This window comes from Flavobacterium sp. ov086, from assembly GCF_900187965.1.
In the GTDB taxonomy this organism is placed as follows: Bacteria; Bacteroidota; Bacteroidia; order Flavobacteriales; family Flavobacteriaceae; genus Flavobacterium.
The window spans coordinates 1-47,071 of the sequence record NZ_FZNL01000034.1; the positions used below are offsets into that span (position 1 = coordinate 1).

At 31.8% G+C, this 47,071-nt stretch carries 41 protein-coding genes and 4 pseudogenes; 23 read left to right on the forward strand and 22 right to left on the reverse strand.

The features are described 5' to 3' along the window. Positions 1–322: 322 nt before the first annotated feature. The 5 genes from CHB81_RS24615 to CHB81_RS24635 all read right to left on the reverse strand — a co-directional run bounded on the left by CHB81_RS24615 (position 323) and on the right by CHB81_RS24635 (position 7,088). A complete protein-coding gene (locus CHB81_RS24615) occupies positions 323–745 on the reverse strand; it encodes a hypothetical protein (RefSeq protein WP_089354472.1) in 423 nt (140 codons plus the stop codon). 156 nt (positions 746–901) lie between these two features. Continuing rightward, positions 902–3,079 carry a peptidase domain-containing ABC transporter gene (locus CHB81_RS24620; RefSeq protein ID WP_089354473.1) on the reverse strand — a complete coding sequence of 726 codons (2,178 nt, stop codon included), beginning with the start codon at positions 3,077–3,079 and terminating at the stop codon, positions 902–904. Next, positions 3,066–4,313, reverse strand: coding sequence for a radical SAM protein (locus CHB81_RS24625; RefSeq protein ID WP_089354474.1), 1,248 nt, complete (start codon positions 4,311–4,313; stop codon positions 3,066–3,068). The genes CHB81_RS24620 and CHB81_RS24625 overlap by 14 nt, the downstream gene beginning before the upstream one ends. 68 nt (positions 4,314–4,381) lie before the next feature. After that, complete coding sequence (locus CHB81_RS24630) at positions 4,382–4,564, reverse strand: hypothetical protein (RefSeq protein ID WP_089354475.1); 183 nt, start codon at positions 4,562–4,564, stop codon at positions 4,382–4,384. A 133-nt stretch (positions 4,565–4,697) separates the two neighbouring features. Then, complete coding sequence (locus CHB81_RS24635) at positions 4,698–7,088, reverse strand: outer membrane beta-barrel family protein (protein WP_089354476.1); 2,391 nt, start codon at positions 7,086–7,088, stop codon at positions 4,698–4,700. Between the two features lie 335 nt (positions 7,089–7,423). Between CHB81_RS24635 and CHB81_RS24640 the strand changes: the two genes are divergently transcribed. The 6 genes and pseudogenes from CHB81_RS24640 to CHB81_RS24660 all read left to right on the forward strand — a co-directional run. Next, a complete protein-coding gene (locus CHB81_RS24640; RefSeq protein ID WP_089354477.1) occupies positions 7,424–9,742 on the forward strand; it encodes a lantibiotic dehydratase family protein in 2,319 nt (772 codons plus the stop codon). Further along, complete coding sequence (locus tag CHB81_RS24645; RefSeq protein ID WP_089354478.1) at positions 9,727–10,623, forward strand: thiopeptide-type bacteriocin biosynthesis protein; 897 nt, start codon at positions 9,727–9,729, stop codon at positions 10,621–10,623. Before CHB81_RS24640 ends, CHB81_RS24645 begins: the two co-directional genes overlap by 16 nt. After that, positions 10,613–12,337: an AraC family transcriptional regulator gene (locus CHB81_RS24650; protein ID WP_089354479.1), complete on the forward strand. Its 1,725-nt coding sequence runs from the start codon at positions 10,613–10,615 to the stop codon at positions 12,335–12,337. Before CHB81_RS24645 ends, CHB81_RS24650 begins: the two co-directional genes overlap by 11 nt. A gap of 129 nt (positions 12,338–12,466) precedes the next feature. Then, positions 12,467–12,619, forward strand: coding sequence for a class I lanthipeptide (locus CHB81_RS26985; RefSeq protein ID WP_176427578.1), 153 nt, complete (start codon positions 12,467–12,469; stop codon positions 12,617–12,619). A gap of 98 nt (positions 12,620–12,717) precedes the next feature. After that, on the forward strand, positions 12,718–14,892 hold the full coding sequence (locus CHB81_RS24655) for a prolyl oligopeptidase family serine peptidase (protein ID WP_089354480.1): 2,175 nt from the start codon (positions 12,718–12,720) through the stop codon (positions 14,890–14,892). Positions 14,893–14,922: 30 nt separating this feature from the next. Beyond that, positions 14,923–15,048: pseudogene (locus tag CHB81_RS24660) on the forward strand (IS1 family transposase); the annotation flags it as partial. 293 nt (positions 15,049–15,341) lie between these two features. Here CHB81_RS24660 and CHB81_RS24665 read toward each other — a convergent pair. The 6 genes from CHB81_RS24665 to CHB81_RS24690 all read right to left on the reverse strand — a co-directional run bounded on the left by CHB81_RS24665 (position 15,342) and on the right by CHB81_RS24690 (position 22,904). Then, positions 15,342–16,055 (reverse strand): bifunctional 2-polyprenyl-6-hydroxyphenol methylase/3-demethylubiquinol 3-O-methyltransferase UbiG, encoded by a 714-nt coding sequence (locus CHB81_RS24665; RefSeq protein ID WP_089354481.1) that lies wholly within the window; start codon positions 16,053–16,055, stop codon positions 15,342–15,344. Positions 16,056–16,288: 233 nt separating this feature from the next. Then, entirely contained in the window at positions 16,289–16,546 is a 258-nt protein-coding gene (locus tag CHB81_RS24670) for a hypothetical protein (protein ID WP_254921274.1), read from the reverse strand. Between the two features lie 3 nt (positions 16,547–16,549). Beyond that, complete coding sequence (locus tag CHB81_RS24675; protein ID WP_089354482.1) at positions 16,550–18,742, reverse strand: peptidase domain-containing ABC transporter; 2,193 nt, start codon at positions 18,740–18,742, stop codon at positions 16,550–16,552. A gap of 194 nt (positions 18,743–18,936) precedes the next feature. Further along, positions 18,937–19,770 (reverse strand): DUF6625 family protein, encoded by an 834-nt coding sequence (locus tag CHB81_RS24680; protein WP_089354483.1) that lies wholly within the window; start codon positions 19,768–19,770, stop codon positions 18,937–18,939. 98 nt (positions 19,771–19,868) lie between these two features. Then, complete coding sequence (locus CHB81_RS24685) at positions 19,869–21,485, reverse strand: thioredoxin domain-containing protein (protein WP_089354484.1); 1,617 nt, start codon at positions 21,483–21,485, stop codon at positions 19,869–19,871. A gap of 249 nt (positions 21,486–21,734) precedes the next feature. Beyond that, positions 21,735–22,904 (reverse strand): TlpA disulfide reductase family protein, encoded by a 1,170-nt coding sequence (locus CHB81_RS24690; RefSeq protein ID WP_089354485.1) that lies wholly within the window; start codon positions 22,902–22,904, stop codon positions 21,735–21,737. 627 nt (positions 22,905–23,531) lie between these two features. On the opposite strand from CHB81_RS24690, the gene CHB81_RS24700 reads away from it, so the two are divergent. Beyond that, positions 23,532–23,858 carry a helix-turn-helix domain-containing protein gene (locus CHB81_RS24700; protein WP_089354487.1) on the forward strand — a complete coding sequence of 109 codons (327 nt, stop codon included), beginning with the start codon at positions 23,532–23,534 and terminating at the stop codon, positions 23,856–23,858. Between the two features lie 89 nt (positions 23,859–23,947). After that, a pseudogene (locus CHB81_RS27240) lies at positions 23,948–24,121 on the forward strand (IS6 family transposase); the annotation flags it as partial. A gap of 503 nt (positions 24,122–24,624) precedes the next feature. On the opposite strand, the gene CHB81_RS24710 reads toward CHB81_RS27240, so the two are convergent. Further along, entirely contained in the window at positions 24,625–25,359 is a 735-nt protein-coding gene (locus CHB81_RS24710; RefSeq protein ID WP_089354488.1) for an SDR family oxidoreductase, read from the reverse strand. 213 nt (positions 25,360–25,572) lie between these two features. Between CHB81_RS24710 and CHB81_RS24715 the strand changes: the two genes are divergently transcribed. Together CHB81_RS24715 and CHB81_RS24720 are read left to right on the forward strand one after the other, a co-directional pair. Next, positions 25,573–26,154: a Crp/Fnr family transcriptional regulator gene (locus CHB81_RS24715; RefSeq protein ID WP_089354489.1), complete on the forward strand. Its 582-nt coding sequence runs from the start codon at positions 25,573–25,575 to the stop codon at positions 26,152–26,154. A gap of 193 nt (positions 26,155–26,347) precedes the next feature. Further along, positions 26,348–26,971 (forward strand): annotated as a pseudogene (locus CHB81_RS24720) (IS6 family transposase). A 132-nt stretch (positions 26,972–27,103) separates the two neighbouring features. Here the strand turns inward: CHB81_RS24720 and CHB81_RS24725 are convergent. The 6 genes from CHB81_RS24725 to CHB81_RS24750 all read right to left on the reverse strand — a co-directional run bounded on the left by CHB81_RS24725 (position 27,104) and on the right by CHB81_RS24750 (position 31,672). After that, positions 27,104–27,451, reverse strand: coding sequence for a secretion protein (locus CHB81_RS24725; RefSeq protein WP_254921275.1), 348 nt, complete (start codon positions 27,449–27,451; stop codon positions 27,104–27,106). Positions 27,452–28,046: 595 nt separating this feature from the next. After that, on the reverse strand, positions 28,047–28,379 hold the full coding sequence (locus CHB81_RS24730) for a YegP family protein (protein ID WP_089354491.1): 333 nt from the start codon (positions 28,377–28,379) through the stop codon (positions 28,047–28,049). 166 nt (positions 28,380–28,545) lie between these two features. After that, positions 28,546–28,998 carry a response regulator gene (locus CHB81_RS24735; RefSeq protein ID WP_089354492.1) on the reverse strand — a complete coding sequence of 151 codons (453 nt, stop codon included), beginning with the start codon at positions 28,996–28,998 and terminating at the stop codon, positions 28,546–28,548. A gap of 159 nt (positions 28,999–29,157) precedes the next feature. Continuing rightward, a complete protein-coding gene (locus CHB81_RS24740; RefSeq protein WP_089354493.1) occupies positions 29,158–29,739 on the reverse strand; it encodes a porin family protein in 582 nt (193 codons plus the stop codon). A gap of 35 nt (positions 29,740–29,774) precedes the next feature. After that, positions 29,775–30,548 carry a membrane metalloprotease gene (locus tag CHB81_RS24745; protein WP_089354494.1) on the reverse strand — a complete coding sequence of 258 codons (774 nt, stop codon included), beginning with the start codon at positions 30,546–30,548 and terminating at the stop codon, positions 29,775–29,777. Between the two features lie 80 nt (positions 30,549–30,628). Next, positions 30,629–31,672, reverse strand: coding sequence for a hypothetical protein (locus CHB81_RS24750; protein ID WP_089354495.1), 1,044 nt, complete (start codon positions 31,670–31,672; stop codon positions 30,629–30,631). Positions 31,673–31,930: 258 nt separating this feature from the next. Here CHB81_RS24750 and CHB81_RS24755 point away from each other — a divergent pair, with 258 nt between their 5' ends. The 3 genes from CHB81_RS24755 to CHB81_RS24765 all read left to right on the forward strand — a co-directional run bounded on the left by CHB81_RS24755 (position 31,931) and on the right by CHB81_RS24765 (position 35,944). Further along, positions 31,931–32,446: an RNA polymerase sigma factor gene (locus CHB81_RS24755; protein WP_089354496.1), complete on the forward strand. Its 516-nt coding sequence runs from the start codon at positions 31,931–31,933 to the stop codon at positions 32,444–32,446. A gap of 62 nt (positions 32,447–32,508) precedes the next feature. Next, a complete protein-coding gene (locus tag CHB81_RS24760) occupies positions 32,509–33,423 on the forward strand; it encodes a FecR family protein (protein WP_089354497.1) in 915 nt (304 codons plus the stop codon). After that, positions 33,410–35,944 carry a carboxypeptidase-like regulatory domain-containing protein gene (locus CHB81_RS24765; protein WP_089354498.1) on the forward strand — a complete coding sequence of 845 codons (2,535 nt, stop codon included), beginning with the start codon at positions 33,410–33,412 and terminating at the stop codon, positions 35,942–35,944. Before CHB81_RS24760 ends, CHB81_RS24765 begins: the two co-directional genes overlap by 14 nt. A 526-nt stretch (positions 35,945–36,470) precedes the next feature. Here the strand turns inward: CHB81_RS24765 and CHB81_RS24770 are convergent. Further along, positions 36,471–36,899, reverse strand: coding sequence for a hypothetical protein (locus tag CHB81_RS24770; RefSeq protein WP_141130456.1), 429 nt, complete (start codon positions 36,897–36,899; stop codon positions 36,471–36,473). Between the two features lie 422 nt (positions 36,900–37,321). Here CHB81_RS24770 and xseA point away from each other — a divergent pair, with 422 nt between their 5' ends. From xseA to CHB81_RS24785, 3 genes are all read left to right on the forward strand, one after another. Next, entirely contained in the window at positions 37,322–38,758 is a 1,437-nt protein-coding gene (xseA, locus tag CHB81_RS24775; RefSeq protein ID WP_089354500.1) for an exodeoxyribonuclease VII large subunit, read from the forward strand. Beyond that, positions 38,736–38,942: an exodeoxyribonuclease VII small subunit gene (gene xseB / locus CHB81_RS24780; protein WP_089354501.1), complete on the forward strand. Its 207-nt coding sequence runs from the start codon at positions 38,736–38,738 to the stop codon at positions 38,940–38,942. The genes xseA and xseB overlap by 23 nt, the downstream gene beginning before the upstream one ends. A gap of 103 nt (positions 38,943–39,045) precedes the next feature. Continuing rightward, positions 39,046–39,294, forward strand: a complete 249-nt coding sequence (locus tag CHB81_RS24785) for a hypothetical protein (protein WP_089354502.1) — start codon at positions 39,046–39,048, stop codon at positions 39,292–39,294. A 258-nt stretch (positions 39,295–39,552) separates the two neighbouring features. Here CHB81_RS24785 and CHB81_RS24795 read toward each other — a convergent pair whose 3' ends face one another. After that, positions 39,553–39,789 carry a hypothetical protein gene (locus tag CHB81_RS24795; protein ID WP_089354504.1) on the reverse strand — a complete coding sequence of 79 codons (237 nt, stop codon included), beginning with the start codon at positions 39,787–39,789 and terminating at the stop codon, positions 39,553–39,555. Positions 39,790–40,437: 648 nt separating this feature from the next. On the opposite strand from CHB81_RS24795, the gene CHB81_RS24800 reads away from it, so the two are divergent. The 4 genes and pseudogenes from CHB81_RS24800 (at position 40,438) to CHB81_RS26990 (ending at position 42,299) form a co-directional block, all read left to right on the forward strand. Further along, positions 40,438–40,629, forward strand: a complete 192-nt coding sequence (locus CHB81_RS24800) for a cold-shock protein (RefSeq protein ID WP_089354505.1) — start codon at positions 40,438–40,440, stop codon at positions 40,627–40,629. A gap of 347 nt (positions 40,630–40,976) precedes the next feature. Next, positions 40,977–41,642 (forward strand): annotated as a pseudogene (locus tag CHB81_RS24805) (IS6 family transposase). Positions 41,643–41,681: 39 nt separating this feature from the next. After that, positions 41,682–42,008 carry a hypothetical protein gene (locus CHB81_RS24810; RefSeq protein WP_089354506.1) on the forward strand — a complete coding sequence of 109 codons (327 nt, stop codon included), beginning with the start codon at positions 41,682–41,684 and terminating at the stop codon, positions 42,006–42,008. 147 nt (positions 42,009–42,155) lie between these two features. Continuing rightward, positions 42,156–42,299 carry a hypothetical protein gene (locus CHB81_RS26990; protein ID WP_176427579.1) on the forward strand — a complete coding sequence of 48 codons (144 nt, stop codon included), beginning with the start codon at positions 42,156–42,158 and terminating at the stop codon, positions 42,297–42,299. 130 nt (positions 42,300–42,429) lie between these two features. Here the strand turns inward: CHB81_RS26990 and CHB81_RS24815 are convergent, their stop codons facing one another. Further along, a complete protein-coding gene (locus tag CHB81_RS24815; RefSeq protein ID WP_089354507.1) occupies positions 42,430–42,717 on the reverse strand; it encodes a hypothetical protein in 288 nt (95 codons plus the stop codon). Between the two features lie 320 nt (positions 42,718–43,037). Next, positions 43,038–44,315 (reverse strand): glycosyl hydrolase family 18 protein, encoded by a 1,278-nt coding sequence (locus tag CHB81_RS24820; protein ID WP_089354508.1) that lies wholly within the window; start codon positions 44,313–44,315, stop codon positions 43,038–43,040. Between the two features lie 331 nt (positions 44,316–44,646). Here CHB81_RS24820 and CHB81_RS24825 point away from each other — a divergent pair, with 331 nt between their 5' ends. From CHB81_RS24825 to CHB81_RS24835, 3 genes are all read left to right on the forward strand, one after another. After that, a complete protein-coding gene (locus tag CHB81_RS24825; protein WP_089354509.1) occupies positions 44,647–45,312 on the forward strand; it encodes an IS6 family transposase in 666 nt (221 codons plus the stop codon). Between the two features lie 356 nt (positions 45,313–45,668). Next, positions 45,669–46,460 carry an RHS repeat-associated core domain-containing protein gene (locus CHB81_RS27290; RefSeq protein WP_369597387.1) on the forward strand — a complete coding sequence of 264 codons (792 nt, stop codon included), beginning with the start codon at positions 45,669–45,671 and terminating at the stop codon, positions 46,458–46,460. Between the two features lie 161 nt (positions 46,461–46,621). Beyond that, entirely contained in the window at positions 46,622–46,894 is a 273-nt protein-coding gene (locus tag CHB81_RS24835) for a hypothetical protein (RefSeq protein ID WP_089354510.1), read from the forward strand. The last annotated feature ends 177 nt before the right edge of the window (positions 46,895–47,071 follow it).

Consider the following 47,071-nt stretch of genomic DNA (forward strand, 5'->3'; position numbering starts at 1 on the left):
CTTGATTTTTTAAATAGATAAATATCTTGTTGAATAATTTACCCTAACGAGACTCGAACCATTTTTCCTTGAAAATACAGGGCGTTTAGATTTTTTAAGAAATTGAAGTGAAATTTATCAAGCGGCAAAAGCCTGAAAAATCTTTATTTTTCAGGCTTTTGCTTTAACCTTGTAGCCCAAACGGGACAATTTTCGAACCATTTTATAGAGGATTTAAAGACTATCAACGAAATATAAATATATTTGAGTTTAAGCAAAGTCATCCCATCGACAAAGAGAGCGACTTTATTTTTGCCAATTTCTAATATTTTTTTTGATTTATTTACTGAGGTGCTTTTACACTATCTGTTACGCTCTCTTTTTTATATGTTTTTATAGAATCTAATTTTCCCTTTTCATTATAAAAATACCATTTTCCATAATAGTACCAATGATCTTCTATTTCATTAGAGTCTGATTTAGTATGTCCCCTTTTTATTATTTTTCCATTTGGGTAATAATATTTAATATATGAAGAGCCTTTATGATATTTTTCCTTTTTAATCATTTTTTGGTTATAATAATGCCTCCATGTCCCAACCTCTATACCTTTATGATATTTACCTTTTGTGATGTAAATATAATCAAGTGTGTCTATACTAACCCATTTCCCTTCTCGTTGATGATCTTTGATTTGATTTGTTTTTGATTTGCAACCTAGAAGGTTAATTATAATAATGACAAATAGAAATTTGGAAAAGTTCATATTGAGTAGGGTATTAAATTTTAGTGGAAGAGTAAACTTAGTAAAACAATATATATATAGCAAAAAGCAAACAAAAAAAACTCAATAAGCATATTATTATTCCCCAAAAAATAAGTTTAGTTGGTATCTTTCCTAGTATATTATTATGCTCTTGTTTCATTGCCCTAATTCTAATTGGTTTTTTATTAAACTAAAATATTTACCTTTTAATATGATTAATTCATCATGATTTCCTTTTTCAATAATTTTTCCCTTGTCTAATACTATTATTTGATTGGCATTTTTCACTGTGGATAATCTATGTGCAACTATAACCATTGTTTTGTTGCTGAAATGTGCGTTCAGATTATCAACAATTATCTTTTCATTTTCAGTATCAAGGGAATTAGTAGCTTCGTCAAAAAATAAATAATCAGGGTTTTTGTAAATGGCTCGTGCAATTAGTATACGTTGTCTTTGCCCATGACTTATATCTATGCCCTCAGTACCTATAATAGTATTTTCTTTTAAAAGTAATGTTTCTATAAATTCTGAAATATTTGCAAGTTCTAATGCGTATTTGAAATTATCAAGATCTGGATTTTCCTCTAATGTTACATTATATCTAATCGTATCCGAGAAAATAGCACTGTCTTGTAATATCACCCCACATTTATTACGCCACAGTGCATTGTCAATCTCCTCTATTTTGTTGTTACCAACAAATATTTGTCCAGTTTTAGGTTCATAAAATTTTAATAGTAGTTTAATTAAAGTTGTTTTTCCACTTCCGCTTACACCTACAATTGCAGTAGTTTTGCCACTTGGAATACAAAGGTTAATGTCTTCTAATATTTTGTTATCTGTGTTGTATGAAAAATCTATATTTATTAAATCAATATCAAAATTTCCATCTAACACCTGAACTTTTGAAAGATTTTCTTCATTCTTCTTGTTATGAATTTCATTAAGACGTTCAAAGCTGACTTTTGCAAGTTCATACTGTTGTATAAAATTTATAAATTGATTAATAGTACTATTTAATCCTCCTAATATAAACATTATTGAAAGCATGGAACCAATAGTTAGCTGGTGATGAATTACTGACAAAGAGGCTACAAAAACTACTATTATTGTTTGCAGGAAACTTATAAATATGTAACTATCAAATTTTTGTTCAACTTTTAATTTATCAATATTATTCAGGTATATATTTTTTTGAATAGTTTGCCATTGGTTTGTTTTGATTTCTTCAAGATTGTTTAGTTTTATTTCTTGAATAGTATTTATTAACTCGTATATTTTGCTTTTATCCGTTGATTGTAATGAAAAATTTTTCCGGTCTAATTGCGTTATTTTTTCTATAAAATTAAATATCCATAGAACCCTTATAATAGCAGCAACAAGTACTACTAAAAAAATAGTAAAATTAAAGTATAATAAAATACTTGAATAAATAAGTATACTAAAAAATGAAAATAAAGTTTGAATTAAATCTTTTGATAAAAAATCTTCTATTCGTTTATGATCTTCTATTCGCTGACTCAAATCACCAATATTTTTTGTATTAAAAAAGCGCAAAGGTAATTTCATCAATTTTATGAGAAAATCGGAGATAATTGATAAGCTTATTCTACTGCTAATATGTATAAATAACCAAGAGCGATAGAACTCTAAACCTATTTTACTTAAAAATAGCATAATTTGAGCAATTAAAACTAAGTATATAAAAGGAATATCCTTTAGCGCAACACCTTTGTCTATAATTTTTTGAGTAAAAAAAGGAAATATAAGTTCAACGCAAGAAGAAAAGATTAGAGTAAGTATAATAAAGTATAGCTGAGTTTTATGCTTTATCATATATCTGGTAACATATCCTAAACTTACTTTCGCTTTATTTTGTTCTTCACTTTGATCAAATATTTTTTCTGTTGGCTCTAGTACCAATATAATACCTTCTTTCTCATTTTGTGCCCATCCTTGAATAAATTCATCCTTTGTATAAATTATTTTACCAAATGCAGGGTCGGCAACATAAATTAGGTTATTTGTAACTTTATAAACCACAACAAAATGATTCTGATTCCAAATAAAAATTGAAGGTAAGGGCACATTTTTGAATATTTTTTCAAAATCTAATTTTATCACTAGATTGATAAAACCCAATTCTTTGGCTGACATTTCTAGACTAGAGATAGATACCCCTTGTTTTTCTAAATTAGAATTTATGATAAAATTATTGTCAATACTAAAATTGTTATTATAATATTTGCCTATCATTTTTAAACAGGCAAAACCACAGTCTTGACTATCTAATTGGTTTATAAATGGGAACGATTTTTTAAATAGTCTCATATTCTTTTTTTCGAAAACTTTCTAATAATTCTATGTAATCAGGTTCAGAAATATTTGGTAAAGTTTCTTCGATTATTTGTAGTGCATTTTCATATGTTAGTTTTTGTATACCTGTTTCAATTTTCAATTCTTTTGGCATATCTTCTACAACAGTATTTTGTATGTGAGTGATAATTCTTAATAGATCATCGCAGTAAATAGAAGGATTGTTAAAACCATTTTTTGAACTGTATCGATGAGGCAAATAACCTCCTCCACAAATATCTTGAACAGGGCACGCTAAACATTTTTTAGGTAAATATTTACCACTGTTATAATAAACTTCCATTAGATTAGACTTACTAATTTCGTCTATTTCGTGACTATTGATATTTAGTTCATTCTTTGTAAATGAATCTCCACATAGTTTCAAAGCATCAACAGCTTCCAACCCTCCATTTGTTTCTAATACTAAAAGATTGTTTTCGTGACTTCCTAATGAATCTATATTTTGTTCTTCACCCAATACCTCTCTGATAATCATTTCAAAAAAGCGAATTTCTGATTTTTCTCCTTTTTCATGATACCATTTGTCGAAGATTTTAATATACCACTCCCATACTTTTTTTGAATGATTTGAAACTACTGTTTTGCTATCGTAATTTGAATCTAATAATAAAATATCGATTGATCTTAAATTCAAACTATTAAAGTGGTTATAATATTCAATTGGATCAGATTCCAAATTCATAACGGATAAAATGCCCGCTTTTATTCCATTTTTTGTTAAAACGTTCAGTCCTTTGATGACATCATCATAAGTCCCATTCCCTTTTTTATCAACTCTATGTTTGTCATTATTTATTTTAGAGCCATCTAAACTAACACCGATATTAATTTTGTGTTTTTTTAAAAAATCACACCATTCATCATTTAGTAAAATAGCATTTGTCTGCATAGAAAAGAATATTTCAATATTTTCATTTGTGATTTCTTTAAATGCTAACATAAAATTCTCAAAATCTACTTTATTCCATAGTAATGGTTCGCCTCCATGAATAACCACATGAACTATTTTTAGTTCATTTACTTGTATATGATTTTTTAATTTTTTTACAAAACTTTTTATTGTTGTATCACTTATAAACTTAGGTTGGTTTTTGTATGACAAATCTCCTAGATTATACATATAGCAATAGGAACAATTAATATTACAGCGGCTGGCGACTTTTACAACAAACTTATCAATTTTCATTTCGTTTTTTTTTATTCATTAATAATAAGGCTTCTAAAGATAGAAGCCTTATGTGATTTAGTTTGAGTTTATTGCGCTACTTCTGGTGGTACAACTTTTCCAAATGAAATTGGACCTGCTTTTGCAAATCCACCCATAAAGGCATATTTTGTTACATCTAGAGCAACGCCTGTAAGTACAGGATTATCCATCATACTAATTGAACCTTGTAGTGATTTAGCATCATTTTTCACTAATTTAAATTTTTTCATTTTTAATTGATTTAAGAATTATTAAGAATTAATTAGGTTATAAACCGTACCCTCGGTTTGCTTGCAAGCGATTTATTTCGACGTTTAAAATCTCCAAATCGTCATCTGAAAAAGAAAAACGTTAAAAAAAAGTTTATTTTACCCTGCTTTTTTCATCTTCATTGCTAGTATTTGTTTTTTCATCTTTTTTAAATGATTTACCAAAATAATAGGATAATGAGAAACGTAAGCTTTGGGGATTTGAGTAATCTAATGCGGTTATTTTGATGTTATTGACTACTTGGGAATATCTCAATTTATTTGTTCTAAAAATATCTACCATACTAATTGCTATTCTTACCTTTTTTTCAAAAAGAGACATTCTCATTCCGGCATCAAAAAAATAGTAGCTTTCTAGTTTATAGCTTCCAAGAACTGATGGGGATGAATAGACAAAATCGAGTGAAGCTCTAATACTCTTTTTTTTATTTAACACAAAACTATTATAGGAACTAAAGGAAGCGGTCCAATTACTTATTTCGGGAACAATTGTATTTGTTTTAGGACTAGTCACCGCATACAACAAGTTAAAACCTATATTGTTTTCATATCCTTTCCATTTAGAAAAAGTATAATTTTCGCTTAAAACAATACTGTTTTGAGTATAAAAATTATATGGTTTTGCAATTTGGATTCCACTATCTGCAGAGACCACCGTTATATAATCTATCCCATTAGTAAGATTTTTGTATGACAAGGAGCTATATAAATCTTTGTAGCTATGAGATATTTCTATATTATTTGTGAAGTAGGGCTGTAAAAAAGGATTTCCTTCCATATAATTAAACGCAGTAGAGTAAAGTCTAAATGGATTTAAATCGGCATAAGAAGGTCTGTCTATTCGTCTATTATAATTAAATGAAAAAGTGCTATTTTCATTTGCTGTGTAAGTAAGATAAAGTGTAGGAAATAATCTAATGTAGGTATTTGTATTTAATTGCTCAACAGTTGCAGAGACTCCTTTTGTTTGAGTGTTTTCGGCTCTCAATCCTAATTGAAGGTCCCATTTTTTTGCCAAACTTTTTTGTGCAGAAATATATAACGCCTGGGTATTTTCTGAATAGTTAAATAGGTTACTTCTTGTTAGATCTAGTATTGGCTCAGAACTATAAAAATTGTAATACGCAACGTTATTATCGGTTTTTATAAAAGAAACTTTTGCTCCAAAAGAAACTTTTACCCATTGCAAAGGCAAATCCAAATCTATTTTCGAAGAATAAATTTTAATTTTTTGATCAGTTATATTATTTGCTTTTAAGTTTCGGTTAGGGATTTCTGAACCATCTCCATAATAATAATTAGAACTAAAATTATTATCTGAATTTAAATTAAATTCAAAATAATCGGTATCAAAAAATAATTGTCTTCCTATGCTATCGAGTTTAGTCAGACTATAAAAATTTATAGTATGTGTTGTTTTTTTTGAGTTTACATAAGAAGGCGTAACTATAAGAGAATCTAATTGGTGGGTTATTTCATCAGTTATTTTTGAATTACTAAGGCTCACATCTAAAGGTTTATTTTTGGAAGCTGTGTATTGCATTCCTATTGTTGTTTTTTTAGTTAGTTGGTAATCAAAATTAAATCGATTGCTTAAGTTATTTTGATAGCTCCTTTTGTGATTAGTTTCGAACCAAGTTACTTTTGGATAGTAAACGTAATTTTCTTGATAAGGAGCTGTACTACCGTTAGTATAGTTAATTGTATAATTAATTGTTATTTTATTTTTTTGATAATTCAAAACACTTCCAATACTTCCCAGATCAAATTTTGCTTTTGTATAAGAACTGTTAAAATCACCTCCCCAGCTATTTTTTTTTGCTTTTTTCAATTTAATATTCACGATACCACTATTACCCTCAACATCATATTTGGCAGGAGGCGCAGTAATTACTTCTATACTTTTGATATTGTCAGATTTTATAGTTTTTAAAAAGCTAATTAAATCCTCTCCATATAGATGAATTATTTTATCGTCGATCATAACAGACATTCCGCTTTTACCTATCATCATAATTTGATCATTCTGAATTTTAAGACCAGGTGTTACTCTCAAAGCATCCATGGCATCTCCACCAATAGAAGTAATTGAATTTTCGACATTAAAAACTAATCGATCATTTTTCCGTTCAATTATCTTTTTTTTTGAGGTAATAATGACCTCTTTTAGCTGCTGATCATTTTTGTTCATTACCAAGACACCTAGGTCAAGGTTTTCAATTACATTAATATTTTTTTGATATGCTATAATTCCGGAGTCTTTTACAATTAATAAAAATTCTCCTTTTTCAAGTTTGATTAAGAATCTACCTTTGGCATTTGTTAATTCACTTTTTATAAATAAAGAGTCTTTATTTTTTATTAAAATTTCAGCAAACTCAATTGATTTGTTATTCTGATCTTTAATTTGTCCTTGAATTATTATTTGAGAAAACAGTTTATTGGATATAAAAAGTAATAATACTATTACGAGAACCTTATTCATTATAATTGCAGATTTATTTCTTTTAACGTTATATAGTTCTTAAAGGCAAAATGATGTTAGTTGGTGTACTGAATTAATTTTGTTGCTTTATAATGTCAAAACTAGATCAACATTATAGCTTATGCAAATACGTTAAGTCTAGATTTATAAATGCCGACTCGATATTTATAAACAAAGAATAATATTCGAATTAATGAACTTATTTTCAATACGATATAAGGGTGCTTTTTTTTAAGATTTTTCTTGATTTTTAAATAAAGTAATTTGGATTCTTATATAATTTACTACTTTTGGATGCGTTTCTACGCTTCTTTAAGTGCGTCGTATAATTTTTTATGTCAAAATCAAAAACAAATTTTAGTTTCTTCTCTTCTTTTATTGTTAGAACCCCTCGTTATCCTATTAGCTTTTATCAAAATTTGACTAAAGAATTAGTAATTCGACCTGATGAAATAAAAAAGAAACTAAAAGACAGAGATATTTTAGAAGCAATATTTTTGGCCTCCCCTGAGTTGTACCGTGAAATTCAGAAGCATCTAATTAAAGAGGATTGGGATGATGAAAGGGCAAGTAAAATTAAAGCTTCAGTACTGAAATATTTAATTAGGATGTCAACCAGATGTACACCTTTTGGACTTTTTGCGGCTTGTGGAATTGGGAAATTAGATAATAAAACTAAAATTCAGATTAATAATTCACAAAGTCATAGAACAATCGGTTTTTATAGAAAAACACGATTGGACATGCAATTGCTGGGTAATTTAGGATATGAATATGCTAATAATCCGACTATTCAAAAAGTATTACTTCTTTACCCTAATACAACTCTTTATAAACTGGTTAATTTTTACCGATACATACAATATACAATAAACGAGGGGAAACGAATTTATTCTCTGGAAGGTTTTAAAAGAACTAAGTATTTGGACTTGATTATGGAAAAGGCGAGGTATGGGATAAATAAAGAGGACCTGAAATTTATTTTGATTTCAAAAAAAATAAGCGAAAACGAAGCAATCGAATTTATCAATGAACTGATTGCGCACCAAATATTGGTTTATGAAACAGAACTGAACCTGACAGGCGATGACTATTTAAACAGATTAATGAATTTGGTTTGTTCTCTAAAAAAATCTGATGGCTTACACTCCGAAGAATTATTAAATAGTTCTGAATTTGAGAAGGAACAAATAGAAGATTGGACCTTATTTCTAAAAAAAATATCCAATACATTAATAGAAATTGATAGATTGGATTGTGGTAAGAAAATACTTGAATTTTATGAGAAAATTGCTAAAACAATTACATCAAAAGGAGTTTCTTTTGATAAAAAGTATCTATTTCAAACAGATTTGTTTTTAAATAATAGTAATTACAGTTTAAACAAAAAGTATACGCAAGATATTAATAAAGCCATATCATTTCTGAACAAAATATCCGAAAAACCAAAGGATTCTTTATTAGAGAATTTTAAAAAAAGGTTTATTGAGCGTTATGACGAAGAAATGATACCTTTAGTTAAAGCGCTAGATGTTGAGACGGGAATAGGTTATGTACAAGGTAATAATTTTGATATAACCCCATTACTAGATACAATAGAAATAAAACAAGAACCAAAAGAAGACTTTAAAGTTCATTTAAGTAAAGTTGAAAAAATCATTTTAGATAAACTACAATATTTTGGCAGAGAAAATAAAAATAGGGTAAGATTTAAATTCAGTGATTTTGAAAACATAGATTTTTCAAATGAAAATCTTCCTACTACTTTTTCGTGTGTTTTTGAGGTTGTAGAAGAAGATGATAAAGAATGGGTTGTAATTCATAATATTGGAGGATCTAGTGCGGCAAACTTATTGGCAAGATTTTGTTATGGTAATGAGGATATAGATCACTTCGCAAATGAAATTACAAAATATGAGTTAGATAGTTTTGGGGATAAAATCATTGCAGAAATAGTTCATTTACCAGAAAATAGAACAGGTAATGTATTACGCAGACCAAATTTCAGATGTTATGAAATTCCTTATTTGGGGCAATCAAGCCTACCATTTTCTAAACAAATAAATATTGAAGATATAATGTTATTTATTGATAATGGCAGATTAAAAATGTGGAGTAGAATAAACAATAAGGAGATTATACCAAGACTTACTAATGCCCATAATTATTCCTATAATTCGTTGCCTATTTATCAGTTTTTATGTGACATGCAATTTGAAAATTGTAAACCTTCAGTAGGAATTAATCATTTTAAAATTGATAAAATGCTCGATTATTCCCCTAGAATAATTATTGAGAATTGTATCGTATCTAAGGAGAAATGGATATTTACCAGAGAAAAACAGCAAGTTCTTTTTGAGAAATTTAAAGAGGAGAATTTAGTTTACGATAGAAGCATTTTTAATTTAGAATTATATTTTTCTGGTTCCAGACCACCATTACCTCAATATGTTTCATTAGTAGATGACGATAATACCTTAATTGTAAATTTAGAAAATAGAACAAGTATTGAAATACTGGTGAAATCAGTAAAAAATAAAACTCATTTCGTCTTAGAAGAATACTTGTTTCCCTCAAAGAAGTTGGTAAATGATGTTGAGGGAAATTATTATGGGAATCAATTTATTGTAGGGCTAAAATGGCAAAGAGAATAAATTTTATGAGAAATCTTAAAAGAACTTTTATTATTGGAGAAGAATGGCTCTATTATAAAATTTATTGTGGAAGTTATTCTGCCGATACGATTTTAGTTGAAACTATAAGTCCTGTTATATTTGAGTTGCAAAAAAGAAAATTGGTTGATTATTGGTTTTTTATACGATATAATGATCCTAAGAATCATTTAAGATTACGTCTTCATTTAAATAAAGTTGAAGAAATTCAAGAAGTTATTCAAATAATGACATCATACCTCAGTAAATTGATTAAAGAAGAAACAGCCTATGAAATTAACGTTGGAACATACAGAAGAGAAATGGAACGCTATGGTGGTAATACTATAATAGAGGCTGAAAAAATGTTTTATTATCATAGTCAAAAAACATTAAAGATTCTTAGTGAAACACTGTTGGAAAATGATGAAATTGTTAGAATATTTGCAGCATTAAAAGATATAGATGATTTGTTGGATTATTTTAAAATTTCATTATTGGAACGTCAGGATTTTGCAAAAGAAAAATGTGTTTATTTTAGATTAGAACAGGATATAAACAGACATAATACTAAAAAAATGGCAGATTTATATTCAAAATATAAATCGGATATTTTTTTATTGCTCCAACATAAAAAAGAACCGGAATATTTAGAAGGACTATTTGAAATTTTAAATAGTAGTGATGAGGAAATGGAGAATATAAAAATAATTTGTAAAAAAATAAAAAAGAATAAAAAAATTGATTCTCTAACTTTAATAAGTTCCATTATTCATATGAATGTTAATAGAATATTTCGGTCTAAGCAAAGACAATATGAAATGCTATGTTTTGACTTTATGAATAAATACTATAAAACTTTAATGAAAACAAATGAAAAATAAATTAGTAATTACGATTTTATTACTATGTATATCTCTTTGTGCTCAAGGAGTAAATTACGTTACAAGTTTAGATTCTGTAAAAAAAATGGGCTTTACAGAATTGAAAAAAAAATTTGATAATTGTTCGGCAAATGATAAAAATAGATTACTGTATGGTAATACGTATTATAAAAAATCTAAATATCAAAATGACAGAATGATAATTATGGAAGGTTTGTTTATGGCCGCAACAATATCAAAAAATAAACAAATTGGGATTTCATATTTAGATTCTATTATTTCCTTATCTGCCGATAGAAGTGATTTTATATATCCGGCTAAAGCTTATATTTTAAAAAGTGAATATTTATTATATGATAATCATTGGAATGAGGGATTGATTAATTTGCTTAAAGCAGAAAAGTATTCAGAAAAAAAAAGAAATATTAAGCAGAATAGTTTCATCAACGAGCAAATAGGTTTAATTAAGACTAATTTAGGGAAATATGAAGAGGCTCTTCCGCTAATAAAACAGCATTATCTTTTTTTGAAATCAAATAATGATTGTTCTCCAGCTGAAATAAGTTATTCCACATTTCTGTTATCTGATTTATATAACAGATTAAAGAAACCTGACTCAGCCTTATATTATAATAATAAAAGGTTAAAAGAGATTAAACCACAAAATGTGTATTATAAGTATCTTATTTTGAGTAATGGGATTGCTTATCATATAAAAAAGGAGTACAAAACTAGTAACATCCTATTAGATAGTGCAATCTCATTAATTTATCCGTCTTCTGATAAATTAAACTTAGCAATTAGTTATTATTATAAAGGCAGTAATATTCTAGATGGAGAAAACAATTTGCAAAAAGCTAAAATGTATTTCGAAAAAGTAGATTCAATTATGGTTATTTCTAAAGAATATACTCCTGACATTAGAAACAATTACATTAAACTTATTAAGATTTCTAAAAAATTAAATAATGATAGAAAGCAATTGTATTATTTAAATCGTCTAATTGAAATAGATATAATTTTGAATCAAAATGATCATGTTCTATCAAAGAATGTTACTAAATACTATGATACCCCACATTTATTATCTGAAAAAGAAAAGATTATTTCTAAAATCAATAGTGAAAAACAGATGTATGTACTAACAGGCTGTTTCATTTTTATTATTTTGGTTGTTTCCTTCTATTATTTATTTAAAATTAAGAGAGAAAAGAAAATTTTGGATAAACGATTCCATGACTTGATTAATAATTCAGAAAACGAATTTAAAAAAGAGTCTTCAATTGTTGATGAGAACAAATTAAGGAAGTTGGTGGATAATGAAAAAAGTAATGCGAAATCCTTTGATTTGCCTATTGCAAAAGAATTGATTGAAAAATTAAGAAAATTTGAGAATGAATTTGGCTATCTAGAGTTGAATTTAAAACTAATTGACCTTGCTGACCGTTTTGATACTAATAGCAGTTATTTGTCTAAAACTATAAATCAATATAAAGGAAAAAACTTTAGCCAATATTTAAACGATTTAAGGATAGATTATGCAGTAATTAAATTGAAGAAAGATAAAAAGATAAGAAAATATACTGTAAAAGCACTAGCAGAAGAATTTGGCTTTAATAATTCAGAATCATTTGCAAAAGCTTTTCATAGTAAAACGGGGTTGCAACCTTCTTATTTTATCAAAAAAACCAACGAAGATGTCAGTAGGGATTGATTATTTTGTTTTTGATAAACAGTGTTTTAACTTCTTTTTTAGTCTAGATTTATAAATGTAGAGTATGAGTATTGCTTGAAGATAAATACGCTTAATACATTTGTTGAAAATTAATACGAAATAGAAATAATGAAGAAAAAAAATGAGGTTAAAAAGAAACTTTCGCTAGAGAAATTTAAAATTGCTGAACTTAAAAATCGTAGAGCTATTATTGGTGGTGATGGCGGCGGCGGCGGCGGTGGAACAGCAGGAACAAATAAAATCCCACCAACGAATGTCTAAAGTAATAAGCCTTATAATTAATTATAAGGCTTATTTGTAAATTTTAGATTAATTTTGAATATATATAATTCATTAAAATATATCATTCTTTTTAGAATATGAAGAAAAAAATAATACTTGTCCTGATTTTAATTTCTAGTTTTAGTAATGATGTTTTTTGCCAAGATGTTTTACCAGAGAGACCTACAACCAAAGATTATTTTGGTAAATCAATAAATGATCCCTATTCCTATTTAGAAAATGCCAATGATACGTTGTCAAAGAGCTGGTTTAAACAAAATAGTTTGAAAACGCGTGAAATTTTAAACAGTATTACAGGCAGGAAAGATATAATTGATAAACTTGTTGAAATTGAAAAAAGAAAGTCATTTAGCGTGACTCATTTAAAAATTACTGCTAATGATTGCTTTTTTTATTTAAAGAAAACGGATCAGGACAAAAGGGCGAAATTATTTTACAAACCTTCTGAAAAGGCACAGGAAGTTATGTTATTTGATCCCAGAGAGTATAAAAAAGATTCCGGAAATGATTATTCAATCACATACTTAAAGCCATCTTGGGATGGTAAAAAAGTTGCATTGAGTTTTTCTAAAAATGGAGAAGAAATATCAGAGATTGCTTTTCTGGACGTTGAGTCAAAAACACTCTTACCAGAAATACTTTTAAACTGTTGGCCTGCAGAATTGGGAGGTGTTAATTGGCTGCCAGATGATTCAGGTATTGTTTATTTACATATACCTGTAATAGATAAAAAAAGTGCAGATTACATATTAAACACAGAATCTGTAATTTATAAACTGGGAGATAATCCTTCTGTGAGAAAAGTTATTTTTTCAAAAGAGAATAATCCAGACCTAAATATCGGTCCTGTCGATTTTCCTGAAATCTGCGAGTATAGTATAAATGATAAATATATACTCGGAAAATTAGATGGGGCAGCTGCTTATTTTGATTATTATTATGCAAAGATCGAAGAATTACATTCTGAAAAAATAAACTGGAAACCTCTTTTTAACAAAAAAGATGGCTTTAGTTCTCCTGTAATTGTTAACGAAGACATTTATTCTTTAGCGTCAAAAAGTTCGCCAAACTATAAAATTATTAAAACTAAAATTACAAACCCTGATTTTGTTAATCCTGAAATAATAGTAAATGAAGATAAAAATGAAATTATCGACAGTTATGAAGTTATTAAAGATGGACTTGTATATTCAACAACAAAAAATGGAGTACAAGCACAATTGTATTTTGTGGATAACAGTAAAGTGCATAAAACTTTAGTTTTGCCAAAGAAAGCAGGCAGAATTATTATTAGATCAAAAAACAAGTACTATAGTGATTTATGGATTTATACGAGCGGTTGGCTAAATCCATTAAAAAGATATCGTTATGATATTGCAAAAAACAGTTTTAGAGAAGATAATATTAGCCCGGTAGTTACATATCCGGAATTTGATGATTTTATTGTTGAAGAAATAGAAATACCAGGCAATGACGGCACTTTAGTTCCTGTGTCTTTGATATATAAAAAAGGAATAAAGAAGAATAAAATGAACTACGTTCTCATTGATGGTTATGGAGCATATGGCGAATCTATGAGCCCTTCTTTTCAACCTATATATTTATCATGGGTATTAAATGGTGGAGTTTATGTTGTATCTCATGTTCGAGGAGGCGGGGAAAAAGGTGATGATTGGTATACAGGTGGTTATAAAAGCACAAAACCTAACACATGGAAAGACTTAATAAGTACTGCAGAATTCCTAATAAAAGATAAAATAACCAGCAGTAAAAAGATAGCAATATATGGTTCTAGTGCTGGAGGTATTATGGTTGGAAGAGCTATAACAGAAAGACCGGATTTGTTTAAGGTAATGATTTGTGAAAATGGATTTGTTAATACTTTGAGAATAGATGTTGCTCCTAACGGGCCAAATAACATGAAAGAATTTGGAAATCCATTAATAAATGAAGAATTTAATACGTTATATGAGATGGATGCGTATCACCATATAGAGAAAGCAATAAATTACCCTGCATGTTTAATCACGACAGGAATAAATGACGCAAGAGTAGCTCCATGGATGTCTGCAAAATTTGTGGCAAAATTACGAGCATCTACAATTTCTAGTAATCCAATTTTATTTGCAGTTGATTATAATACAGGACATGGTATGGATAGCTCTAATTTACAACTTTACAATGATTACGCTGATGCATTTGCATTTGCATTTTGGCAGATGGGACACCCTAAGTTTAAATTAAAAAAATAAAGTTTGGTAGTTTTTCAGAGTTATTGATAAAATCATATTGAAAGGAAAAATTTGACACTCAGAACTCATCTTAAAAGACTAAATCGAAAAACGATATGTTGTAGTAAAAGATTGGTAGTTTTGATTGCCATTTTAAAGATTTATTTTTGGTTTTGAGATTAGTTAGTCAATTGTTTTATGGAATTAACTTAACGGGATTCGAACCAATTTTCCTTAGAAAACACTGGGGTTTTTTATTTAAAAAAAAATGAAATAAGATTTTTAGAATCACAAAAAAAGCCTGAGAATCTATACTTCTCAGGCTTTTACTTTGTCTTAGTAGCGGGAACGGGACTCGAACCCTACTGGTAAAAAAACTAAAAAACAATGTATAATATATTCGAACCTAAAGTCCGCAGATATTGATTTTACTGGATTTCTAGTTTTCAAAAATTCTCTGTAAGTTTGATTTAATCAATTATATTTTCATCCGGTAAAGCGTCCATAATTGTTTCATACTGAAATTTGTAATGTCTGTGTTCAATTACTTTGTATTTAAAAATTTCAGGATGTACCAAATAACTTCCGTAAAAGCTTTTTAAAGTATTAAGCTTACTGTCTAAATTAATTTGATTTGTAAATAAAAAAATATTTTGTTTATACCAAGAATCAATGTTTTCATTATTCCAAAACTGAGGTCTTAAAACATCATATAATTTAAATCCACTTTTTTCAAATTTTTCTATCCAATAACTGGGTTTGTTTTCATTTATATGATTTTGCCCACCCTGATAAGGTATTGCTGCTGAAAAAATAATTATATTACTTAAGCCAATTAATGTCTTAACAAAATCATCTGCACTTGTAGGACTTAAGTGTTCGGCAACTTCTAAAGAAATTGCTAGATCGAATTTCCGTTTTGATCTGTAAAACTTTTCTAAATCAAATTCTTTGAAGTTCTTTTGATTAATTTTTAACATTCTTTTGTCAACATAACCGCCGTCAATTCCTAAAATGTCAATCACACCCTTATCTTTAAAAATTTTTAACCATGTTCCAATTCCACAGCCAACATCAACAACTGATTTAGGTTCTAAAAGATTGATAATGAATGGTACTATCTCATTAGCTGCTCCGAAATTATGAAAGTTTTCCTCATGAATATATTTTACTTTTTCATTCATACGTTATAATATTATCGTTTTTTATTATTTGCATTTTTTTAATTAATCAACTGAATTTTAGATAGTAATATATCTAAAAGATTTAACCAACAAGCACTAATAATTTCCATTGAAAATTTTGAAACACTAGTTAATATGGCATGGATAATTTTCAAATTATATTTATAAAGTCTGCAGAAATTATGGTTAAACTTGCTCAGAAGCACTTTAAACGGATATTCTTTCGATTAATCTTAAAAAGCTTTATTCTTTGCCAAAATAACTTCAATTCTGCCGAAAGATTTAGAAACTATTTTCTTCGGCAGAATGTTAGTGGTGATCACAATTTCGGTATTGACAACATCCGGATATTTGATAAACCAGGACACGAAAAACAACATAAAAAGAATAGCAAATATCAAGACTGTTCCCCAACGTATCATCCAGTGTGGTACTTTGGTGAGAATGCCCTGAACTTCTTCACTTCTTAATTCAAATATATTTTCTGCCATGATTTAATTTCCTAATTGTAATTGATTTCGAACCAATTCAAAATAATTCCCTTTTTGTTGCACTAAAGCCGAATGACTTCCAATTTCGATGATTTTCCCTTTATCCAAAACCACTATCTGATCTGCATTCATAACGGTACTGAGACGATGTGCGATAACAACGACAGTTTTGTCTTTGAAGAAAATATCCAATTTTCGCATAATCTCTTTCTCATTATTGGCATCTAAAGCCGATGTAGCTTCATCAAAAAATAATATCTCGGGATTTTTATAAACGGCTCTTGCAATCAGTAATCGTTGTTTTTGCCCGGTACTCATTCCCGTTCCTTCGGCACCAATCTTTGTATTGTAACCCAGTGGAAGACCTGTAATATATTCTTTTATATTAGCAACATCTGCAGCATATACTAATCGTTCTTTGTCTACTTTATCAACTCCAATGGCAATATTATTGGCGATAGTATCACTAAAAATAAAACCTTCCTGCATGACAGCACCAATATTGGATCTCCATGCTTTTTGCGAAATGTTTTTTAGCTGTACGTTCCCAATTGCAACTTCTCCTTTTTCAGGTTCATAAAATTTAAGCAGTAATTTCATGAGTGTTGTTTTTCCGCTTCCGCTAACGCCTACTATTGCTGTTACTTTATTGGCAGGAATTATTAAACTCAACTTATCCAGAATCGGAATATCCGATCCTAAATAACGATACGAAAGGCCTTTTATCTCTATATCAGAATCGTAGGGGACTTCGTGGGTTTGATGAATTTCCTGCTGGGTTTCATCTTCTTTTTCGTGAATTTCAGACAATCTTGCCAATGATATTTTAGCATCCTGAAACTCTTTAACAAATTCAATAAGTTGCGTTATTGGTCCGTTTAAACTCCCAACAATAGAACTTATGGCAAGCATCATACCTAGTGTAATGGAACCATCAATAACTAATTTTGCTGAAAAGAATATGATAAAGATATTCTTTAGCTCATTGATTACAGAGGAGCCAATGGTTTGGGATTGCTCTAAAATCAATCCTTTTATCGAGACTCTAAAAAGCCTTGCCTGCACATACTCCCAACTCCAGCGTTTTTGCTTTTCTGCATTATGGAGTTTGATTTCCTGCATTCCGTTAATGAGTTCCATCACTTTTCCCTGTTCTTTTCCACTTTCAGCAAAACGTTTATAATCCAGTATTTTTCTTTTTTTTAGAAATAAAATAATCCACCCGAAATATATTGCACTACCTAAGAAAAAAAGTATAAATATTTGGATGTTATAATATGCTAATATTCCCCCCAGTATAAACATATTAATTGTCGAGAACAAAACATTTAGTGATGATGATGTCAAAATTCTCTCAATTCGATGATGATCATTAATACGCTGCATAATATCTCCAGTCATACGCACATCAAAAAAGGAAATGGGCAGATTCATAAGTTTTATAAAAAAATCTGAAACGAGCGAAATATTGATCCTAGTTGAAAGATGTAGTAATATCCAACTTCGAATTAGTTCCAAACCAATTCTCGCTGTAAAAAGTAACAGCTGCGCAAGAAGAACTAAGTAAATAAAGTGAATATTTTGGTTTTGTATCCCTACATCAACAATGCTCTGAGTTAAAAAAGGAAAAATTAGTTGTATTAAACTACTACCTAATAATCCAATTGACAGTTGGATTAAAAAGGGTTTGTATTTTAGTATATGTTGGGATAATGTTTCAAAGCTTAATTCTCTGAAAGTTTCTTTGCTAAAATCAGATTGAATAAATCTTGGTGAAGTATCTATTAATAAAATGATTCCTTCCTCGGTAGATTCATCGGCATTATTTCCGATCCAAAATTTAATAAAATCCTGTTTATTGTATTGAATTAAACCAAAGGCAGGATCTGAGATATAGTAAGAATCTTTTTTTATCTTATAAAGAACTACATAATGATTTTTATTCCAATGGAGTATACATGGTAATAGTGTTTCTTTTAAGGTTTTTAAATTTGATTGTGCACCAAAAGGTTTGAAACCAATTTTTTCTGCGGCATCATTTAAAAAAAGTAAATTTGTTCCCTCACGAGTCGTTTCGCTTATATCTCTCAACTCCTGAATATTGATTGTCTTACCGTAATGTTTAGCAATAATTTTTAAACATGTGGGGCCACAATCTTTATTGTCAGCCTGTCTGTAATTAGGGAATTTTTTCAATTTTATTTTTTGGCGGTGAAATGGTAAATATTTTAGAGTCAGGATAATTAATTGGACAATCTAATATTTCATATTGAAAGTATATAATTTTGACATCCTAGGACCATGCTTTTTTTATTTTTCTCCAATGTATCTGCGAATCAAGAAAAACAATTGTATTAAGAACAACTACACAGCGATTAAAATTGTTAAGGTTAATAAATTTTAGTTGAACTGATATTGTATATATTTGGAATTTTATTTGGAATTTTAAATGATGTTTTTCTTTTTTTGAATTCGATAAGATGATACATTATTCCTTCCATATTTTTGTTGTAAATAATTTTTCCGTTGTCAAAAACAATTTTTCCAGGATTGCCTTCTAAGAGAATAAAATCAAAATGAGCCCTGACTTCTTTAGTTATTTCTCCGGCTTTAATTACATGAGTAAAACTCTCAATTTCTGTTTTAAATTCAAAGATTGATTTATTAAAAAACAAGGGAGCATAACCAAGTTTACTACATTCATCAAAGCACCAGGAATCATAATGGGACAATACAAATTTATAATCTTTGCTTCTCATAAAAAAAGTATTCATTTTGTCATTATTCTGATACAATGAAAAACAGCCTGTTGTGTAATCATGCCTCATACTAAGATAATCGTAATTTTTGATCATTTCCTCAGTTAAAAAACCTCTGATATCTCCATAAATAATATCTAAATCGCATTGCCCCCAGTAAGAATAGTTTCTAAATACTTCTGGAAATAAAAAACCATATGCGGGCTTAAAATCATTTAGTTTAAATGGATAATCCAGGCTGACATTAAAACCTAATTTTTTAGTGGCTATTGTTTTTATTTGGTCAAGTGTCTTGTTAATGATAATTAAATTATCAGGTTTATTTGGAATTTTTTCTTGATTATCTGTAATAATATAAAAATCAATTGTTGGATTAAATGAACAGGAATGTACATAATACGGAAAGTACCATGGATATGCACCATACCAGCAGGTAAGTACTGCTATCGAGGTTAATTGTTTCATAATTTATTTTTAATATTTTTCTTTTTACATTTATGAAATTACATTGATTATCATCTTGTAATGGTGGTGGTTGAATAAGTAAATAGTTTAATGAATTATTATGCAGGTCTATTTTTTTTATCAATTATAATAAAATCTTCATCCTCTGACAGATCATCAATAAAATATTTTATATCATTTCTGTCATATTGTTTTGGAAAAAAGTATTCATTGATAATTATGGAAGGTGTATATGTTATGTGGTTAAGTTTATTCCACTGCAACTGCTTTTCAAGTATTTGATCAGCCCTAACTTCATTAAGTTTTGAATTTTCTAAAATTTTCAATTTGGTTACATCTTTATTTGTAAACCAATTTCTTAATGCTTTGATAAAGGCTTCTTGTCCCTGGTTTATGTAGATTGAAACCAATTTGTGATGTAGTATTCTTGATTCAGGGCTAATATTTTCATAATCATAATAATTAAAATGAATGTCGAAAGAAATTTTTTCAGCATATTTATCTAGTAATTCTTCCATAACCCAATGCGCTTTTGCACAATATCCACAGTAAGGGTTGGTAACCATTATTATTTTTACCGGAGCAGTATAACTACCTAAGAAAATAGTCTCATCTGGGAGCATTGGAGTACTTTTTATAAGATCCGAAGCCACTAGATTATTTTTGAAAATTGTATAATTTCGCATAAAGCGACTGCCTTTGAACTGAAATTCCTTTAGGGTCTTTTTTTGGAGCAGTAGTTTTTTGAGTTCAAACCATACCAAGGATATTGAGGTAAATATAAATATGAAGATGATACTTGGCAATCCTAAAAATTTAATTGAAACCGGGATTAAAAAATAAATGTATACCAACTCAATGAGAATTATGGAAATAATGACTAAACAGATCGGACACCATTTTTTTTCAACAAATTTTTGATAATATACTGAAATTAATAATACAGGGATTGAGTAAATAAGTAATAAATTTTGAGAAGAAAAATATGTTACTGTATCTGCTATAAATAAAAATGATAACAGTCCCAAAAATTGAGAACTAAAGAATATTATACTTAAATCACTAAAATTAATGACTTCAAAAAATTTCCACTTATTTGAACTTACAACTGTGGTACAGTTGGAAGAAGAGGTTATATTGCAAAAGTTATTAATTAATTCGCTCTTAGTTCCAAATAAATCCTTTAAAGCCGCAATAGAGAATAATATACCCAAAAAAGGTAAAACAAAGAAGAATTTTGTTACTAAATTAATTTCAAATTCTAATAGTATTAATAAAAATAATCCTAACCATAAAATAGGCAGTACCCAATTCCACATATTTATACTGGGTTGTTGAATGTTATCTGTTTTAGGTTTTTCTACTAGTAGTACAATATTTCGCCATGCCATTTCAAGTTCTTTTTTCGATAGTATTCTTCTGTTTTTATCTTGTGAACAATGATAGACATCACTTTTTTTCTCAATTAAATAAAATTGTAAACGATTTCCTTCCATGGATAACCATGCTAAATAGCGATCTGGTAATAAATCAATTTCAGATTTTTGAATAGATAGGGCGCTATTATCTATATTGAAAAAACTCAATGTATCAACGGTAGATGTCAGAGAAGGATAATCTGGATGGGATTCAATTTGAAATTCAAATTCGGATTTGTTTATACTGATCTCTTCCCTTTCCAAATATTGGAAAAGAAAGTTGAAATTTTCGGTCATTATTATCTGGTTTAGGTTATTTATTATAGAGAGGTGAATTAGTAAAAAGCATTTTTATTTGGCATTTCAATTGTATTTTTTTAATTTTGATAGTGTAGACTGGTAAGTATTTTTGCTTTAATTTTTAATCCAATTTTGAGCAATTCATTCTTTAATTCATCTCAAGAGTTTTATAGAGGTTAGTATTTTATAATACTGTCTCTATATTTGAAAGTGCTTTTTTGTTTTATTTTATCCAGGATATTAAAATCATTGGATTGCTTTTAAAATGTAGCTTTCAAGCATTAAAAAGTTGCTGTCACTAGGGTCAGTAGAATTATAAATTATCGTTCCATTTTTATCAACTACAATATACTGTGGAATGCCTATAATATTGAACTGTTTAATAATGGGACTGGATCCTGCTTTCAAGCCATCAGAAACGTTTATCCAATCTAATTGATTTTTGAAGATGTGCTCTTTCCACTTTTTATCGTTGTCATCAAAATTAAAATAGATCACTTCAAGACCTTTATCTTTATAATTATTATAAAATGATTTCAATTTAGGCTCCATTTTTTTGCATGGAGTGCACCACGTTGCAGAAAATGCAATAATATATGGCTTGCCTAATAATGAAGCATTGGTAAATGTATCTTCTTTATCTGTTTTAATTTTAAAGATTGGAACTTGATGCTGAGTACTTGTTTCTTTTTCAACTTTCATAATATGTAAACATTCTTTAATAAATTCATTTCCTAAAGGGGTGTTTTTAATAGATTCATTAAGATTGTTGAATATTTCTACTAATAAAGAAGGAGATTTGATATAAGGCCTATAATGTAATGATTCATATAAAAAAATTAATGAATAAAATGAATTAGAATAGTTTTTTACTATTTGTAATTGTTCTTTTCTTAATTTAACAGTAATTTCAGGATTGTCCAGCATCTTTACCATTGAAATTTCTTCAGGTTTTTTTGGGTCCCAAGTTTTTACATTTGAAGCATATTTTTCAAAGTAATTCTCATATAGATAATTTAGTTTGTTATAAAGGTCATTAGAGACAGACACCGGACGTTTTGCATTTGAAAACAAACTTGTAGAATGAACTTTTGGAAAATCTACATTTATAACATTGATTCCGTTATCCAGAATAAAACGAAATTTATCTGGATCAGATCGAATTTTACTTTCATCTATAAAAAACAAATTTGCAATTTCTGATTTTTTATTTAATTCTCCTGAAAATTGAAATGAACCTTTTTGAATAATGCAAGAATCAATTTTCACATATTCATTTAAAGAATAATCATCTCGGATTTCCAGATAGATTTTTTTCTTTGTTGAATCCTGAACTTTCCCTTCTAACACAAATTTATATTGGCTAAAAGAATAATTACAAGCTAATGCTGCCAGGAAAATAAATATTTTTTTCATAAATTTTTATGTTGTCTTTGGATAAAATAAAGAGGTTTTAATATTTATAAAACCTCTCTAAATGATTATTTAAACTTTGCAATGTGAATCAGAAGCAACTCGTCCACCTACATTGCAAACACAGTCGTTACTTGAGACATCGCATCTTCCTTCGCCATTGAGACCACATCTGACATTAGGTAGTTCACAATCTCCGGCACTACCAGCCATTATACTTCTCATTTGATTTCTTGACAAATTCTTCAAATTTACAAGACTAATTTTTTCAATTTTTTTCATTTTCCAATTTTTTGTTGTTTATAAAAATTCTTAAAATTCAAAATAAATCTCTCATGTTGTCTTACAATAAAAATCACGTCGACTTAATTTTATAATAGTAAAAATATAAGATATTTATTTCAAATATAAGAGGAGTAGAACAAAAACATTATGCGATTTTATGCGAATTAAGCTATCTTATATTGAAATATGTTATTATTTGATTATAATAATAGTGAGAGTATTCTTTTCTTTTACTTACTATTTTGTTGATTTTTTCAGAAAAATAATAATTATAATCAGTAGTTTTATTAAGTTCTTTAGGGATAAATAGAGAAAAAATATTTTTCTTTGTAAGAAAAAAAACAAGTGTCGAAATTACATTTAAAAAATGCAAGATTAAATAAAGGATTGTCTCAAGAAACATTGGCTGATTTAATAGGAATGACTCAATGCAATTATAGTAGAAGAGAGAATGGAAAAAAAGAAATTACATTAAATGAATGGACCAAAATTGCAAATGTTTTAAATGTCAATTTAGATGAAATTTATCAACCATTTGTTAATAATGCGATTTCAGATATAACAAATGATAGTCAAATTCAAATTGAATTGAAATCAAAATCTATATATATAGAATCTTTAGAAAAAGAAAATGCATTTTTAAAGAATAAAATAAAAGATCTTGAAAAATAGTTTTATTGGATTTTAATTAGATATATAAACGAATTGGTTCTGTCGCATTTAGCTACGTTTTAACTTTGCTTTTTTAAATTCTTAAACTCATGAATACGAAAGGTCATTGTTATCCAAAATACATAATTCTTCAGGCAGTATATTTCAAACTAAGATTTACACTTAGTTACCGGGATGTTGAAGAACTAATGAAGATTAGAGGAGTCATTGCGGATCATGCCACTATTCAGCGTTGGGTTTATAAGTTTATACCTTTCATTGAAGCTATTTTTAGCAGCTCTTCCCGCTATTCGTTCCACCCGAGCTCCAGCGAACTGGCGAAGCAATCTTTTGTGCCGACCCCCAGCACAAAAGGATTTCACTGCTATCGGGGCTAGGGCTGCTGAGGAGCCCGGCTCTTTTGACTAATAAAAATAAGTAAGGTTATAAAAAAATGGCACCAATTGTCTTCAATTGGCGCCATTTGGCTTGTTTGTGACCTCGACGGGACAAATTTCTATAAATTTTATGGAAGATTTGAAGAGATTGGCTTACTACATGTGGGTACTGTCTTTGATTGGCTTTATGAATCTGGTTTGGATGTCCTGTCGGGGATTGATGGAAAATTATTAAAATTAATCCTATACGGTTGGGTATTCTTTTTGTTTTTTATAAGTTTAAAAAAATGGTAGCTTTTTCTTATTTGAAATTAGAATTTTTAGTTTTGGCTTCTTTTTATGCTATTATCAACAAAAAACCGATACTGGCTTTTAATTCACTTTTTGCTTCATATTAACAATGTCCCACCATCAATAACCAGGCTTTGTCCTGTCCCGTGTTGCTGTTTCATCAGATATAAGAATCCGTCGGCAACATCTTCAATTTCACCCACTCTTTTCAAGAGGAGAATATCTGCATAATACCTATACATATCCTCGCGATCGGCTTCGGGCATTGTATCCCACAAATTGCTTTTTAAAACACCCGGCACTACACAATTAACCCGAATAGGTGCTAATTCAACAGCCATAGCCCTTACAAAAGCCTCGATGGCTCCGCATATGGCGGAAGCTACTGACCATCCCGCTCCCGGACGTGCATTGGCAGTTCCGCTGGTCAGGGAAATAGAACCACCCTGATTTATAAAAGGCGTAGCATATTTTACCGCCGCAACAGCACTCCAGAAACGCAGGTCAAAAAAAGATTTTGTAGTATCAATATCGGTTTCACTAATAAGGCTTAATTGAAGATTCTCACCAGCTGTATAAATCAGATGGTCAAAATTTCCAATTTTCGTAAAGAAGCTCCCGATATTACTCTCCTTGCTTAAATCTAACGCAAAGCCTTCTGAATTTTTAGGCAGCTGACGTAGAGCATTATTGATGCGATCCATGTTACTGGACACTATAATAACTTTTGCTCCCTCTTGCGCAGCAGCGATAGCGGTAGCTAATCCAATGCCGGAACTGGCTCCCAATAAAATGATCTTCTTACCCGAAAGGGTTTTTAAATTTGTATTCATAAAATTAAATTTACATAAACGGAGATTAGTAATAATTAAAAAGAGCAATTGGCATTATCGATATTTCTCAATTCCCATTATTTAATTATGATTGCAAATCTCCTGAAAATAAAACTTGTGATACTTAACAAATGGTAAAAACGAATCGGTTTTTTGTCAGGTATTATTCAAAATTAAGTTATAATTTTGATTGCCTAACTAATTTGGATCAACATGCCAGTCATCACTAACAACCTCATTTCTTTTTTGCAGCAGTATCATATATTTGAAGAAAATCAAAAAGAATTAATTTCAGAATATTTTATGGAAAGCAGCCATAAGGAAGGAGATTATCTTTTTTATTGTGGGCATGTACCAGATGAATTATTCTTTATCAGTTCGGGTGTCCTCAGAATTTTAGTGCAAAATGAAAACGGTAATAATGTTACCCACTTCTTTTTAAAAGAAAATCAATTTTGCACCATTTTGAACAATTTTAAGAATGGGACAGTTGCTACAGAAAGCATCCAGGCAGCTTGTAATACCCAGGTTTTTAGAATTTCAAAAAAACAACTGGAAGTACTCTATTTAAAGATTCCTGCCATTGAATCTATTATAGCACAAACTATTCAACAAACTCTTTTAGACAAGATTCTGATCCGGAATAGTTATCTGGGACAGGATTCAACAACTAAATATCGAAAATTCATAGAGCAGCAGTCTGATATTGCATCTCGTGTATCGCTAAGTGATATTGCAGCATATCTTGAAATAACACCACAATCTCTGAGCAGGATTCGAAGAAATATTAAGTAAAATAGTCACCTCATAAAAGGATGATGAAAAAAACTAAGAAATCAATCTTCGGAATTCAGTTGGAGATGTTTTTAAAAAATATAGGTTTCGGCTTGGATTCAATATGAGCGAGCAGGTTTTAACATCAATTATACCCAAAACTAGTATTTTATTTTAAATAATAAATACTTATAAATTCGTGTAGTTTTTGAAAATGGCAGTGCATTTTAAATTAAGATTTACACTTAGCTATCGTGACGTTGAAGAAATAATAAAGATTAGAGGAGTGATTGTGGATTATGCCACGATCTAGCGTTGGGTTTATAATTTTGCACCTTTGCTTGAGTCAGAGATGAAGAAGAGAAAAGGCAGAGTGGGGGCGAGTTGGAGGTTGTATGAAACCTATATCAAAGTAAAAGGTATTTGATGTTATTTATATCGAGCAATAGATAAATCAGGTAATACGGTTGACTTTCTTTTGACCAGAAAAAGACAAAGAATGAGTGTTTGATCATTTCTAATTAAAGCAATTAGTAATAACTACAAGCCAAGAGTAATAAATATTGATAAAAGGGGTTCTAATACTGCCGCTATCAAAGTCTATAACAAACGTTCGTTCTCAAAGACTAAGATCCGACAGTGTAAATATCTCAATAATATTATTGAACAGGATCATCGTTTTATCAAGTGGCGAATACAAAATGGATTAGGCTTTAAAAGTTTTGAATCGGCAAGACGAACATTGGGCGGAATTGAATTTGTGCATATGCCCAGAAAGAATCAGATGATTGAACCAGGTACAAGTATGTTTAAATCATTCTGTAAATCGGTGGGCTAACTTTTAAATTACTTAAATTCTTATATTTGATTCTGACAGATGCGACAAAACCCAGTAAGAAAAAAAAGCAGTTCAATGAGTTGCTCTTAGTAAACTCAGAAATGAGTTGTTCTCAGTTGTAGGGGCAAAAAATTAACGGCGTAAAGATGGATTCTCATTCATAGATTCATCGATCCTAAGAGTTTTTGCTTTTTTAGCAATTATTTTAATTTCGTGTTTGATGATTTTACCATTCTCATTTACTTCTAAGACATAAGTTCCAGTGGGATGACCTTCTAAACTTATTGTTTTTGAAACCTCTAATTTGTGGACTATAGCTTGTTTGGTATAGATTAAATTGTGGTTTTGATCATAGATCGAGAAAGACGAGGTATTAAGAGCATCAAGAGTAAAGTTTAGTATTTTTGCGTTTGTAGTTGCTATGTTTAAAATGTAATCTCCTTTTTTACCTTCATAAGTCAAAACCGCTATCAATAACAAGGCAGTAATTAAGCTCTTTATAATATATATTGTAATTGTTTGATATTCAGGTAAATTTGGGGATGAAAAACTAAAAAAGAAGTTCGATTTTATGCAAAAAAACTTGTTTTTTAATTATGTAAATTATTGAATTATAGATGTTTTAGTGTTTTTCTTAAAACTTATGTTGCAAAATGTAATAGTTGGGTGTTTTTCCTGTCATTTTTTATAAAAAATCGTAGTAAGTCCTATGGCCATGCATCTAAGAAGCTATAGAAGACCTATTAGGATGATATAGAAGAACTTGTAAAGTAGGTATTACCCCAATTTAGAGAATTATGTAAGTTAATTCTTTAATGTAATTTGTTTTTGTATATCTTTGATAATGCGTTACTTGCATTTACCAAAAACAGAACTCAATAAATTTTATATGCCTGTGTAAATTAACGCAAAATAAGCCTTTAAGAATTATTCATAACATCATGTCTAGAATTTAAAGGAAAGGAAAAGAGCGAGTAGTGAAATACTTGCTCTTTTTTGTTTAATTTAGTTATAAGTCTGTTTGAAGTGGTATACTAGGTATCTCATTATCTTTGTATAAAGTAAAAGAATAAGCTTATGCAGTTTGATCTTCTGTTGTTGCCAAAGGGGCATTTAACTGTACAGACTCAATTCCTTTATCTCTGGCAATGGAACTTTCATACATTTCGCTAGTGCCGATAATTTGCCCATTTGCAGCTTTTAAATTGAAATAGGGCCTGTCATTACCCGATGTTTTCTTATTGAATCTAGCAGTATTCTGTGAATTGAATTTTACCGAGTCTATCCCATTGATGCAATTGGATTTGGCTGTATAACCTTCGCTGGATAGAATAGTTTGCCCATTTGTGGCTTTTAAATTAAATTGGAATTCCCCGTTGGTTCTTTTGGTAATAATAAATTTTCCCATTTAGGCTTTTGTTTGAGTTAGTTTGTATTTATAAAATTGTAAAATGGAATTAAATATGGTGCATCATTTTTAAAGTTTGGCAAAAAAACCGGATGCTTTGCAAGTGTTGTATAAAATTACAGTTAGTTTATAAGGACCATACTATTGGCCCCTTGAATAGAATACCTTAAATTAATCGAAACTTTAAATTGCTTTTTTCAATTGAAAACCAGTCTATTTGTAAAACCTCTTTAATAAATGATTTCAGATCAACGAATGAACTTGGTTTTACCGCATAAAATGTCGCCCCAAGATCGAAAGCTTTATCTATAATTAGAGGATCACTAGAGGTGGAAAGTATGATCACAAATAATTCTTTCAAATTCCCACACTGATTTCTTATTTCTTCCAAACATTTAAGTCCATCCTGTTTGGGCATGTTGATATCCATGAAAATAATATCGGGTAGAGGATTTGGCTCTTTGTAAAGTATATCCATCAACTGCTGACCGTCCTGGGCTTGAGTTAGAATTACTGTGTTGTCTATCTCAGACAATGCTTCTGCAAACATTTCACGGTCATCATCGTCATCGTCAGCCAAATAAATATTTTTTTGAGAATAGGGAAGCGGTAGAGTCATATCTATTTTTTTTTTATTAGACTAATACTAGGGTAGGAATTTAGAAAGCGACAAAGGTTTATCTAAAATAGATAGCTGTTAATTGATTGAAAAACAAGAGTAATACTCCTGTCTAAGTTAAGAAATAAAAATGTAAAAATGTAAAAAGGTATATCCAGTTTATAAATCAAAACCTACAGAAAATTGCCAAACCCTATTTTGTGCTTTATCCTTATCATATAAATCCCCTAGTCCTAAATGGTAGCGTGCCGATAAAGTTATACCGGAATTTGTTTTAAATCCTGCTCCAAAGTTTAATCCCCAATCAAAACTATTGGGATCATATTCTTGTGAACTGCTGAAAAGCCCATCATATTCTTCTTTATGTGATATGGCTAATCCAACTTGTGGTCCGGCTTCCAAAAAGAAATTTTTAGAAGGGTAGGCTTTAAGCATTATTGGCAAGTTTATATAATCTAACTTTTGGGTAAAAGTCCCGCTACTATTTGTTATTTTATATCCTTGTTGAGAATATAGCAATTCAGGTTGTATAGAAAAGCTTTCGCTGATAAAAGACTCACCGTAAACTCCTATATGAAAACCATGTCGTTGCCCGGTTTCTCCATCTCCGTCAAAACTTACCGCCGCCAAATTATAGCCTCCTTTTATTCCTGCAGTGGATTTAGGAATAGTGTTGTCCTGTGCATTTATTGTTGTTACGGCACCAAAAAATAGTGCTATTATTGAAAATTTTATTTTCATCTGTTTGGTTTTATAATTGTTTATTTATTAAATTTTTATTTTCCTCCATTGGCACGAAGGTCCGCAATGCATTGCGCATCTAACTCAGGGGCAGTACCTGCTGAAAGCATATTAGAAATACCGGCATTAGATTCTGATGACCAATACATTAAGCATGTTTTTTCAATGCAGTGTTTCGGATGTTCTGTGTCTTCATGATTGCTTTGCAGGGACGTTCCAAGGTTTGTGAGCCCTAGAATATGACCAAATTCATGGGTAATTACTGTGGTCTCCAGCAAACTTCTGTTGGGTTCAAATGGACTGTCGCTTAGATTCTGAATAGTTTGTTCAAAAATAACAAAAGAAGTATTTCTGTATGCCGTTCCAAGAATAAGTGAAGTTTGAGTGTCTTTTGAAGATTTTCCGTCTGCAAAAAATGCCCAAAGGGCTATTTGGTCTGAATTGTTGTATTTTGTACGATTAGCATTTTCAATATTTACGATCTCCTGATCGGTGTAAGATGCATTTCCCGGAGCTGGTATAGCATGTTTTACAACACTGATACCGTTTGGTTTGTATGTCCTTGCGGTAATAAAACTTACAAAATTATTGATTGCTGTACTGCTGGGTTCAAAACCGGTTACATACACCACTTCAATAACCATACTCTTAAATTTTTTATCTGATAGTAAATCATTAGCAGAACTTCCGGTTTGCTGTCTGTTTGCACTAGTACTTAGGGCAACTGAATTGTCTGTGCTATCATCCTTTGAACAAGACCCAACAGAGAGCAACAAAATAATGGTTAATAGAGAAAATGTTTTTTTCATTTATTATTTTCATTAGTATGTATTTTATTACGAACAGCGAAATTAGCGCTGTCCGCAATAAACTACCAGTTAAAATCCAGTTATATTTGTTTCAGTACAAGTGTTGCCCCCGCATCAGTTGTGCTTTGTAAGGTGATGGTTGTAGCGGTAAAATTGGTTACTTTCCAGGTATTATTCAGCAAAGCAAAGGAAGCATTCCCTGAAAAATTCAGTTGTAGAAGTACATTTAATTCCGAGCTTACCCCGTAGGTTCCATTGACAGTTGTATTTAGTAAATCTGTAGCTTTTACAAGTAAATTATTTGTAAAATCGATGGTAAAATCTTTATAGTTTACCGCTGAGTTTACGCCTGCCTTTACAAAGGACTCTACTTTAAATTTTCCATTAACTAAAATAGGCTCTATTTTTTTAACATTTTCAGCAGCCAGAGTTAATGCTTCTTGTGTTTTTACAGCTGCATTTATAGTGGCTTGCAATTCAGCATCACTGGAAAGCGTTACTTTGCTTCCATCTGCAATTGTTGCTGATATTGGGTAGTTTACAGAATATAATTCTGTACTGCTTAAATTAGACATATAGGTAAATAATTGTTGTTCTGATGTAATAACAACGTTTCCTGTTTGTTTAAAACTTAAATCAAATGTCAAAATTGTAATGGGAAAGCTGATATTTACAGAAGAAACGGCGTTCTGACCCGCTACTTCCGCTGCTGTACAGGCAGTAAGAATCGCATTATATTCTGTTTGACTATTAACAATAACCTCACTGTAATTGCTTAATTTAACTTTTAATGGAAATTGTAATACAACAGTATCCTGATCATCGTTAAATTGTCCCAAAATAGAAATAACTTGTTGGTAATCTGCCTGGCTCAGGATAGAAACCTGAACTCCATTAACTTTAGCGGTAACGGGTAACAAAATGGAAGAACATGATGCTCCATCCAAAAAATCATCAAAGGAACCGTCATACATAGAAGTACGTTTAAGGTTACTTGTTGTAGTTGAATTGGCTGAATTTGTATTTGGATTTTCGCCCTGTTCATTATCAATTTCACTTTGGCATGATGTAAAACCTAAAATAGCCATCAATGCAACTGCGGTAACAATTTTTAATTTTTTCATAATTTTAAAATTTTATATATTTTTATAGTAACCAGCGATGTTTTTAGCGCCTTTCTATTGGTAAGACAACCGGGATTATTTTTACCCTATGAAAAATTTAAAAAAAATATAATTTTTTGCAAATAAAATCATAATTCACTGATAGTTAATATTTTATTATTTTGATAAATTTTCATAAAAAAGCAATTACGATCAATTCAGCTATTTTTGAAAAATTAATTTACATTTACAAACTACAAAAAAAGAATTAATATCTCAATGAGCGACAAGAAAAGTAAACTTTGCCAAGAAAATCACTTTAGGGACTTTTATTTAACGCATGTACAATCAGCAAATAATTTTGCTTATTACAAATGTGGAGATGACCAGACTGCATTAGATCTGGTGCAGGATGCGTTTGCCAAAATTTGGGAAAATTGCTCTAAAATAGACTTTAGTAAAGTCAAAACGTATTTGTTTACCAGTATTAATAATTTATTTCTAAATACAGTAAAACATCAAAAAGTAGTATTAAGGTACGCTAAAGATGCGCCTAATCTGGATATCCATAATCAAAGCCCTGACTATTTGCTTGAAGAGGAAGAATTCAGGATTAAACTCACCAATGCAATTGCATCATTGAGTGATGTACAAAGGGAAGTTTTTTTATTGAATAGAATAGAGGGGAAAAAATACAGGGAAATTGCGGAGCTACTCGACATTTCTCAAAAAACGGTAGAAAAAAGAATGTCCGGTGCACTACAAATATTAAAATCCCAGATAGAAAATATATAATTTAATGATTTAGCTATAGGGTAATTTAAAAGTTAATTGTCTTATAAACACAGAGGTATAAAATGAAAAACGAAAAAGAAATATTAAAATGGTTCAATAATGAGCTTTCAGGTAAAGAAATTGAAGATTTAAAACAATCGGAAGATTTACAAACACTTGAAAAGATTAATCATTATGCATCGCAATTCGAGACTCCAAAAGTAGATATTCATGCTGCTCTGGAAGCTTTCGAAGCCAGAAATCATTCTAAAAAGAAACCAAAAGTAAGAACTTTAAACTACAAAGTTTTTTACCGCGTAGCAGCTGTGCTGGCTATTGTGCTTGCTTCTGCCTATTTCTTATTTTCCAATAACATTACATCATTTGAAACTTCAATAGCGCAAACAAAATCGATTACATTGCCAGATCATTCTCAGGCAATATTGAATGCGGGCTCAAAATTAAGTTTTAACGAAAAAAAATGGGCAGTTAAAAGAGATTTAACTTTAGAGGGAGAAGCTTTTTTCAGGGTAAAGAAAGGACAGACTTTTAGTGTCAACACTGCTGCGGGTGTAGTAAAAGTTTTGGGAACGCAATTTAATGTAAAACAGCGCAAAAACTACTTTGAGGTTACTTGTTATCACGGTCTGGTAAGTGTTGCCTATAAGCAGACAGCCGTTAAACTACCACCCGGAAAAACCTTTAGGGTTATAAATGGCACCATTGAAGCCGTTGAAGATTTTAATGCAAAAAAACCTTCCTGGCTTGAGCAGGAGTCTAGTTTTGATAAAATACCACTCAATCAGGTTATTGCAGAGCTGGAGCGCCAGTACGATATAAAAATAAAAACAGAAGGTGTGGATACCTCAAAACTTTTCACGGGAAGTTTTACCCATACCAATGAACAAATAGCACTTCAAGCCGTTACTATCCCGCTTAAATTAAGTTACAGGATCGAGGGAAAAACCATTATATTTTATAATTATGGTCTCAAATAAAGGACTGATTTATATATTGATTTGTATTGGCAGTTTTTGTTATGGACAAAATACGGCCAAAAAAATACCTTTAACTGAGGTTATTATTGCAATAGAAAAACAGTTTAATATTAAGTTCTCCTATGCTGTTGAAGATGTGGCAGCGGTGACCATTGAGAAACCGAATGCTTCTTTCACATTAGAGCAGACCATTGAGTACCTCAACTCGAAAACCCTTTTAAATTTTAAGGCTTTAGACGACCGGTATGTTACCGTTTCAGTACTAAACAAAACAATAGCCATTTGTGGAACCGTTTTATCCGACGAGACTAAATCTGGTCTGCCCGGTGCCTCAGTGTTTGTGGATGATATAGGCAGGCACTCCATAACAGATCAAAACGGTAAATTTAGTATGCAGGATATTCCAATAAATGCCACAGTGACTGTTTCCTATGTGGGTTTTGAATCCAGACAACTTATTGCTAAAGAATTGTTTGCTGCACAAAACAATTGCAGGGAGATAATTCTTACTACTAAAAACGAGGAATTGAATCAGGTTTTGATCAATGTTTATTTGACTCCCGGTTTGCAAAAATATGTCGATGGAAGTACGGTTTTAAATACTAAAAAATTCGGTATCCTTCCCGGATTAACAGAACCTGATATCCTGCAGTCCATTCAGATATTGCCCGGAGTTGAAAGTACCAATGAAAGTATCGCAAATATTAATGTACGCGGCGGGACTAATGATCAGAATTTAGTGCTCTGGGACAATATTAAGATGTATCATTCTGGCCATTTTTTTGGCTTGATATCCGCTTATAATCCCAATCTTACCAATAAAGTTGTTGTGAGTAAAAATGGAACAAGTGCTGAATACAGTGATGGTGTTTCGAGTACTATCAATATGTATACAAAAGATTTGGTTTCGAATACCTTTTCAGGTGGTGCAGGTATTAACTGCATTAGTGCTGATGTTTTTTTAGAGATTCCAATAACTAAAAAATTAGAATTTCACATCTCAGGACGTCGTTCCATTACTGATGTGGTTGAATCTCCTACCTACACCCAATATTTTGACCGTAGTTTTCAGGATACTGAAATCAATGCCGATAGCGACCAGTATGACACCTCTTCTGATTTCTACTTTTATGATTATACGGCTAAATTGCTTTTCGATTTGAACGAAAAACATCAGTTCAGGGCCAATATTATCGGGATTAATAATGCTCTGGATTACTCGGAAAGGCGGACAAATTCAAGTCAAACCCAATCTAAAATCAGCAATTTATCCCAAAAAAATATTGGTTATGGAGGAAACTGGAAAGCACAGTGGAATTCAAAGCTAAGCACAAACTTAATAACGTACCTTTCCCGCTATAATATTGATGCTACTGATTACAGGGTAGAAACAGATCAGCGCTTAAATGAAGCCAATGAAGTACTGGAAACAGGAACTAAACTCAATACCTATTACAAAAGTAACGATAACCTGAATTTTTTGCTAGGTTATCAGTATAATGAAACAGGAATGCTGAACCAAACTGCTGTTAACAAGCCATCTTATGTTAACACTAAAAAAGATGTCTTACTAAATCATGCCCTATTCTTTGAGTCCCAATATAATAGAAAGAATACCTATTTGAGAGTGGGATTACGTGCTAACTACTTTCAAAAGTTTGATAAGTTTTTAATAGAACCGAGGGTAAATGTTCGGCAAAAATTATCAGAGCAGTTTGCTTTAAAATTAGAGGGGGAATTTAAAAATCAGTCTACAACCCAAATTGTGGATTTTGAAGATGATTTTTTGGGTGTCGAAAAAAGGCATTGGGTTTTAGTAACCAATAAAGATTTGCCTATTGCCACAAGTAAACAAGGCTCTTTTGGGGTAGAATTCAATAAAAACAAACTAAATATTGAGGCGACAGGATTTTATAAATTTGTTGATGGCATAACAGCCTCAAGCCAGGGTTTCTATAACAACTTTCAGTTTACCAGTGCCAGCGGAAGTTATACGGCCAAAGGCTTTGAATTTTTAGCCAATAAAACAGCCCGTCAATATAGTGTCTGGATGAGTTATACCTTTAGTACAAATAATTATGAGTTTGATACTCTTACCCCTTCTGTCTTTCCTAACAATGTCGATATCAGACATTCTGTATCGATTGGTTTTTATTATGAGATTCTTAAAAATGTAAAAATATCGCTCGGGGCCATGTGGAGAAACGGTCAGCCTTACACCAAACCGGTTGATGGTGATCCGACGGTACAAAGCGGAAATAAAACCCTGGTAAATTATGATGCTCCCAATAGTGAGAATCTGGATAATTTCATGCGTTTGGATGCTTCTTTAAATTATAATTTTAATTTCTCACCATCCACTACAGCTTTGCTAACTGTTGGTGTCATTAATCTTACCAATCGGGATAATGTTATTAATCGCTATTATAAAGTTAATCCAAAGGACTCCAATGAGGCTGTCGAGGTAGATAACAAATCACTGGGTTTAACACCCAATATTAGTTTTAGGGTAAATTTTTAATTAGAAAGACATTTAATTTTACAAACCTTCAATACGTTAGAAGAGGATAATTTGGAAAAAGCCCTGCATGAGAGGGCAGGACTTTTTATTAAGTACACCAATAGTTACAAATTTAAATCTTCCAAATATTTAAATTTTATTTAGTGAATTAACATTGCTAAAATATATAATTTCATTTTTTTGCAAAAAAAATGCCAGAAAGATTGGCCTTTTTGCGGTTTCTACATTAAAATATTTTTTTTGTAGTTTATTTCTTTCATTTTTTTTATATTTGAATTGCATTGATTTATGCTGGGATTCAAAGCATTTACATAAAATATTTAAAGATTAACTTACCAACTTCCTTTTGTTAATATTGATTTAGAGCAAATAGTGATATTTGCTCTTTATTTTGGAAGGCTGCACATTCGAACCTAGTAGCTGTAGTTCTTGATTTTGCTATTTTACTTTTTAAAATAATTTGTGCCACGATGATGCCACAAAACTAGACACGTCAACAAGTTAGAAAAAAATTAACCTTACTGCCTTAGCTTTTTGTGGCAAAAAAGGTATCCATTCCATATTCTGAATCTTTTTTACTTGCCATAATTTGATTACCCCAATGCCGTGTTCCACTTTCTTCTTTTCCAACACTTAGCCTACGGTCATGCTTATTTTGGTAAATTCTTTCCGTGTTAACTTCTGGTTTGGGTGGGTACATTACTTTATTATAATAATTGACCTTTGAGTTATCCTTTAGCTTTACACCATTTGGAATAAACTCATAATCAAACTTTAAGTGAATCAGAACTTTACATAGTTCCATTGTATCTGGCATACCCAGTCGGTCATTCATTAAAATGCCTGACTGTAACAAATTCAGCAGTGCATTGTAACCTCTTTTTTCCTTTACTAATCCTGATGCTTTCAATATATATGCATCAACTTCTACGGCTTTTTCGACATCTGTTTTCACCTTCATCAATTTTAGATCGACAAAATTAGTACAGATGGCAACATTTTTATCTAAATCGCTTGTTCTAAATTAGAACAAAAAAAGCTAATCCAAATTGGATACTATTTTTAAATCGATTTGGCTAGTTAAAATCACTTATTATGTTTGCTAATAATTATAGCATAAAATTATGAAGAAAATATACTATATTCCAGAAAAAACGGGAAAAAAGAAAGCATAAGTAGAGTGTCCGGATAAGGAAGCCGGAGTACTATAAGTCCCGAAGGGCGGCGGTAGCCGTTATGTGCATGCAAGTGACGGCGAGCACTACTTTAGCTGCCCTTTTAGTCCGTTTTGAATGAAGATGAAACTGCCCTTTTTAAGCCTTTTTGAGATTCCGGCCTAATATTAGTACCTTAGCAGGTAGTAAGAAATCCCTATCAATGGAACCCCAACAGTATATCAGACTATCAGCGCTTAACGATATGATTCATGACACGATTAGTTCGCGTTTTGAAGGAAAGCGTTTCTGGATACTGGCCGATATTACCAATCATTCCTTTAAAGCCGATAAAAAGATTCATTATTTTGAGCTCGTGGAGAAGGCGCAGAACGGCAACGCAATCACCGCCAAGATGATGGGCAAATCATGGGGAGGGGGAGCAGTTCGTATTGAGGAGTTTGAAAAAAATACAGGACAAACCTTTACCAACAACCTACATGTCCTGGTGCAGGTAAGCGTGGATTATCATCCGTTATATGGATTGTCTGTAAGTGTGCTGGATATAGACAGTAATTTTATGCTTGGCATACTCGAGCAGCAGCGAAATGCTACCCTTGAGCGCCTGGTCAGAGAAAATGATTATATCCAAAAAGAAGGAGATGGTTACTCGACGTATAACAGCAGACTACAGCTTCCTGCCGTAATTCAAAAGGTAGCTGTGATATCTTCGAGCAGCTCGGCAGGGAACGAGGATTTCCGCCATACGATGCAACATAATAATTTTGGGTATGTTTTCCAGATTGATGATTATTATACCGTTGTGCAGGGAGATAACAATGCAAAACTATTCTTAAATAAACTCATCGAGATCTATAATACGGGAATCCCATACGATGCTGTTGTAATTAACAGGGGAGGAGGATCACAGTCTGATTTTTTGATTTTTGATAATTATAATATTGGAAGGGCAGTGGCCAAGTTTCCTATTCCGGTCATAACAGGCATAGGGCATCAGAAAAATGTAAGTATAGCGGACCTGATGGCCCATACGAATACCAAAACACCAACCAAGGCGGCTGAGTTTATCATTGCTCATAACCGCAGTTTTGAGCTTGGAATCCTCTCCCTGCAGCAAAATATAATCATAAAATCACAGCAACTTTTTCATCTCCATTACAAAGAACTAAGCGAGCTCAAAAATGACATTTCCCGTAACACAAAGGAGCTGATACAGATGCGCGGAGAAGAGCTGACGCGAACGAATCATCGAATTATCAGCAGTTCAAGAGCTATTTTGTATGGTCATCAAAAGACACTTATCCTCGCTGTACATCAGCTGGCGCAAAGTCCCAAAATACTGTTTCAGCAGAAAAAAAATGATTTAGTGAATATAAAAAATAGTATAAAGAATACAACGAGTGAGTATATTCGCCATGAGAGACTTACTTTGGAATACCATGAGAAAAGCATTCAGATGATGTCTCCGCATAATATCCTTCGTAAAGGTTATGCAATTGTGAAGGTAAATGAAAAAATTATCAGTAACGCCGAAAATATAGAGGCCGGGCAAGAGATAGAAGTGATACTGAAAGACGCAAAACTTAAAAGTACCGTTAAACAAAAAATACAATATGATGGAAGAGAAACTGACCTATGAGGCGGCAAAGTCCGAGCTGACAGCCATTTCAAAAGAAATAGAAAACGAAGAAATATCAGTTGACCAATTGGCTTCCAAAGTCAAAAGGGCATCGGAGCTTATTGAGTTCTGCCAGACCAAACTTAAAAACACAGAAGCGGAAGTCAGCAAAATCATCAGCAGGATGGATAATCCTGAAAACTAATTAATGACAGTATCGATTTATTTTATGGAACCTTCAATTGGAATTCAGTAAATAATTTTATTTTTGATACCAAACAGCATCAGTATTATCTAAATTAATTGCAATGGAAAAGGGGATGAAGCTTAAGGTTCGAAAAGAACTGGACGGCAGGCAGCAGTCTAATATTATTAAATTAAAAGGAAGTCTGATCTCAAAGGGCTACACAGAGATCATACATATTTTGGATCAGGATGATGAATTTCATATCAATTCTTTTGATATTGAAATGGGAACGGCTGGTGAAGTACAAGAATTTATCACTGCATTTATTGCCAGAGAGCAGCTTGAGGACAGCATATCTATTTTTAAGTAAAGGTATGGAATTGAATTAATTAGCCGGTAAAAAGCATTACAAATAAAGCGCCCTTTTCAATGAAAGAGGCGTTTTTTCATTTTCTATGTGATATTAAAAAAGTAGTGAGAGTGACTTTTAATATTATTTTTCAGGAGCTCTTCCCGCTATACGTTGAACCCGTGCGCAGCGAACTGGCGAAGCAATCGTGGCTAGGGCAGGGCCATGACTTTTTTGTAAGTATACAGATGCGCATAAAGCAAAGCTGGAATTTCGAATTTACTCCGTTTGATTCTCGCTTTTAGTTTCCTTTGAAACTCGTCTTACAAGTGTATAGAACTCTTTTAAATGCCACCAGGCAGGGCACATCTCAAGGTCTCCTTTATAATGGTATATAGTGAGAAAACAGCTTTTAAGGAAAAGTTGGGAATCTGTGATTTTAGCCCATGGCTTTAACTCCACTTCCTTCGGAGGGGGAGTGGCTTCAAAATAGCGTTTTATTTCTTCTGGGGTCATGGGGCAAAATTAGTTAAAAAGTTCAGGCCTGTCAAGGGGTGAGGGGTTTTGTTGGCTTAAAATTTAAGTTATCTTCTCTGCTTTTGTTCCAACTATACTGGCAGTCATTAAATTACTATGCTGAATTTATTATTACTTTTTAGAATCAGTTTGAGCCCCCTTTGAAGGGGCATTCTCTATAAGGTCCTTTTCTATGTCCTTCCCGGTTATGTCTTTGGGGTCGCTTTGGGGTTCCTTATAAGGGTTCTCCGGGTCATAGGGGCCTGCTGTTTTCGGCTGCGGTTTTTGGGTCTTTGATTTGGTTTTGGGAATTACGGTTATCCTTGTCGTGATTTTTTGTTGTATCTAATGCTGATCACTGAGTTTTTAGGTTTAATCTTTTTTTTTAGGAGCTTTTTCCCGCTATCCGTTGCAATCTTTTGCGCCTCCCGAAGCCTCGGGACCGGCACAAAAGGATTTCCACTGCACACGAGCGAAGCGAACTGGCGAAGCAATCGGGGCTAGGGCTGACAAAACAGCAGAAGTTTCAGGCAAATCTGTATTTTTTTGTTTTGGAATACCTTAATGTAAATAAAAATAAAAATAAAAACTCAAATTCAGTCAGTTATGGTTTAATAAAGCTACCTTTGGGCAATTAAATACATTAAAATGCAAGAAGGTACAGTAAAATTTTTCAATGAAGAAAAAGGATTCGGATTCATAACTCCTAATAATGGAGGTGCCGAAGTTTTTGTTCATGCTTCAGGTCTGTCAGAAAACATCCGTCAAGACGATGCAGTACGATATGACGTAGAAGAAGGCCGTAAAGGTCCAAACGCAGTAAACGTAGTTGTATCATAATATACTCTTCACAGTTAACTTTATAAAGGCACCTCTAATCAGGTGCCTTTTTTGTTTTATGTCAATAGTGTAATATTGTTTTTTATGAATATTATAGTATTTATTTTTTGGGAGCTATTCCCGCTATTCGCTTCAATCTTTTGCGCCGAAACCCGGCACAAAAGGATTTCCACTGCACACGAGCGAAGCGAACTGGCGAAGCAATCGGGGCTAGAGCTGCCACAGAGCACTTTTTGTCTTTGGAGAACTGCACATTCAGACCTAAAGTTGAAGATTAATTTGAAAAAGTAAGGTTCTGTCGCATCTTTGAATAACTTTTATCTTTAGAATTTTAAACCGATCAAAAGATGAATACTAAAGGTTATTGTTATCCAAAATCGATAATTCTTCAAGCAGTATATTTCAAGCTTAGATTTACACTAAGCTATAGGGATGTTGAAGAAATAATGAAGATTAGAGGAGTCATTGTGGATCATGCCACTATTCAGCGTTGGGTTTATAAGTTTGCACCTTTGCTTGAGACAGAGATGAAGAAGAGAAAAGGCAGAGTGGGGTCTAGTTGGAGATTGGATGAGACCTATATCAAAGTAAAAGGTATTTGGTGTTATTTATATCGAGCAGTAGATAAATTAGGCAATACGATTGACTTTCTTTTGACCAGAAAAAGACAAAGAATGAGTGCTCAGTCATTTCTAATTAAAGCAATTGGTAATAATTGCCGGCCAAGAGTAATAAACATTGATAAAAGCGGTTCTAATACTGCAGCGATCAAAGTCTATAACAAGCGCTTGTTCTCAAAGATTAAGATCCGACAGTGTAAATACCTCAATAATATTATTGAATAGGATCATCGTTTTATCAAGTGCCGCATACAAAACGGATTAGGTTTTAAAAGTTTTGAATCGGCCAAAAGAACCTTGAGTGGAATTGAAGTTGTGCATATGCTTAGAAAGAATCAGATGATTGGACCAGGGATAACTATGTTTAAATCATTCTGTAAACTGGTGGGCTAAATTTTAAATTACTTAAATTCTTATATTTGATTCTGACAGATGCGACAAAACCCTTTTTCTTTTTATTCATTGATTGGTTTTACTTATAAATATCTTGAAATAGATTTATTAGATGAAATTTTCTTAAGTAAGAATATTGATATAAAATTTAAAAAAGACTGTTTGAATTATTTTTCAAAAATCCTTGCAACTTTTTATATGGATGAAAATGATTTGTTAGATTTTAATAACAATGTATTTGGAATTGAAAAAAATAGATGGGATTTATTAAAGAAAGAATATCATAATAACAATAAATTTACGAAGAGCTTATCTATTTCAGAATTAAGTCTTAAACTAACGAAATTGGGTAGTGTTTCAGATTAGGTGTTTTTGGTAATGTATCAGATGTGTTGGTGGTTAATTATTGCATCTAACATTTACAGAAAACCAGATATTTATATTAATATCGCTTAAAAATTAAAACAGCCTTTAGGCTGTTTTTTTATTTTATAATGCCTTAAATCGAAAAAAATGGAGTCAACCTTTTTCAGGACAACTCAAATTTCATTTTCAACTTCGCCCGATCATAAAAAACAGGCGGAAGATTTCGTGCTGGATTATATTTCCAGCCATGACCTTGAGGGAACCATTATTCTTCTTAGTGCGGTGAAATAATGACATCGGGGTCCTGTTATTTTTAAAAGAAATCCGCGCTTATTCCCATTGATATAGGATATATAGGGGCCTTAAAAATCCAAATAAACAGCTGTGAGTTTTTCCTTTTTTTTGAATTTTCTAAAAGAAGTTAATTGCAAAATACAATGCGATTGATTTTGATCAGGCCTTTTAGGGTTATAGAACTTTCGTCTGTAGCCGGATTCAGAACGATATACCTCTTATAATCCAAAAGCAGTAGCGCATCTAAAATTTTTGCATGGTTTTCCCTTTGGACAGCAATATTCTCTTTAAATGTCTTGAGTATATTATAAGGAGGCATTACAAGTACCGCCAGCTCTTCTAATGTGCAGGTCCCGGGGTAACTCCCGGCAAGCCTGCCCAGTATGGTGTCAAAATAAACGGATGATTTCTCCAAGATATAATAGTTTAAATACGCTAACGTCAGTTTGTCTCAAAACCTCCATTTTTTATTATTTTGAACGTAAATATAGCTGATTTAAACTACAAAAATAACTTCCTGTAAAAACTCAATCTGTTGATTGTTTTGAACGAGTACCCTTTTACTTGTATAAACTAAATCAAAGCGTTTGCAATGTGGCTTTTTAGATACTTACTACTTAATAAAACGTATTAAGAGCCTTTTTTTATTAGCCCGCGTTACAAACGCTACAATTATCTTTTAAATATTATGTAGGCACTCGTTGCATACGAGCACCAGAGGGAATAAAAAAATCACTAACCGAATACTCCGTTGATCTGCGATAATACCCAACTGAAACCTCCGCCTGCCAAATTCACATAACAGGTTTGTCCACTGAATGCAATAATAGTTCTACCCGCAGGAGCAGTCACCTGAAAATTTTGTGGATCAACTACATTGGGATTAATGGTGGCGGGATAACTTGTGCCGTTGATGGTGATTTGAACTACCACATTTTGTCCGTACCAGTAGCCTGTTACGTAACTGAAAGCGGTGAGGCCATTTGTGAGATTGATCGGATTATTCCCATTGCCGCCATCACCACCGTGTTGTAATAGTTGTACCACATACGAGCCGTCGCTGCTGGCATTGGTACATTGGATGGCATCCACAACATCTCCGCTACGGATAACGATACTTTGCATAATAGTAGGAGTAGTTTGCGCATTCAAGATGGCTCCATCGTCGAACACAACCACATCCGGTTGGCCGGTCAGGTATGGCCGCATCAATAGTTGCTGACTTTGCTCGAAAGGCCAGTTGGAAGAATCAAGCCGCCAACTCATCATAGTTTGGTAGGGGTATTGCTTACTCTGGTACTGAATCCCAGCAGCGTATTGCTGAGAAGCATAAAGCGCAGTGACACCACTTTCTAAATAAGCACCGAATCCCAATAGATCGGCATTGATGCCGTGTGCAATAAATACGCTAGGATCGCTAACCCAGTAACTTTGCAAATTGAACACATCCACATTGGCATTCACAGCATCCGCATTCAGGTTGTTGACATTACCGGACTGGTTAGAACTCGCCGAAATGGCCAGATAATAGGTATCCCCGAAAGCCTTACCCAATGCGTTGAGCCAGTGGCCACATTGCTTATGAGAGAGTTGGCTCGTGGGCTGTTCCCAATCAATGTCGAAACCATTGAGGTCATTGGTAGCCAGAAAGTTGGCAACATTGGTCGCAAAAGTGGTCAGCAGGGCGGGGTTGTTGATGATCGTTTGCAGATCGTTGGTGATTTCTTGGGTATAGGCCAGTAAAGCAAATATGGTGATGTCCGGGTTTTGTGCACGGGCATCTAAAACCTGTTGTGCAAGATATGTGTTACTGGTTTGCAGGGTGGGACTGCTAGGGTTACTCATATCCACGCCAAACCAGCCGATGCTCAGGTAATCAAGGGTGCTGTATATCCCGTTGAGCTTAATAGAACTAAAATTGCTGTTGGGTGAGCTGTAGGTCGCGTTTGCTGGATGTAGCTCATTAGTCAGCCACGCACCGATGGCGCCGGTAAAGTTTTTTTTGCTTTTCATGTGATTAGAATTTTAGAGTTTTCTACCTAGTTTTTAATTTCTTTATTAAAAATACCAACTAATAGGCTTTTATAATGCAAAAAATGTCATGAGTACGATTTTCTAATGTATGAGTAAGCATAATCTTGGAATAAGATGCAGTCAATTATTGTAAACGATTTAGAAGAAGAATTAAAGGTTAAGAATCAAAAACACAAAATTAGATTATAAAATAAACACAAATTTGTCTTATGGATTTTTAAAAAACCGAATTTTAGAATTGCTTTTTAAAGAAGGGTTCTGTCGCATCTAAAGCTAAGTTTTATCTTTGCCTTTTTAAATTCTTAAACTCATGAATACTAAAGGTCATTGCTATCCGAAGTCTATTATACTGCAGGCCGTATATTTTAAGCTTAGGTTTACATTAAGCTATCGGGATGTTGAAGAGATCATGAAAATGCGAGGAGTTTCTGTTGATCATGCTACTATTCAGCGCTGGGTTTATAAGTTTACACCTTTGCTTGAGTCAGAGATGAAGAAGAGAAAAGGCAGAGTGGGGGCGAGTTGGAGATTGGATGAGACCTATATCAAAGTAAAAGGTATTTGGTGTTATTTATATCGAGCGGTAGATAAATTGGGCAATACAGTAGACTTTCTTTTGACCAGAAAAAGACAGAGAATGAGTGCTTGGTCATTTCTAATTAAAGCAATTAGTAATAACTACAGGCCAAGAGTAATAAATATTGATAAAAGTGGTTCTAATACTGCCGCTATCAAAGTCTATAACAAGCGTTCGTTCTCAAAGATTGAGATCCGACAGTGTAAATACCTCAATAATATTATTGAACAGGATCATCGTTTTATCAAGTGGCGAATACAAAATGGATTAGGCTTTAAAAGCTTTGAATCGGCAAGACGAACATTGGGGGGAATTGAAGCAGTGCATATGCTAAGAAAGAATCAGATGATTGAACCAGGTACAAGTATGTTTAAATCATTCTGTAAATTGGCGGGTTAACTTTTAAATTACTTCAATTCTTATATTTGATTCTGACAGATGCGACAGAACCGAAGTTTGTCAGCATAATTTTCCAAATAGTAAATTGAAGGTCTTTTTAAATAAGATTCGTCTTTATAAGTCAATAAAAAGCTTTTGATTTCCTGCGAAGGATTGAATTCATTTTGCATAATAGTTGTTTTATAATTTGTTAAGCACAAAGTTAAGAAATTAAACAATTACCCTTTTTTTAGCCTATCATGAGAATGATAGGCTTTTTCATTCTTCATAATTAGATTTTAATCCTACTATGATTAGGTTATTTAATAAACTACCTCTATTTTCGTAATGAAAAGCAAGTTCTTTGAATCTCACTAATACAGGTAAAGTATACTAATTACCATAAAGGAAAATTTGTAAAACCTTATAAGTTCAAGTATAACGGAAAAGAATTGCAGGACGAGCTGGGGCTTAACATGTACGACTATGGAGCACGTAATTATGACCCTGCTTTAGGAAGATGGATGAACATTGACCCACTTGCCGAGCAAGGACGAAGATGGTCACCATATAATTATGCAATGGATAATCCAGTGTATTTTATCGACCCAGATGGGATGTTTCCCATAACTCCAGGATGGGGCACTATGTTTGCCAAGAGTTTTGTGAAAACTGCAGGGAGTATGGTAGTTGGAGCTCTTACAAGTACATATACTAGTATTCGTGGTGGAATAAATACAACTAGACAAGTTGCGAGTGCTTATCAAAAAGGCGGTGCAAAAGCAGCAGGTAAAGAGTATTTGAATCAACTTTATGAAACTAGCGGGGCAAAAGCGATAGTACAAACAGTAAAAAAAGCTTCAGGAGGTGACCCTGAGGCTGTAGGCGCAGTTGCCGCTAATGTTGCTGCTGTTATATTGACACATAAAGTGGCTAAAGTTGGAGGAGCATCAGCTGAAGCAAGTACAGTAGCAGCTGAAGGAGGAGGAGCGACGGCATCTAATTTAGCGAATGAAGCAAATGTTGTTAGAGGAGGAACATGCTTAGGATGCCAATTTGAAAACGGTTCTGGAGTAACAGTGTCAAATGGTGTTTTAGATGGTGTATCTGTTAATAGTGCCAATGGTGCTTCATTAGAATCCTTATCAGGTACTATCAGAAATGGTTAAGTAGGTGTAACAACAGTAGGAGAAGTTAGAGCTATTGGCGGGGAGGTCACTCCATCTCCAACAACAAATAATCCTTTCCATTCTACATTATCAGGCATAACTCCACAGCAAGCAGAAAATCTTTTCGCACCAACTATTAAAAACCCAAAAAAATAATTTAAATGGAAGCATTAAAACTTAACGAGATAATAAATATTTGTAATGAGGCCACAAAAGCACCTTGGAAATCATTTATAGAAGGTAGAGACCATGAGAGTGGCTCAAGTTTTATTATGACAGGAGAGGAAAGTGATAGGGATTATGATATAGAATTTATTAATATTAAGAATAACGACCAAGATTTTATTGCAATGGCAAGAAATAAAATGCCTGATTTAGTAACAGAAATTTTGCGTTTGCAAAAGATTCTAAATGACAATTCTATTACATTTTAAATGAGATAATATAAAACGATGGTAGGATAGTGATTCAGATTAGGGTAATGTATCAGATGTGTTGGTGGTTAATAATTCTATCGGTAGTGTATTAGATTAGGTGTTTTTACATATTAGCAATTTAACTACCTGAAAGAGAATACAGATTTGTAATTTTTGAATAGTAAAAGAGACGAC

Coding starts and splice junctions, on each gene's coding strand:
- CHB81_RS24665 (WP_089354481.1), bottom strand. CDS start 16,055: ATGAATGAAAAAGTAAAATATATTCATGAGGAAAACTTTCATAATTTC.
- xseB (WP_089354501.1), top strand. CDS start 38,736: ATGGAAGAGAAACTGACCTATGAGGCGGCAAAGTCCGAGCTGACAGCC.
- CHB81_RS24635 (WP_089354476.1), bottom strand. CDS start 7,088: ATGAATAAGGTTCTCGTAATAGTATTATTACTTTTTATATCCAATAAA.
- CHB81_RS24710 (WP_089354488.1), bottom strand. CDS start 25,359: ATGAATACAAATTTAAAAACCCTTTCGGGTAAGAAGATCATTTTATTG.
- CHB81_RS24715 (WP_089354489.1), top strand. CDS start 25,573: ATGCCAGTCATCACTAACAACCTCATTTCTTTTTTGCAGCAGTATCAT.
- CHB81_RS24620 (WP_089354473.1), bottom strand. CDS start 3,079: ATGAGACTATTTAAAAAATCGTTCCCATTTATAAACCAATTAGATAGT.
- CHB81_RS24615 (WP_089354472.1), bottom strand. CDS start 745: ATGAACTTTTCCAAATTTCTATTTGTCATTATTATAATTAACCTTCTA.
- CHB81_RS24625 (WP_089354474.1), bottom strand. CDS start 4,313: ATGAAAATTGATAAGTTTGTTGTAAAAGTCGCCAGCCGCTGTAATATT.
- CHB81_RS24640 (WP_089354477.1), top strand. CDS start 7,424: ATGTCAAAATCAAAAACAAATTTTAGTTTCTTCTCTTCTTTTATTGTT.
- CHB81_RS24740 (WP_089354493.1), bottom strand. CDS start 29,739: ATGAAAATAAAATTTTCAATAATAGCACTATTTTTTGGTGCCGTAACA.
- CHB81_RS24655 (WP_089354480.1), top strand. CDS start 12,718: ATGAAGAAAAAAATAATACTTGTCCTGATTTTAATTTCTAGTTTTAGT.
- CHB81_RS24760 (WP_089354497.1), top strand. CDS start 32,509: ATGAAAAACGAAAAAGAAATATTAAAATGGTTCAATAATGAGCTTTCA.
- CHB81_RS24630 (WP_089354475.1), bottom strand. CDS start 4,564: ATGAAAAAATTTAAATTAGTGAAAAATGATGCTAAATCACTACAAGGT.
- CHB81_RS24825 (WP_089354509.1), top strand. CDS start 44,647: ATGAATACTAAAGGTCATTGCTATCCGAAGTCTATTATACTGCAGGCC.
- CHB81_RS24745 (WP_089354494.1), bottom strand. CDS start 30,548: ATGAAAAAAACATTTTCTCTATTAACCATTATTTTGTTGCTCTCTGTT.
- CHB81_RS24730 (WP_089354491.1), bottom strand. CDS start 28,379: ATGGGAAAATTTATTATTACCAAAAGAACCAACGGGGAATTCCAATTT.
- CHB81_RS24645 (WP_089354478.1), top strand. CDS start 9,727: ATGGCAAAGAGAATAAATTTTATGAGAAATCTTAAAAGAACTTTTATT.
- CHB81_RS26990 (WP_176427579.1), top strand. CDS start 42,156: ATGGAGTCAACCTTTTTCAGGACAACTCAAATTTCATTTTCAACTTCG.
- CHB81_RS26985 (WP_176427578.1), top strand. CDS start 12,467: ATGAAGAAAAAAAATGAGGTTAAAAAGAAACTTTCGCTAGAGAAATTT.
- CHB81_RS24680 (WP_089354483.1), bottom strand. CDS start 19,770: ATGAAACAATTAACCTCGATAGCAGTACTTACCTGCTGGTATGGTGCA.
- CHB81_RS24820 (WP_089354508.1), bottom strand. CDS start 44,315: ATGAAAAGCAAAAAAAACTTTACCGGCGCCATCGGTGCGTGGCTGACT.
- CHB81_RS24835 (WP_089354510.1), top strand. CDS start 46,622: ATGGAAGCATTAAAACTTAACGAGATAATAAATATTTGTAATGAGGCC.
- CHB81_RS24755 (WP_089354496.1), top strand. CDS start 31,931: ATGAGCGACAAGAAAAGTAAACTTTGCCAAGAAAATCACTTTAGGGAC.
- CHB81_RS24750 (WP_089354495.1), bottom strand. CDS start 31,672: ATGAAAAAATTAAAAATTGTTACCGCAGTTGCATTGATGGCTATTTTA.
- CHB81_RS24765 (WP_089354498.1), top strand. CDS start 33,410: ATGGTCTCAAATAAAGGACTGATTTATATATTGATTTGTATTGGCAGT.
- CHB81_RS24785 (WP_089354502.1), top strand. CDS start 39,046: ATGGAAAAGGGGATGAAGCTTAAGGTTCGAAAAGAACTGGACGGCAGG.
- CHB81_RS24650 (WP_089354479.1), top strand. CDS start 10,613: ATGAAAAATAAATTAGTAATTACGATTTTATTACTATGTATATCTCTT.
- CHB81_RS24735 (WP_089354492.1), bottom strand. CDS start 28,998: ATGACTCTACCGCTTCCCTATTCTCAAAAAAATATTTATTTGGCTGAC.
- CHB81_RS24685 (WP_089354484.1), bottom strand. CDS start 21,485: ATGACCGAAAATTTCAACTTTCTTTTCCAATATTTGGAAAGGGAAGAG.
- CHB81_RS24795 (WP_089354504.1), bottom strand. CDS start 39,789: ATGACCCCAGAAGAAATAAAACGCTATTTTGAAGCCACTCCCCCTCCG.
- CHB81_RS24690 (WP_089354485.1), bottom strand. CDS start 22,904: ATGAAAAAAATATTTATTTTCCTGGCAGCATTAGCTTGTAATTATTCT.
- CHB81_RS24670 (WP_254921274.1), bottom strand. CDS start 16,546: ATGGCAGAAAATATATTTGAATTAAGAAGTGAAGAAGTTCAGGGCATT.
- xseA (WP_089354500.1), top strand. CDS start 37,322: ATGGAACCCCAACAGTATATCAGACTATCAGCGCTTAACGATATGATT.
- CHB81_RS24800 (WP_089354505.1), top strand. CDS start 40,438: ATGCAAGAAGGTACAGTAAAATTTTTCAATGAAGAAAAAGGATTCGGA.
- CHB81_RS24810 (WP_089354506.1), top strand. CDS start 41,682: ATGCGACAAAACCCTTTTTCTTTTTATTCATTGATTGGTTTTACTTAT.